Here is a 57,671-nt window from a genome sequence, read left to right on the forward strand (position 1 = left end):
TCAGCTGCATTCTCCACCAGCACCGTACAGAGAGGGTCACCTTTCTGACTAAGTGCAAACACCTCACTCACAATCACCCGTTCCCCTTTTTCAGCCGGAATATGCAGGCCGGTCTCATACTGGTTGCGGAGCAGACGGGCACAATTGTCAAAACCTATGCCGGCAGCAATCGCCTCCACACAGTCCATCCGTCCACAACCGCATTTAATGCCTATGTTCACACCTACACGCACGTGTCCCACTTCGCCGGCATTGAAATGGCTGCCACGGATTTGTCTCCCATTTATCACCGTACCCACGGCAATGCCTGTACCTACATTTACGTATATGAAGTTTTTGGAAATTTGTCCGAATCCCCAGACGCGCTCGGCTCTTGTAGCGCTCTTCACATCATTGTCTATATGGCAAGGCATGCCATATATATCCGACAGTTCCTTTGCCAACTCAATCCGCTGTGTCCTGCTCGGGTCAATCTGCAGCCAGACACCTTCGTTGGGATCTACACGCCCTATCAGCCCAACACCCATCGCTACCGGTTTCTGGTCATACCAGCCCACGGTACGGATATAATCATCGAGCGACGACTTGATGATTTCCAGCGCAGCCTGCTGATTAAAGTAACCGGAGTCATATTTCTTATACCTCAAAATGTTGCCACGGCTATCCATTTCGCCAATCAGCAACTTCGTGCCTCCTAAATCAAGACCTAAATACGTTTCCATTTTTTATATGCGTTTTTTAATATTGTTTACTGTCCACAATATTACGCACTATCAGGGAGACAAGGGTTTATTCTCTGACAAAAAAGGTTTAATACTTGTCAGCGGTGGTTCAAAAGCAGTCTTCATGGCTCTAAATTTTGCTGGGACTGGTGCCAAACTGCTTTTTGAAGCATGTACTAAAATATTTCGGGTCAGAAAATCCGACCATATTCGCCACTTCCCCTATCGAATATTTCCGGGAAACCAGCAGCTCTTTTGCCTTGTTCAAACGGACAATGCGGATGAAGTCATTCGGTCCCTGCCCGGTCAGCGTCTTTATCTTATTGTAGACAGAAGTGCGGCTCATGCCCAGCATCCGGCAGAAGTCATTGATGGAGAATTCCGAATCGGACAACTCCTCCTCAATCACTTTCATAACCTTGTCCAGGAACTCCTTGTCCAACTGGCTGGTATAGTCTGTCTCTTCGGGCTGCGCATCCATCGCCAACACGGTTTCGCGCAAATGCTGCCTATTCTGAAGAATATTCCTGATACGCACTTTCAGCACAGACAAGTCGAAAGGCTTGATGATGTAGTCATTGGCACCGGCTTCCAGTCCGAAGATGATATTTTCCCTCTCACTCAGTGCGGTCAGTAATATAATAGGTATATGGCTTGTATCTACCGATGATTTCAGAATCCGGCACAATTCATCACCTTCCAGTACCGGCATCACAATGTCCGAGATAATGATATCAGGATTGATTTCCCTTGCCGTCTCCAATGCCTTTCCGCCGTCGGGCACGGCAACTACCTTATATTCGGAAGACAAGCTGTCCACCAGATACTCCCTCATATCCGCATCGTCCTCCGCCAGAAGAAGGACATTCTTCCCGGCACGTTCCGTTTCTTCATGCACAGCCCCGGTAGCGGCCTGAGCTTCTTCCCGGCCGTCAGCCTTCGCTTCCACCGCCACGCTCGCCTTTATCCTCTGCGGGAAAGTTACCGTAAACGTAGTTCCCTGCCCTTCCACGCTACTGAAAGAGATGGTGCCGTGATGCTGTTTCACAATGCGGCGCGTAATCATCAGACCGATACCCGAACCGGTTTCCTCAAAGTTCATGGCATTCTGGGCTCTATAATATTCGTGAAAAATATTGCCCTGCTCCTCTTTCGGAATGCCGATACCCGTATCCTTCACTTCAATAGTCCACTTCTTTCTTGCAGTCTTCACCAGTATATGGATGACTCCCTTCTCTGTATACTTCAAGGCATTGGAGAGCAGATTGTCTATGATATGATCCATCTTCTCCCGGTCAATCCAAACCTTGGGCATATCCGGCTCCACCTCCAACTCTATCCCGACGCTCTTCTGCATGGCGGCTAAGTGAAACTCCGCCATTTTTTCCTCCAGATAAGCCTTAATGTCGTATGGAGAAACCTTCAGACACTCCTCGGCATGCAGTTCCGTTTTCTGCAACTCAAGCAGTTGAGTAATCATTCCCATCAGTTTTTCCACATTCTTCATTGCCACCGCAACGGTTTTCTTACCCTGCTCCGGAAGTCCCTCCTGCGCTTCGAGCTCGCTCAGCGGAGCCTTTATTAAAGTAACCGGTGTACGGATATCATGGGCTATACTGATAAAGGAACGTATCTTGTCCCTTATACGCCCCTCGTTCACCTTATGCCTCCTATACAGCACAAACATGTACACAAAGACAGACAACAAAATGAAATAGATGAACAGCGCCCACCACGAAACCCAGTAAGGGTTATGAATGACAATGTCCAGACTTCTTTCTCCCACCTGCTGCCCGGTGTATTTATCAAATGCCCGCAAGCGGAATACATACTTACCGGACGAGAGATTCATATAGCTCACGTTCCGCACTGAATTGGAGTGTTCCCACTCCTCATTGTGATTTTCGAGCCTATACTCATACCTGATACGATGCGGGACTGCAAAGTTGATGGCAGAGAAGGAAATAGAGAAGGAGTTTTGATTATACTTCAAATCTATTTTCCGGGTATCATTGATATTCGTTTGCAAAAGAGAGCCTTTCATTCCCGCTTTGACCGATTCGTAAAGCAGTTTAAAGTCTGTCAGAATCAGCTCAACAGACACATGGGGCCCTAAGTCCAAAGACGGGAGAAAGGAAAGAACCCCTTCTGCAGTACCGAAAGCAAGACATCCATTCTTCAACTTAAGGGCAGCATTCGGATTGTAATATCCCCAGCTGACATCCAAAAAATCATTGGCACTGATGATAATATCCCGGGAGCAGTCCAAGCAATACAATTCCTTCTCCGTACTGAACCAGATACGCCCTTCGTTATCCTCCAGCAGGCTGTTGATGGAATTGGAAACCAGATTGTCATCTACGGTATATGCATGCGCCTCTTTCCCATCCGGCCCAACACGTATAAGGCCTTCCCCGTCTGTAGCCAGCCAGGTATCGCCGGATGAGGACTGCATCAGGCAACGGACAGGATAATGCAGAGAGATGTCTCCAAACGTCTGATGCCACTGCGTGTCTCCCGACTTCTTATCAAAGACGGCCAACCCGCTGCAACCGGCAATCAGTAATGAGCCCCCCTTACCCGGCTTTATGTCACCTATGCAATCAATCGGGTAATATGTATAAGTATCCGTCCGTATATCGTAACGGGTAAACTCTCCTTCAATACCACCGAACCAGACATAATCCCCTTCCGCATAAATGGCATAAACATAGTCGGTAGCCATTCCCTTCTCCGGATGTGCATTTCTTTTCTCTTTCTTCTGTACCCGTCCGGTCTGTTTATGAATACAATAGACACCGATACCATAGCCACCTACCCAGATGTTTCCCCTGGAGTCTTCAGCAAGCGCCAATACCACTTTGCCACTATATTCCGTACCGTCCAGATAGTGGGTCCATTTGCGTGACCGAGGTTGATAGAGGCTGACGCCGTTGTTTGTACCATACCAATAATCTCCCTCCGAGTCCTGAAACATCACATTTACATGGTCCGACTTCAGGGAATTATCATTATTGCGTTCGTGCCTGATTCTACAGACATCCGGCATCTCCGGATCCAGATAGCTGATGCCATTCGTAGAAGTGCCAATCCATACAACTCCGGATTCATCCACACAAATATCGGATACCGTATTACCACTCAAGCTTTTGTCATCATCCCCGTTATTCATGTAATGGTTCAAAAGTTCTCCAGTAGCGACATCCATGCAAAAAACACCTGCACCGTCGGCTCCCACCAGCAGCAAATTATCCTTTGTCCTTGCAAACGAACGGATAGGTACATGAGGAATCCGCTCATTCAACGGATGTATCCGCCCGTCGGGACCGTCAAGCACAAATACGCCGTTTGAAAAGGTACCGATGAACAGCTTCGCTCCGAAGACATAGAGCGATTCCACATGCATCTCTGTATGCAGGTCAACCGGCCTCGTCTCAAAAGACGAAGAACCTGCCGCTCCTGCCTTCGTCAGCCGGAAGACACCCTTGTCGGTGCCTGCAAAAAACACTTCATCTTCCATTTGGACCATGCAACGGACAGATTGCCCCTTCAATCCGGCAAAAGACAGTCCTGCACTTTCTTCCCAAGAATAAAGCCCCTTCGACATACACAACCACAAACGGTTTTCGTCATCAAACAGCATATTATACAATACCGGAGAAGGCAGGTAATCAGCCAAGTCCACACGCAATTGGAAAGAGTCCGTCAGTTTGTTGTATGCATAGATTTTTCCATTCTTCAATGCAACCCAGACAATACCCTCCTTATCACACATCATGGTAGTGGAAGACTGGATATTGTCCCTGGAATCAACCATTCCGTCCAGCTTGTAATGCTTGATTTCATTCCCGTCATAACGATCTATCCCGACATGAGTATACACCCAGACAAATCCGGCTGAATCCTTGTTTATCTGGAATACTTGCCGACTGCCCAATCCCTCCTTGATACCCAAGGTGCGGAATGAACCGGCAAACAAGTCAGCGAACAAAAAAACGAACACCCATAACAGCAAAAATGTACATGCAACGGATTTATATGGAAACGGATATGGAGCAGACATAGGTCATATATTGTTTTTCGGATGCAATATTACGCATAAATATAAAAAAAACGGTCGAAAAACTATCCGAATAGGTTCGATTTCTATTACTTTTGCCTTCCGAAACCAACAAATCATGAGAAGCCATGCTCAGTAAGTTCAAATTAAACCAGCTCTATTTCAAGGACACACAGTTTGCCAACCTCATGACACGGCGTATTTTCAACGTCCTTCTGATAGCCAATCCTTACGATGCTTTCATGCTGGAAGATGACGGCCGCATCGACGAAAAGATATTCAATGAATACACTTCGCTCTCCTTGCGCTACCCTCCCCGTTTCACGCAGGTTTCCACTTGCGAGGAGGCGCTGACACAGCTGTCCTCCATCTCTTTCGACCTCATCATCTGCATGCCGGGCACGGGAGACAACGACAGCTTCGACGTGGCACGATACATCAAAAACCTGTATGAACAGATTCCGATGGTGATACTTACCCCTTTCAGCCACGGCATCACCAAGCGTATTGCCAATGAAGACCTCAGTCCCTTTGAGTATGTGTTCTGCTGGCTGGGAAACACCGACTTGCTGGTTTCCATCATCAAGCTGATAGAGGACAAGATGAACCTGGAGCACGACGTCAACGAAGTGGGTGTGCAGCTCATCCTGCTGGTGGAAGACGGCATCCGCTTTTACTCCTCCATCCTGCCCAATCTGTATAAATTCGTATTGAAGCAGAGCCAGGAATTCTCTACCGAAGCACTGAATGCCCACCAGCGCACACTGCGCATGAGGGGACGTCCCAAAATTGTACTGGCACGTACCTATGAAGAAGCCTTTGGCATCTACCAAAAATATAAGAATAATATATTAGGTGTCATCACCGACGTACGCTTCCCCCGCGTAGAACGGGGCGAGAAGGACGGACTGGCCGGTATCAAGCTCTGTGCCGCCATCCGCAAGGAAGACCCGTTTGTACCCCTTATCATACAGTCCAGCGAATCGGACAACGTAGCGTATGCAGCCAAATACGATGCCGCCTTCATCGACAAGAATTCCAAAAAGATGGATGTGGACCTGCGCCGTATTGTATCAGACAATTTCGGCTTCGGCGACTTTATCTTCCGCAACCCGGACACGCTGGAAGAGATTGCCCGCGTAAAGAATCTCAAAGAGCTGCAGAACATTCTTTTTGCTGTTCCGGCAGAATCATTCCTTTACCACATCAGCCGCAACCACGTCAGCCGCTGGCTCTACTCGCGTGCCATGTTTCCCGTGGCAGAGTTCCTGCGGCCCATCACCTGGAATAGCTTGCAAGACGTGGATGCCCACCGTAAAATTATCTTCGAGGCTATCGTGAAATACCGCAAGATGAAAAACCAGGGAGTAGTGGCAGTCTTCAGGCGCGACCGCTTTGACCGATACTCCAACTTTGCCCGTATTGGCGACGGTTCGCTGGGAGGCAAGGGGCGCGGACTGGCTTTCATCGACAACCTGGTGAAGCATCACCCCGAGTTCGAAGAGTTTGAGAATGCCCGTGTCGCCATCCCCAAGACCATCGTGCTCTGTACCGATGTGTTCGACGAGTTTATGGATACCAACAATCTGTATCAGATAGCCTTGTCCGATGCCGACGATGACGTCATCCTGCGCTACTTCCTCAAAGCAAAGCTGCCCGACCGCCTGGTGGAGGACTTCTTCACCTTCTTCGACGTGGTGAAGTCGCCGCTTGCCATCCGTTCGTCCTCGTTGTTGGAAGACTCGCACTACCAACCCTTCGCCGGCATCTACAACACCTACATGATTCCCTATCTGGACGACAAGTACGAGATGCTGCGCATGCTGAGCGATGCCATCAAGGGAGTATATGCTTCGGTCTACTTCCGCGACTCGAAGGCATACATGCAGGCAACGAGCAACGTTATCGACCAGGAAAAGATGGCTGTCATCTTGCAAGAGGTAGTGGGCAACCAGTATGGTGACCGCTACTACCCCAGCATGTCCGGCGTGGCACGTTCGCTCAACTACTACCCCATCGGCGACGAGAAGGCAGAAGAAGGTATCGTCAATCTGGCGCTCGGTTTAGGTAAATACATCGTGGACGGTGGCATGACGCTCCGCTTCTCGCCCTATCACCCCAACCAGGTGCTGCAAACCAGCGAAATGGAGATTGCCCTCAAAGAGACTCAGACCCGCTTCTATGCCCTCGACCTGCGCAATGCCGGTCACGACTTCTCCATCGACGACGGCTTCAACCTGCTGAAACTGCACGTCAAAGAAGCGGAAAAGGACGGAGCACTGAACTACATAGCCTCCACCTACGACCCTTACGACCAGATTATCCGCGACGGGCTTTATCCCGGCGGACGCAAAGTCATCACCTTTGCCAACATCCTGCAACACGACGTATTCCCCCTGCCACGCATCCTGCAACTGGCTTTGAAATACGGAGAGCAGGAGATGCGCCGTCCCGTAGAGATAGAGTTTGCCGCCACCATGAGCCGCGAGAAGGACAAAACCGGCACCTTCTACCTGCTGCAAATCCGCCCGATAGTCGACACCAAGGAGATGCTGGATGAAGACCTTACCGCGATTCCAGACAACCAGGTACTACTCCGTTCCAACAACTCATTGGGACATGGCATCATGAACGAGATACATGACATTATCTATGTGAAGACAGACGACTATAGTGCCTCCCACAACCAGGAGATTGCCTGGGAGATAGAGAAGCTGAACCAGCAGTTCCTGGACGAAGGCCGCAACTATGTCCTTGTAGGTCCCGGACGCTGGGGTAGCAGTGACACCTGGCTCGGCATCCCCGTGAAGTGGCCGCACATCAGCGCCGCCCGCGTGATAGTGGAAGCCGGACTGACCAACTACCGGGTAGACCCCAGCCAGGGAACCCACTTCTTCCAGAACCTGACCTCCTTTGGAGTGGGATACTTTACCATCAACGCCTTTATGAATGACGGCGTATACAACCAGGAATTCCTGAATGCACAGCCTGCCGTACACGAGACGAAGTACCTGCGGCATGTACATTTCCACCAGCCGATGGTGGTAAAGATGGATGGCAAGAAGAAACTGGGAGTGGTGCTGATGCCCGAAGAATAAATCAGTCCGTCAGCCGGTGCAGCACAATCATCACCACCTCTGCGGGAGCAAACATGCGGATGGCTTTCTGCGAAGTGCCGATGCCGTTGGTGACAATCATCGGGATGTTCTTTGAGTTGTACTTCAGCCCGGAGAGGAACCGCTGCCCGTAGTGCGAGGGGACTATCGGTGCATAAAGCCCGAACAGCGTCACCTGCCCGCCATGCGTGTGTCCGGCCAGGATGAGATCGGAGTTTGTCACCGGGACGTCCTCGGCATAGTCTGGCGTATGCGTCAGCAGGATTACGAAATCGTCGGGCGAAAGGCCGAGTGTGGGCGATGTGCCGTTCTTGCCCAAGTCGAAAGGATTGCGCACGCCCGCCACAAGAATCCGCTCACCGCCACGCCGCAGGGTGTCCACCTTATGCTCCAGCAGATGCATGCCATAATGCCTCATTTCGCGCACGATGTCGTCATAGCAAGCCTCGTAGTCATTGTTGCCAAGCACGGCATAGGTGCCCAACGGCGTCTTCACTTGCGCCAGGGCAGCCATGACGGGCGGCACGTACTGGCAGCCTTCGTGAAAGTCACCGCCAATCAGCAGCACGTCGGCCTTCTGGTCTATGAGCAGGCGGACCAGGTCCTTCAATCCCTCCTCCTTCAGCAGGCTTTTGTAGTGCAGGTCGGAGACAAAGGCGATGCGGAAGCCCTCGAAGGCGGCAGGCACGTCGCGATGCGTGAAGTCGTACGTCTTAATGCGGCTGACGCCCTTATAGGCCGAGCCTACGTGGGTGGTTTTCGATGTGATTCTTGTACCTCGCTGCACAATTACCTTTTGTACCGGTGCCGTTTTCTTTATCTGCTGTTTCTTTACCTCGCCCTTCGCCGGCTGGCGGCGGACATTACGCAAATCAGACTGGTCAAAGGTGAACATCGGCGAAAGGCGGGCAGGCAACCCGATAGTATCGCCAAGCTGCGTGCTGTCTGCCTGCATGACTGGCTGCGGCAACGACACGGTAATCATCCGCTTGGAACGGCAGGAAGACAAGAGCAGCAGAGAAAGAATGGATATGTAGACTAACTTCTTCATCATAAGTGGGTACAAATATAGGGATTTTCAGTATTTTTGCTGGCAGATGCCGAACTAAATTGGAACTACGATGAACGAGATTAAACAGAATTCACCCTACGCATGGTTTCTCGCCGCCCGCCCCAAGACGTTGACGGGAGCCATCATCCCGGTATTGCTGGGCAGTGCCCTTGCCTTCAGCGACGGACAGTTCAAGACCGCACCCGCCCTGCTGTGCGCCCTCTTTGCCTGCGGCATGCAGATTGCCGCCAACTTTATCAACGACCTCTTCGACTTCCAGAAAGGGACCGACCGTCGGGAAGACCGGCTGGGGCCGCAGCGCGCCTGCGCCGAAGGTTGGATTACGCCGGCAGCCATGAAAACCGGCATCGGCATCGCACTGACACTGTCGTGCCTGGCAGGGCTGGCAGTGCTGTTCACCGTCTGGGGGCAGCTGCCCCACGGAGGCTGGGAACTGGTGGTGCTGGGCGTGGTGTGCATACTGTTTGCTTTCCTCTATACCACGCTGCTCTCCTATCGGGGCTGGGGCGACGTACTGGTGCTGGTGTTCTTCGGCTTCGTGCCCGTATGCGGCACCTACTACGTGCAGGCCTATACGCTGAATATGGATGTGGTGGTGCTGTCGCTCGTCAGTGGCCTCGCCATAGACACCTTGCTGATGGTGAACAACTATCGCGACCGCGAGCAGGATGCCGTGAGCGGCAAGTGTACGCTGGTGGTACGCTACGGCAAGAAGTTCGGTGAGAATATGTATCTGGCACTGGGCATCGCCGCCGTGCTGCTCTGCTTCTGGTTTGTCTACACGGGCAAGCTGACTCCGCTGGAATTTATCTGGGCTCCCTGCGTCTATCTCTATATGCACGCACTGACGTGGCGCAAAATGATACAGATAGGTAGCGGTAAAAAGCTGAACAGCATACTGGGCGAGACGTCGCGCAATATGCTGTTCTTAGGATTACTGTTAGCGGTGGCGCTGAATTGAGAGGTTAGAGGTTAAGGATTAGCGGTTAGACCCTAATCCCTAAACCTTAACCTCTACCTCCATACATCTGTTCGTAATACTTCTGATAATCACCGCTGGTCACTTCTTCCACCCACGGCTGGTTGTTCAGGTACCATTCAATGGTCTTGACGATGCCGACCTCGAACTTCGTCTCCGGATACCAGCCCAGGGCATTGGTAATCTTTGTGGGGTCGATGGCATAACGCTGGTCGTGACCTAGGCGGTCTTTGACGAAGGTGATAAGGTCTTCGTTTATCCAGCTGATGTCAATCGTGCCGTCGGCGGCTTTTACTTGTTTCTTCAGCACTGCACGGTAACGGGGTTCTTCCTCCATCAAGCGGCGGACGGTGGCAATAGTCAGCTTCACGATTTCAAGATTGGTCTTTTCGTTGTGACCGCCTACGTTGTAGACTTCGCCTTCCACACCCTCGCGGACAACCAGGTCGATAGCTTTGCAGTGGTCTTCCACGTAGAGCCAGTCACGCACGTTACTGCCGTCGCCATAGACGGGGAGGTTCTTGCCTTCGAGAATATTCTTGATGATAAGCGGAATCAGCTTTTCGGGGAAGTGATAAGGACCGTAGTTGTTGGAACAGCGGGTGATAGTGACGGGCATCTTATAGGTATCGTGATAGGCCATCACTACCATATCGGCACTCGTCTTGCTGGCGCTGTAAGGGCTGTGCGGGCAGAGCGGGGTTTGCTCTGTGAAGTAGCCTTCGGCACCAAGTGAGCCGTAAACTTCGTCGGTAGACACTTGATGGTAACGAACGCCTTTGCGCCAAGTGGGATAACCGGACTCGTCCTTACCCGTGACCCAGGCACGGCGGGCGGCATCGAGCAGGTTTTGTGTACCCAGGATGTTGGTCATCAGGAAAAGCTGGGGATTCTCTATGCTACGGTCTACGTGGCTCTCGGCAGCAAAATTCACTACGTAATCGAATTTATACTTGGCAAACAGTTTGTCGGCAAGCACGCGGTCGCAGATGTCACCTTTTACAAAAAAGCAACGTTCATCGTCAATGTCATTGGCAATGGTGCCCAGATTGCCTGCGTAGGTCAAGGCATCCAGTATCACCACTTTAATATCATTATGTTTTGCCAGGATGTATTTAATATAGTTGGCGCCGATAAAACCGGCGGCACCGGTTACGAGATAAGTCTTCATGAGAATTAAAAATTATAAATTAAAAATTAAAGTCAGCGGGCCTTTATAGGAGAACTATTCTCCTTCTCTTTTTGGGGAACAAAGAGTTCATCGCTTCGATTCAGCCAGTTCCATCAGGTATTTGCCATATTCGGTCTTGCCAAGCTGTTCACCCAAGCGATACAGCTGGTCTACATCTATCCAGCCCTTGCGCCAGGCAATCTCTTCGATACAGCTCACGCGGAAGCCTTGACGGTTCTGGATGGTGGCGACAAAATTGCTGGCTTCCAGCAGGCTGTCGCAATTGCCGGTGTCGAGCCAGGCAAAGCCACGGCCGAAGAACTCCACTTTCAGCGTGCCCTCGTCCAGATAGAGACGGTTGAGGTCGGTAATTTCGTATTCGCCGCGAGCAGAGGGCTTCAAGGAGGCGGCTTTCTCTGTCACGGTGGAGTCGTAGAAGTACAGTCCGGGGACGGCATAGTTGCTTTTAGGATTGGCAGGCTTTTCTTCCAGCGAGACGGCTTTGCCGTTGGCATCAAACTCCACTACACCGTAGGCACGGGGGTCCTTGACGTAATAACCAAAGATGCAGGCACCCTTGTCTATGGAAGCGGCACGCTTCAGCATGGCGGAGAAGCCTTGACCGTAGAACATGTTGTCGCCCAGAATAAGGCAGCCCGGTCCGCCGTCCAAGAACTCTGCACCCAGCACAAAGGCTTGTGCCAGTCCGTTGGGATTCTCTTGTATCTTATAGGAAAAGGACATACCGAGTTCTTCGCCGGTTCCCAGCAGCTCGCGGAACATGGGTAAGTCACGTGGAGTAGAGATAATAAGCACTTCGCGAATTCCCGCCAACATCAGTGTAGAGAGCGGGTAGTATATCATCGGCTTGTCGTAGACGGGCATTATCTGCTTGGAGATAGCCTTGGACAACGGATAGAGACGAGTGGCACTGCCACCTGCAAGAATAATTCCTTTCATATTTCAGTTCTTTTTCGGTGATACTTCAAAATGGAGAATAAAATAAGAAGGAGGACGATGCCCCACGGCTCTACTTGCTATTCGGGCACAAAGATAATGGAAAAATTGGATTAAGTGAAGGCTTGGTTTCATCTTTTTACTTCATTGCTTTGCTTACTCCGGTACATTGTTTTGCTTACTTCAGTGCGTAACGGCCGTCACCCCTTGATGAAACGGTCTTCACTGTCTTATCCTGATATAGGTAGACACATTTACAAACTAATAAATGTGTTACTATTATGACTTCAAAACGAAAGCTTTATCGTGAAGATGAAAAACTGTTTTTTCTTCACTCTTACTACCAATCAGGTATGAGTAAGCATGCCTTTTGCCGGGCACATGGCATTTGTTGCCCTGCCTTGCTAAATAGTTGGATTAAAAAGTATTCAAATTTAGCAGAAGAGCTATCTTTGCCTTCTGAACAAGAATCACCAGATATGTCCAATCGCAGCAAGGAAGCCTACAAAGATGAAAATGCCCAATTAAAAAAGCGCATTAAAGAGCTGGAGAAAGCTCTGTCTTTCTCCAAGCTGGAAACAGAAGCCCGTGAGTTGATGATTACGCGTGCTGAAGAACTCTTCAACATCCCTATCAGAAAAAAATCTGGGGCCAAATCGTAACGGAACTGGTCAGTCAGCGCAACCTGAAAGTTGCGTTGGCCTGCCGTCTGTTTGGCCATTGTTGTCAAGCCTACTACCAGTCAAAGGCTGACATTGAGAGTCAGATACATAGGGAACGTCTCATGCTGGATGCTGTCCGTGATATCCGTATCGAAGATCCGGGTATAGGCTGTTACAAACTGTGGATTATGCTCACCGTGCTTTTTGGAGCCGGGTTCATGCCTGGGCGGGACAGCTTTTATGCATTGCTCCGGCAACACCGCTTGATGCTTCCTGCCCGCAAGACCCGGCATACGACGAACTCCAACCATCGCTACCACAAGTGGAAGAACCTAATCAAAGGACTGACCTTGACTTCAGCCAACCAGTTGTGGGTCAGCGACATTACTTATATACCACTTGCCAATGGTGAAGTCTGTTATCTGCATCTGATTACGGATGCCTACTCCCATAAGATAGTGGGATGGGTGCTTGCCGACACCTTACGGGTATCGGCAACCATCAATGCATTGCAACAGGCTATAGAGCAGGCTGTTGAAATGACAGGAGATGAAAATCTTACGGGCCTGATACATCACTCGGACCGTGGCGTACAATACTGTTGCGACCCATACGTGGCACTTCTTCAGAAACATGGCATTGCCATCAGTATGACGGAAGACTACAAACCCACCGACAATGCCGTTGCGGAACGTATCAACGGGATTATTAAGGCGGAAAGCAGCCATCCTCGAGGCCGGTTCAACGACATCGGGCATGCAAGAAATGTCATAGCTCGCTACATACATTTCTATAACCATCGCAGACCGCATATGAGTATCGGGTATAAAATACCTGCTGTGGCGCATCTGGAGAAGGGAATACAGAAGAAAATGTGGAAGAAGAAAAAATATCCTTCCACAAGTAGCAATAAAAAGAAGGATGCAATATCTTTGCAAAGCCGGACAGCAAGTCCGGGCGAAGGCGCAGGACAGCGCACCTGACAAAGACAGAATGCCTCTTTTAGGGGCACCCAGTCTTGCCGGACAAGCAAGCACGGGCTCTGCAAATGCAGCAGGATGACTGTCAACAGAATCAGGACAACTCACTTTGCTGTGTCTACTATATCAGCAGGGCTTGGGAAGAAGTGACTACTGAACCAGTACAACATTCCAAGAACCGTCTACTGATATCGGTTATAAAAAGAAAAAGCGTCTAGCTAAATCAGGAAAAGACACACCTCAGCGTGTAACGACCTTTACCAAATAGTGTAACGGCCTTTACCCAATAGCGTAACGACCTTTACATTAGCATGTAACGGCTTTTACACTACAGCGTAAACAATCGGTAAATACAATCCATTGAAAATAAACAAACTACATCATCGGTCAGCAAGTTCTATCACCTCCAAATCTTTAAACGTTCCCCCATCAACCGCAAAGCGTACCATCGTACGCACCTTATGGAAACCTTGAATGCCCGCAGCGCCCGGATTGATGTGGAGTACATCCAACGTCTTGTCATACTTCACCTTCAGTATATGCGAGTGCCCGCTGATGAACAGCTTTGGGGGACGCACCAGAATGCTACCCTTGATGGAAGGGTCGTAGTTGCCGGGATAACCGCCGATATGCTTCATCAGCACCTCCGCCCCATCCACCGTGAAACGGAGAATCTGCGGATAGAGCTGCCGTATCTCCTGCCCGTCAATATTGCCATACACGGCACGGAAGGGACGGAAAGCCGCCAGCTTCTGTGCCACTTCCAGCGAACCGATGTCACCGGCATGCCATATTTCGTCACAGCCCTCAAAATATTGCAGGTACTTTTCATCCCAGTAGCCATGCGTATCCGATAATAAACCAACTTTTGTCATCTTTCCTTTGTTTATTAAGACAAAGGTAATTATATTTGGGAAGAATACAATGTGGTAATGTGCTAATATGCCACATTAACACCTTAACACCATGGACAACAGATATTTCAAACGTGACATCAGCTGGCTTTCCTTCAACTACCGCGTACTGCTGGAAGCGGAAGACGAGACATTGCCGCTATACGAACGCATCAACTTTATTTCTATATACTCTTCCAATCTGGAAGAATTCTACAAGATACGCGTAGCCGACCATAAGGCCATAGCCACCGGAGCCTCGCAAAGCGATGAAGAGACTATGCAGTCTGCCGCCGAACTGGTAGATGAAATCAACCAAGAAGTCAATCGCCAACTGGAGGAACGTATCCGCATCTACGAACAGAAGATACTGCCCGCCCTGCGGAAACATCACATCATATTCTATCAAAGCCGCAACGTAGAACCGTTTCACCGCGACTTTGTGCGCAACTTCTTCCGCGAAGAGATATTCCCTTATCTGGCCCCGGTGCCCGTAAGCAAGGACAAGGTGATTTCATTCCTGCGCGACAACCGTCTCTATCTGGCCGTACGGCTTCATCTGAAAGGAGCTCCCGCCAGTTCTCCAAACTGCATCCAGTATTTCGTGATGAAACTGCCGTACAGCAAAGTGCCGCGCTTCATCCAGCTGCCCAAGGTGGGGAAAGACTATTATCTGATGTTCATTGAAGACATCATCAAGGCCAATCTGGATACCATCTTCCCCGGTTATGAAGTGGACAGCAGTTATTGCATCAAGATTTCACGCGATGCGGATATTCTGATAGACGATGCCGCCAATACCTCCGAAATCATCGAGCAGGTGAAGAAGAAGGTAAAGAAACGCAAGATAGGCGCCGTGTGCCGTTTTGTATACGACCGCGCCATGCCCCAGGACTTCCTCGACTTTCTGGTAGATGCCTACCGCATAGACCGCCGGGAGCTGGTGCCGGGAGACAAGCACCTCAACATGGAGGATTTGCGGCATCTGCCCAATCCCAACCAAAGCGTACGTCCCATCAAGAAACCCCAGCCCATGAAGCTGACCTGCCTGGACGAACGCGAATCCATCTTCCGCTATGTGGAGAAGAAGGACCTGCTGCTGCATTATCCCTACCACTCCTTCGACCACTTCATCCATTTTCTATATGAAGCCGTCCACGAACCCACCGTGCGTGAAATCATGGTGACCCAGTATCGCGTGGCAGAGAACTCCACCGTCATCAACACCCTGATAGCCGCCGCACAGAACGGAAAGAAAGTCACCGTCTTTGTGGAACTGAAAGCCCGCTTCGACGAAGAAAACAACCTCGCCACCGCCGAGATGATGAAAGCTGCCGGCATCAACATCATTTTCAGCATACCAGGACTAAAGGTACATGCCAAAGTAGCCCTCGTGCTACGCCGCGACAAAGAAGGGCGCAAACTGACAAGCTACGCCTACATCAGCACCGGCAACTTCAACGAAAAGACCGCCACCCTCTATGCGGACAGCGGACTATTCACCTGCAACCCGGTGATTGTAAACGACCTGCACAACTTGTTCCGTACTCTGCAGGGAAAGGAAAATCCGGTGTTCCACCGCCTGCTTGTGGCCCGCTTCAACCTGATTCCTGAACTGAACCGCCTCATCAATCACGAAATAGAACTGGCTCGGCAAGGCAAGCAAGGACGGATTATCCTAAAAATGAATGCCCTGCAAGACCCTGCCATGATAGACCGCCTCTACGAAGCCTCGCAAGCCGGTGTAGAGATAGACCTCATTGTCCGCGGCATCTGCTGCCTCATCCCCGGGCAGGAGTACAGCCACAACATCCGCGTGACACGCATCGTGGATACCTTTCTGGAACATGCCCGTGTGTGGTACTTCGGCAACGGCGGCGCACCCAAGCTCTTCCTCGGCTCGCCGGACTGGATGCGGCGTAACTTGTACCGCCGTATCGAAGCCGTCACCCCCATTCTGGACCCAGACTTGAAGCAAGAGCTCATCGATATGCTATCCATACAACTGTCGGACAAACGGAAAGCCTGCTTTGTGGACGACCGGTTGCGAAACCGCTGGAAGTCATCGCGACCGCAAAAGGAGAAGGTACGGTCGCAATATAGCTTTTACGAATACTTGAGAGAGAAAATATAAACAACTCTGCCCCAATATACCTCCGGCTCAACAGTCTTTTATAGGACACAGACGTACGGCAGTTCCTCCACTACGTGCTTGCCGAATGGTGAGGGTATCACTATAAGTCACTTCGCGCTCTTCTATAAGTATAGCAGCAGGACATGTCTCATAATCGGACTCAGGAGCATCACGATAAATAGTAGCCAGATAGCTTTTATCTGTATCGAGAAAAGACAGACTGATATTAGCCGTTCGTTCCTCATCTCCCGTGATACTGCCTATATACCAGCATCCCTCTCCTTTATCACAACGGGCAATAGTAACATAACTGCCAATGCATGCTTCCGGCACCACTGTTCTGCTCCAATCTGTAGGACAAGATACTATAAAATTAAAAGGTTCCGGATTAGCCTCGTAATTCTCTATTTCATCCGAAGCCATTTGTAACGGTGAATAGAGCACCACAAACAGCGCCAATTGTTTGGCCAGTGTGGTATGTACACGTGTCTGTGGCATTACATCGTTAACAAACCGAAACGTCACCGGTGTAAAGTCCATCGGGCCTGCCAACCCACGAGTGAAAGGCAATATTACGGTATGAGAGGGAGGATTTCCACCATCTACATCCCAAGCGTCCCATTCTTGTCCACGTACTCCCTCTTGTGTCATCAGATTAGGAAAAGTACGCTGCAAACCTGTAGGAATCACCGGTTCATGATTATCAATACAGATACGGTGACGGGCAGCAGCCTCTATTACCTTGCGATAATGAAGTACACCAAACTGACTGCTATGATATTCTTTCCCATCAAGCAAATCGCCCACATAACCCGTTTTTACTTGATGCACACCATATTTCTCATAGAACTTGAAACCATCTTCCATCTGATTTTCATAATTGGAAACATTACCGCCAGTTTCATGATGTCCTATCAAAGCTACTCCTTTGCTACGCCCATAATCAGTAATACGTTGTATATCAAAATCGGTATAAGGTTTTGTGAAACTAAACTTCCAAGTAGCCCAGTCTTCATTCCACCCTTCCACCAGTACACCTCCCAGGTTATTGGCAGCAGCAAAATCGATGTGACGCATTGTATTCTCTGTTGTGGCCCCATGATGGGGACCGGCATGCCAGGTGTTATGCTTCATGTGATAAGTCCACCAAATTCCAATATAGCGCATAGGTTGTATCCAGGAAGTATCGGTTATACGACAAGGTTCATTAAGATTTAACATGAGACGGGAAAGAAGCAAATCACCGGCAGATTCAGCCACTATCATTGTACGCCAAGGAGATACACGGGTATCGGTAACACGTACTTTCTCACCTGTACTCCAAGGTGTAAGAGCCGCACGTAATGTAACCGTTTTATTATCTTCAAGTTGTTCAACCGGCTTCAAGTTCATGGCAGCATAATCTGTAAGATTTGCTTCATGAATAGCCAAATAAAGGCTATCTGTTGTCTCAATCGTCACCGGAGTGCTTACCCATCCCATCTTACTAAGAGTTTTTTTCTCAAATAAGGCCTCGTAAAAACGAACTCCTTTCACTGGAATACTCCAAGCATCATAATCTGCAGGAAAAACGAATTCAGTCACTTCGTCATCAATAAGAAACTCTTGTAGCTGTTGCTGGCGCGGGAACTCATACCGGAATCCCATCCCATCATCAAAAAGACGAAAAATAATATTCAGTTCCCGCTCCAACGATGTTTCTTCCTTGAGGCATACCCTCAATTCATTATAATGATTTACAATTTCAGCCTCTTCCCCCCATACTGGTTGCCACACATCATTATGCGAATCATGCTTAACCTCTTTTAGAACGAAACCAGTCAAAAGATCTGGCGCATCCTTCAAAACCAATCCCAGACGTGAAGGAAGTAAAATATTCTTCCCCGCATGTCTTAAACAATATCGGGGAGCACCTTCTTCATCAAGTGTAAACTCTAAAGAAAGTTTTCCATTTGGAGAGGTCAACTTGATATGTTCCTGCTGGCATGAAATCATCCATAGGCCTAAACATAAAGCAAGTATAATCTGTAGCGTTTTTTTTAGTTTCATAGTCATTACCGAATTTAATTTTATATATCCAATTCTTATTTTATAAGTCTACTGACAAACAGTCCCTTTCCTTCCTCAGCCGGAATAACACAGAAGTTTACGAAACCACAGACAGACTCCGGTTCAAGCAACGTGGCAACCAAATTTCCTAAAGGTTGTGCCAAAGGTACCAACCAACTACCTATTGGAAGTTCTACATTATCTTCATAGACATCCGTTTCTACATTTACCGGATGAATCCCCTCCCATTCCTTCTCTGCACGATACAGACGGGTTACTTTGTAACGCTCAACTTTTGCTTTTTGTACACGGGTAACTTGCTCAATGTGTACACCCAACGCTCGAAGCTTACATACTGCTTCTGTACAGGGAGCATCGAGCAGATAAGCCTTAGGGCGAGTACGCATCAATTGAGGTGTTGCCTGCATGGCATCAAGGGTTGGCAGTTCAGTCTTAAACAGTTCATTGGCCTTATAATCGATAAAAGAGACTACATGACGTACAGTATCCGAAGTGAAAGTAACATATATCGGTTCAGTAGCTTTCAAGGTGCGCTTCCTGGCTTGTTCTATCTTACGTTTAATTGAAGCACGATGTTGCGCAGCAGTAACCAACGTTTGCCGTGCCACCAAGAAACCGCACTCACTACGACGTGCAAAACACTCCGGTCCCAATCCAATACCTCTTATTTCGACAAAAAGCGATACAGCTCCCGTCAATGCTTGAAAAGTAGAACTGGACTGCGGACTTTTGGCACCTTTTACAAGAACAAGGGAACCATCTGCCACACGAGGAGTAAAGTAGAAACCGGAAGCATAACCGGCACTATTTAAAACGACCTCTGCCTCACGACGAAAAAGTTCTTCAGACAGCGTACGTAAAGCTAAAGGCGCATTAAGATGTCCTGTAGGTAAAAAAAGTACATCAGCAGCATTTGCTGTCGGCACTCCACGTAATAAGTTAAACTCACGACGTAAAGGTGTATATTCATGAATATCAAGAGCTACGTCCGGATTCCATTGCTGATAGGACTGCTTCAACAGCAAAGTGACAGCATCCTCTAATTTGCTCTGATCGCGATTCAAATCGTAACCATCGGCCGAACGACGTTGCTGAATGGCATAACCATCAACATTGGCTATAGGAACCAAAGCCACAGCTATATGATTCAGCAATTCACGTCCTTCTTTTTCACAAAGTAAGTAACGGACAAGCATGCATACAGCCTCAGCACCTGCCGGCTCGTTACCATGCAGTGCCGCTTGAATCCATACCCTTACCTTCTTCTTGTCGGGAGTACCCAAATAAAGTACCGGAATGGTACGTCCTTGTTTGGTAACACCAATATTCTCCATATATGCCAAACCCGGAGAACGTACAACCAATTGTTGTAAATAGTCCTTTATCTCATCAACCGATGCCAATCCGCTACCGTAAGGTTTACTTAGAGTAGGTGTCTCACGGTCAAATTTGGGGTCAGGATAGAAACTTGCAGTTACTCCGGCAGGTTGCTTCGACTGATTTCTATTCCATAACACAAGATTAGCTAATACCACTTCTTGTGCTATCCTCTGTAAATAAAGAGCCGTTTCAGACGGTAGACCTGCATAATAATCGCTGCTAAAAGGCTCACCAAAAAAAATTGCATAAAAGACACAAGCCGCCAAATAACTGCCTGCAGGACTAGGATGGCTGCCATCAGAATTATACAACTGCAAACTTGGACACTCTCTACGTACACGTCTCCATGCCTCACCCACAGGAGCACAATAAGCATCAAGGACATCAGCCATTTCCAAATAGTTTTCCGTAAGTTGCTGCTGCATTCCTTCATAAGTATCATTATTACGCCCCCATGTCATATAACAGACACTTTTTCCTTTTGGGGCATAAAGACGGCGTAAACTATCTAACTGCGCCGCAGGATGGAATACATTCTTCTTTACCCATTCCTTTTCACGAGTAGGTGCCTTGCTCTGTTCCTGCATCACCATATAATCCCATCCTCCTTCACGAATCGCCTCTAATGTTTGCGTATTGGCTGCATGCTGTCTCAAGTACCAACCAGGGTTAGCAACCTGGCGCACTGATATTTTTTTTCCACATGAGGATGCTAACGATTGGACTTGCCATGGCAAACGATTAAAAAAAGTATAGCTGTTACCTATAAAAAGTACCCGTAAAGAATCTGTCGTCAATAATGGCACAGCTTGTTTCCCCATAGGGACAGCCTCATGCCCGATGCCGCACTCTTCTATCTTGCGCCAATGGCATTCCCAACCACGGGATGCAGCCAACTGGTGAATATAAAGCCAGAAACTACGCCCACGCTCCATACGGTTTCGTCCTTGTCGTTCAGCTTCAGGAGTCTTGCGTAGAAAAGACTCACGTATCGTATCTCCCAAAGCCAGCTGTAGTATGATAGGTTTTGACAAGTATTTTTTTATCTGTTCAGATGAAATATAGGGGATACCAGCCGTACCATAAGGATATGTCTGGGCCAAATCAGGAAAAGTATACCAACCGGGAGAACTTATAATAGCTTTTTCCACATAAGGACTATCGTGAAAAAGCATGAAACGCTGTACGAATTGCCCACCAGCAGAATGACCATAAATCATATATCCTTTGCGCATGCTTCCCGTAAATTGACGCACATATTCAAATAGTTTATCAACCAACACTGGTGTAATTTTTTCGGGAGCATTAGCTACTGTATGGGCAGCATTCATCACCCCCACCTCCTGATAGTCTGCCAAAGGATAAGATTTCAAATCAAAGTGAGGTATAAAAAGCATAAAACCCTTTCTCTCCGCTTCTTCTTTCCAACCGTCCAAAAGATAACGATAGCCGCGGTCTCCTCCTTCAAAGACAAATACAATAGGCATTTGTTTAATATCCCCCTGGGAAGGTATATAATAATGTACATCTACCGGGCGATCGGCAAAAGGAGGGTATTGACTATAAGTGAAGAAATGTTCACCTCTTGGCCTTTCCAAAGTCTGTTTCGCTATTGCAGATAAACAAATACAGAGGAATCCAATATAAAATATAATCAGCTTCTTCATAATTCGTACCTTCCCTTCTTTACTATTGTACCATCTTGCATTACAAATTTACCACGGGCAATGACATCTGTAAGCTGCAAATCTTCCGCCAAAAAACACAAGTCTGCATCTGCTCCTTGTGCCACAATACCTTTAGCTCGTAATTTCAGATTACGAGCCGGATTGGATGTTATCAATGTAATCGCCTGTTCCAATGGTACCCCCTCCTCATTGACTAATGCAACTACCTCCTTGAAATTTAAATTCAAAGGAGCAGGACGATAAGTTATTTCTCCAGTTTCAGGATTCACTCTGCGTACGCCACCATGGCCATCACTAGAAAAAGTAATGCGATCAAGGGGGACACCAGCTCGCAATGCACGTATCACACAACGATGGGGAGTATCAAACTTTGAGCCACCAGTCGAAAAATCAATCATTCCACCTAATTTACCAAATTCTACAGCCTGCATAAAAAGAGCTTCAGTACGTATCAGATGAGTAGGAGACAGATAAGATATCAGTGTAGGATAGTGACGAGCAATATTGAGTAAGGGCTCAATACCTTCCGGAAGTGCTCCCAAATGAATGTGGAGAATTCCTCCTTTACCAGATGTAAATCCCCCTAAACGTACCTGATGTATAATACGTAATATCTCTTGCTCTGTCGGAAACGGACTACGGTCATCACTCATCGCCAGCTTACAGCCAATAACTTTATCTATGAAGATAAGATCGTCAGCCACACTATTCATCAATGTTTTGGTAGGCAATCCGTAATAACTTGTCAGCATATAAGCCGACAATCCGTCATCGTCAATAGCTTTGGCCTTGGCATAAAGCGTAGTAAGTTCTTTGGCAAATCCATCAGTACCAAGCATACCCAATACAGTAGTAGTACCACATGCCACCAGTTCGCTCATAGTCACCTCGGGGACTAATGAGGCATAACCTTGTTGCCCTCCTCCACCAGTAATATGTACATGCTGATCTATAAATCCCGGAGTAACAATTTTACCTTGCACGTCAATAGTATGGCAAAATGATTCATTCAGTTCAATTGTCTTTGAAATATGCGCAATCTTTTCTCCGCATAGCAAAATGTCTGTTTTACCAAGATAGGCAGGAGCATATAAATTTGCATTCTTTATCAATGTAAACATAGCTGTCGATTAATTTTAGAAAGTGATAAGATGATAAAGTATCAAGAAAACAATTCCTCCTATTAAAGGAAATGTATTACGCCTTGCCAACTCCACTGATGACACACCGGCTACCCCGGCAATGGCAACAATGACTCCGGCAATAGGAGATGCGGCACGTCCCATGCTTGCCGCCAACTGCAAAGGAAGTATCAATGAAAAAACCGGCAAACCAAGCTGAGTGGCTATACCCGGCAATAAAGGACCAAATGAAAAAAAGGCTGCATTGCCACTTCCCATCAGCATGGCAGCTCCAAAAATAATGAGAGTAAAGATTGCGGCAATAGCTAATCCCGAAAGTCCGATATGAGAGGAATAACCCACCAATGAATCAATAAATCCCAAACCAATCAGTCCTTTAGAGAAAACTTCTGAAGCTACAATCAATGTTACAACTGAAGTAAACACATTTCCCATGCCTTTCCAAAAACTTGCAAAAACGTTAAAAGTAGTACGCACACTACGAGTATGAAACAACACAAATACCAATGATAAGAACAGAGAAAAAAGCATAGCAGTAGTGGTACCCAATGTTACAGTAGGCTGAAACAGTCCCACAAAAGGTGAAAAGAAAATGAGAAGAGCCAAAGGTAATACCGGGAGTAGCGCAAAAGCCAATGGAACATCCGGTTTTTCTACTAATGAGGTTGCAGTCACATTTGACACCTGCAATATGCCATCCTGCTGTTTCTTTGCATCTTTTTTATCAAAATAACGGTTATTGAAATAGAAGAGTACCATTACAACCAAGGAAGTAGGAATTACTAAAGGAAGTTGATGAGTGATGAAATATTCCACATTGGATTGTCCTATCAATTCGGCAGCCATAGCAGTATTTGCCGACCCCGGTCCCTGATCAAATAGAGTAGCAGCGGCAATGACTGACAATGCTGTAAGTTGACTTACTCCCAAACTAATTAAAACAGGATAAACCGAAGCCACAAGCAACAATCCTAATCCGGCAGCTGAAGGAGTAGTAATAAAAAGTAATTGTCCAATAGGAATAACTATAGTAGCCGCCAAATAAGGATAACGTCGAAAAAGACCTAATGGCTTCATGGAAATATAGACCAATGCATTAGTAGCCTTTATGTTATTCATGAAAGCTACATAACCGCCAATTGTCATTATCATAAACCCTGCACGCGCCAAATTAGAAAGAAAAACTTCCTCTATCATCCTTACCAAATCAAACACCACCATTCCCGTAGCTTTACTAGGTACTACCGAATGCACTTGCATGAAAAAAGCAGCTGTAAGCATTAATAAACCGGAAAGCATCAAAAGACCTTGAGGATTGAGCTTACGATAAAGACCTACCGCTGTAATCCCTACCATAAGAAGACTAAAAATGAAAGCCAATTCGGACATGATGTATCAAGATATTAAGTTTTTGTTTTCTTTTGAATATATGAATCTAAATCAGATATAAACACCGATATATACAAAGCCGTTTATATGCGGTATTTATATCTGACTATTATCTATCAATACCCCGGATTATTTTCCAAAGGATTACCAGTATTGGCATCAATGAATGATTGCGGCAGCGGGAAAAGGACAGGAGTTTCATATTCATCCATACCACGTCCTGCAATACCAGCTATCTCATTGAGTTCACGCATGCGACGTTTGAAATAGTTATTGGTATCACGTTCGTCACCACCATTTTCTTGGCAAACACGTACCAATGTATGACGACGTTCTTCCTCCGTAAGCAGTTCACGGCTGCGTTCATCAAGAATGAAATCCATACCACCGATTCTAAGATCATCTTCAGTAATACTTACAGCATTGGAACGATTACGTACTTTATTTATCCATTTAATGGCCTCGCCTACTTGATTACTCTTGTAAAGAGCCTCTGCATAAAGTAAATATGTATCTGCCAAACGTAAATAAACAATGTCCGCATAGTGTCCATCATTAGCTGCATTAGCCAAAATAGGTGGAGTATAATCCCATTTACGAGTAGTAGGCCAATCATATTTTTTAATGGAAGTAGAAGTTAGCATGGCTGCATTAACCGTAGTATCAATAAGTGCAGTACCACCTAAATCAAATACCTTGGTTACATTGCCGGCAGCATCTACATCATTAATACTCCATACGATAGCATTGGCAGATACACGGTCATCTTGTTCTCCCATTCCTTTATAATTGTACAAACGAAGTGCTCCTCTGGAAGGAACTACACGTCCGGCTCCCTTACCACCATTAGCTTGCCAAAAGACTTGTGCAAATGAACCTTCACCACCGTTATTGATATAGTCCGGATTATGCTGGTTTGTCTTTTTACAATCGCCATCATTAGCATAATAGTTCTTATAAGTTGTAGTCATATAGACATTTGCAGTACCATAGGCACTATTCTCCTCTTCTGTGTTAATGAAAGCCAGTAACACCTCCGTATTTCCATCAGCATACATAGGAGTATAAAATACGTCAATAAAAGGACATCCATCATTGGAAGCATTACTACCAAAGCGTTGATTTATAAGGGAATATTCTCCACTTTCCACTAATGGTTTCAGTACTGAAACTGCTTTTTCAGCATTACCTTCTGCCAAATAAAGTTCACCCAAATAGTGACGTGCTACAGCACCAGAGACTTTACTATTATTAGAAGTACGCAAAGGAAGGTTATCGACTGCAAACTGGAAATCTTCTGCCATCACTTCGCGAATACTACTCAAGGAAGCACGGTCCCAATCATCACGATAATTCAATCCTGTAATTTCTTGTGTTGAAAGGGGCACTGCACCAAATGAATAGGTAAGGTGACGGTAAGCCCAAGCACGGAAGAAGCGAGCTTCGGCCAACACCTCATTTTTACGATTTTCAGCATCAGCACCACTTCCCCAGTTAATGCCATCATTGTCAGCTCTTGAGATAACCATATTGGCAGTGTTGATGATACGATATCCCCACTGGAAAATATTATTCCAAATAGCAAGATCAGTGTAAGTTATCTCTTTGGGATTGTAGAGGAACTTCATTTCCGCATGACTATTATTGGCCCATGAATTATCTACCCCTCCACCCCAGGCAGAATGCAGACAGAGCGCAATACTTCCTCCCATTGCATCAGCACGGCGATACTCTGCACGCATAAGACCATAAAGAGGCGTTATCATCGATTTAAATCCATTGTAATCTACAAGTAAATTTTCAGGATAAAGTGCATCACGAGGATCTTCCTTAAGAAACTTATCCTCATTACAGCCGCCCATAGTGAGCAATAATACTGTAAACACTAAGACATTGAAATATGTTATTTTTTTCATATGTGCAATTTCATTTTAGCTTTTTATGATATATTACTCTCATCAAATATCTAACTTTAGTCCAAAAGTGAACGAACGTACTGGAGGAGCAGCCAATTGATCATTGAGAAATTCCGGATCCATACCTGTCCAGCCAGTTATTGTAGCCAAATTCTTAATGTTCATGTAAAGATTGAGCCGTTTGATGAAAGTACGACGCAACCATTGTTGTGGGAAATTATAACCCAATGTAACGTCGGAAATACGTAAGAAATCTGTCTTTTCATAGAAACTGGCTCCCTCTGGATTCACATCACTATTCAAACTATTTTTCGGATAGCTATTCGTAGGATTCTCTGGAGTCCAAAAATCCACCAAAAAACGGTTCTGGCGATATGAATTATGGCTTGTATCATACAAGGCATTCAGATGGGTTTGTCCTAACTGAGCCGTTAAGAACACACTCAGAGTGAAGTTTTTGTACTCAAAAGTGTTCATCAAACTCATATTTACTTTAGGAATAGCCGACCCTATAATAGTCTTATCAGCCGTTGTAATATCGTTACCATCTACATCAAGGTATTTCACATATCCAGGATACGAATTACGATAGTTAGGATCTTGCTGCCCTGTCGGGTTAGACGGATCAGCAATCTGCCATACACCGATAATTTTATAATCATAGTTCACATTGATAGGTTCACCAATAAACCACTTGGAAGCCACATCATCAACCGGCTTTCCATTAGCATCATACAAACCAACATCTACAATCTCCGAACGATAGTGTGAGAGGTTGAAAGAGGTGCTCCAGCGAAAACTCTTATGTGTAATGTTATTAGAAGTTATCTGGAATTCAAAACCACGATTACGGGTCTGTCCACGATTCTCAGTAATAGAGCCAGTACCATTAATGGTAGGAATAGAACGGGAAAGCAGCAAATCTTTGGTTTTAGACCAATAAATATCAAATGAACTCTGAATACGTCCATTCCAAAGTGCAATATCAAAGCCAGTATTAATAGATGTAGTAGTTTCCCAACCTAAACCGGGCGAAGCTAACTTCGACGGATAGAAACCAAACTGTGCAGTATGATCATCATTCAGATAATTGTAAGTTGAAAGATTAGGTAGTGTACTATAAGCACTGATAGCCTCATTGCCATTTTTACCCCATGACAAGCGATATTTCAGATTGCTAATGGTTTCACTTATAGGCTTGTCTTTAAAAAAAGATTCATTGGAAATATTCCATCCAATAGCGGCTGAAGGAAAAACGCCGAATTTAGAACTTTCACCAAAAGCGGAGTAACCATCACGACGAGCAGTAAGAGTTAACAAGTAACGATCATCATAAGTATAATTCAAACGCCCCATTTGTGAAATATGATTTTCTTTATAATAATTGGAATTACCAGACATTGTGGCAGCTTTAGAAATCTGGTAATAATACATCACATCATTGGGAAAATTCTTACCTTCCATTGTATTCTGTTCATATTCCTTGCTTTGAGCAGAATATAATCCTGTGAAAAATATACGATGTTTGCCAAATTCACGTTGATAAGAAATAATATTCTCCAAAATCCATTCTTCTGAATGCCAGTCATCAGTATTCAATACGCCATTAGCACTAGCTCCTTCGTAGGTATCCAAACCTTGATAATTCTTATAGGAGCTGTTTTGGTAAGTGAAGCCTGTATTCAATTTATAGCTCAGCCCTTTAATAAAGGGAAACTTTACCTCAAGCACATTATTAGTGATAACCTTTGCACGGATATCTTTTGTCTTATTATTAAGAGATCCCAACGGATTAATGCTGAAAGCTGAAGAGGAGTCCTCAGTAGCAGAAAGTGTAAGTGAACCATCCTCGTTATAAGCACGTCCCAACGGAACTTGTTTTATAGCCCGCCAAAAAGAAGCACTGCTACCACTACGATCGTAGCGACCTAACTGTGTAGTAGTAGAAAATTTCAACCAACTATTAAACTCCTGATCAAGATTGAAACGTATATTATAACGCTTGAACTCATTGCCTACCGCAGTTCCTTTCACATCCGTATAGTTCAATGAAATGAAATAGCTGGTTTTGTTAGCTCCACCACGGAAAGAAAGGTTATGCTGTTGTTTTATACCGGTCTGTGTTGCCAACTTCATCCAATCAGTACTCTGACCGGCAGCATACATAGCTAATTCAGTAGGAGTAAAGTTATCTAACCAAGGTTCAGGATTCTCTTCTGTAGGAGGAGTAGTATTGGTAGCCTTGAAAGCTTCAGATTTATACTTATAGAATTCTTTGCCATTCATCATACGAGGTAAATTGATAGGCTGGTCAATAGTAACATAAGTATCGTATGATACCGTCAATCTGTCTTTCTTACCGCGCTTAGAAGTAATAAGGATTACACCGTTAGAACCGCGAGCACCATAAATGGCTGCTGAAGAGGCATCCTTCAATACTTCTATACTCTCTACATCATTGGGATTGATTTCCGACCATGGACCATCAAAAGGTATTCCATCAAGAATAACAAGAGGTTTATTATCGGCCGTAATGGAGTTGTTACCACGAATACGTGTAGTAGTGGACGAACCTTCAGCATTACTACCCGTCACACTAATATTCAATCCTGGAACTGCTCCTTGCAAAGATTGAATCAAATTAGCTTGTGGGCGACTTTCAAGTACATCCGAGTTAACTGAAGCAACCGAACCTGTAAGATCACTTTTGCGCTGTACACCATAACCTACTACTACCACCTCATCCAGTGCCTGGTTATCTTCTTTCAGTACAATCTTTAACGATGATGCGTCTTTCACCTGCAATGTCTTGGATATATACCCAATAAAACTTATCTCCATTACCGCCCCCTTAGTCACTGAAGCGAGTTTAAAGTTTCCTTCTACATCGGTAATGGTGCCCGTACCCGTACCTTGTATCACTACATTGGCACCGATTATCGGTTCTCCTTGTTCATCTGTCACATTTCCGTTAATATTCCATGTCTGTGCATGAAGTGAGCTTGAAAGTGACAGCATCCACATAAGACAGACAAGCAGAATACCACTTGCGTCTCTCGATTTTTGTCTGGTTTTCATAAATTACATTTTTAAGTTAATAGGAACTTGTGTGTAAAAAATCTCGAGAGCAAAATTAGACAATGTAACAACCGATTATATTCACTGGTAGAGGATTTGGTAAATTCACAAAGTTATATATTGCTGATTATCTTTCAATTACAGACAGACTCAATAGATTTTCAGTAGTGATTTAAATTAAATCGGTAATCAAAAACATGTATATAGATAATTGCCATTCGATAGTATTAAGCTATTGAATGGCAATTATCTATATACATGTGGGTAAAAAATGAGAGAAACGCTCAGTCTTCAAATTACTTTTTACAAACCTCTTTCACAGCTCGAAGAAATTCCTCCTTACTGAGCGAAGATTTATTTAAAGTTATAGAACGATTATTATATACGGTTTGCAGTGAACAGTGCAAAAATTCTGCAATCTTCTCACTATCCGTTACCCCCATTCGTATCAAAGCATGAATACGAAGTTCTGTATTAAGCCGCCCAGACTTCACTTCAATATGTTCTTCGGGACGTAGCAAACTATTGAAGTGCTCTACAAAATCAGGGTATAAATGTAGAATAATGGAATCAAATTTCTCATAAAAATCCTTCATTTCATCGCTCATGGTAGAAGTAGAACTAATCATCTTCTTTAAATCTTCAAGTTGCCCAGCCTTTAATTTACGGTTTAACTTTTTACGATACTCCTCCATACGGCAAATATAGGATGAACAAAGTTTGAATACCTGACCAATATACTCCTCCTTAATATAATTTGTGTCACGTAGAACCAAATTGAGCTTTTGCAGTTCACTATTAAGACTCTTCAATCTACCATTGGCCACATGTAGCTCAACCAAAGCTTTCCTACGTCTTCTTGTTTGCCTTCTCAAAAAGAAAAGAGCTATCAGCAATACAATAGTGAGAAAACTAATAAATAAAAGGAATAGCTTTAGCTGCTTCTGTTGCATATGATCACGTTCAATGTAGCTTTGATGTATCCTTCTCTGCAACTTCTGCTGATGAAGCAGTCGTACACGGCTCTTAAAAGTTATACCGATATCAGAACAATAAGTACTATAACGATAGGCTCGGTCCAACTGACCTTGTTCATATAAATAGGAAGCCAATGCATATAACGAACCAATATCACGATTCACAGCATATACATCAGCAATACCTGAGAGAATCATATTTTCCAGCCACTTGGTATGGTTGTGCTCTTTTTCATAAAGTAGAGCCAAGTTATAAGCTAAAATAGAATAATTACGACTATTAGGTAGAAGACGTTGTTTTTCCTTTTCCAACTCATCCCTAATGGCAATACGTTGTGCACCGGGAACATCTTGATATTTCCACACACGGCTATAAAGGTAGCGTGGTTCGTCAGGAGTGGCCGTCTGCAATACTGAATCTGAATATAACGCATAAAGTTGACCATAATGCTCATGTAATGCATCATCACCTAATGAATAGAGTTGCAACCGCGAGCAGAGAGTACGCATCTGACCATAATAACGCGAACGTAAGTAGCGAGGCATACTGGAAGAACAGAGTGAATGCATTACTTCAGAGGCTTGACTAAGCAAGCCATTAGCCGTATAAACAAAACCAATACCTAATAAAGATTCAATCTCACGATTCTTATCATGATATTGTCGTGCTAAATCAAGGCTTTGTGTAGTATACTTCATAGCCGAATCTGCATCATACACACGATATTCTTGATAAATAGCCTGATTAAGTTCATACTGTTTCTCAAATGCCTTAGATTGTCTTAGTGAATGCTTCAACGCCTCTATTCGCTCCTCTTTCTGCAAAATAAGTTTATCAGAATTATCTATCAGACTATCTAATTGAGTAAACAATGCCTCATTTGCCTTAGCAGCACTATCTGAGATATGCTGCTTGCATCCAGCACAAAAAAACAAATATAGTAAGAAGAATAGGTTTAAACAAAAATGGTTTTTCATATTTCTATATTCGTTGGTAGAATTCATTTATTTAATAAATGAATTAAAAAAGTTACATACATCTTTGATTTTTAATATCAAAGTTCTAATTACAATCAATTCTACACACAACTTGTATGCAATATTCGCAAGAATTCTCGACATCTGCAAACAATTAACTAGTAATTTGGCTGCTTAACATAGAAATAACCAAATACGAAACACAAAAGCATCCACTCTTCTATTATACTTATATTGTTACTCTTAAATGCTTAACATTAATGATTATTAGGAGAATAAGAGCAATCGCTCTTAACACAATACCATTCTATTCCAAAACATTTGTAACATTTCTGTAACATGTATGACATTTCTAACATATACTGTTTTACAAGCAATTACAGAGATATTATTAAATATTTGGCTTAAAACGCCCCATCTAGAATTGTACAAAAATAACTTATAAAATTGAATAAACTACTATTAGGGATAGAAAAAGTTATAAGTACAATAAACAAAAAAGCCAGCTATCATCTCGATAACCGGCTTTTAATTTTACTCATCAGTAGAAGTTCTTTGAGATTGTGTGAACTGCTCGTAGAATTTGTTAAGAAGACGATTTATAATGGTCTCTTTGGTATCGCCACCTCGTTGTCCTTTGGCTTTCTCTATCTGCTCTGCTTTCTCTTTGCTCAAACTTGAAAAGAAGTCAACCAGATTGTCAATCACACTAACTTTTTGTTCATCGCCTGCTTCATCGTATTTATTGATAACCCAATCAACGAGAGTTCGACTTTTGAGAACCTCTTTAGAGAGGTGTTCTTCTGCTGCTTTTAATAATTTCTCACCTCTTTCCAATCCATTAGTTTTCCGTAATTTATCACTTATCTTACCTGCCATTGCATCTGCCATTATCTCTTTAGTAATACTCGCTTTAAACGTTCCCCATTTTGAGGCAGTTGGTAATGGATAACCTTGTTCAGTAAGCTTCACGATAAAATCAAGTAGCGGAAGTTTCTCTTTGCACGCCATTTTAGCCCCCTTAGGAAAGTCGCCTCCCTTCCAGGGATTTGTACAAATGTTAATTTCTGAAAACATTCTCGAGACTGCAATTTCTTCATTCAAAGCATAGATAAGATAGAACTCACCTTTGTACTTTTCTTCGTCTTTTAAGTCCTTGTTAGCTTCCAGAAGATTTAGATGAGCTTTGTAACGGTGGTTTGCATCCACTAACACAACGTACCGGGCTGCATCAGCTGCGCTAATGATTTCTCCCGTTTCAAAATCTACAATTTTCAATCCGGCTTCTATAACCTTCATTGCATCCAGTATGATAGCAGGAACTAACATTCCATTTGCCTTCATGGACTTCATTTTGGCTTTAACCACCTTTTCGTCAAAGTTACGATTACCTGATAGCCTAGCTATCTTATAGCCTTGGTCTAACAATGTTGATAAGGCAATAACTTTTAATAAAAGTTCTTCTTTGAATAAATTTTTCTCATTGTTCATATTTCTTTATTACGCTGCCTCCTACAGCAATTAATTATTAATATGCTGCAAAGGTAAGGAGTTGTAAGTGGCTATATGTGAATATTAGAATCATCCTCAAATTTCACACGATTTATGTACTTTAGGCATTCATATCTCAATTTTGTTATTTCCGGATTGGATATGATAGTAAAAGGCATAACCATTCCATTTATTGTAACTAAAGGCTTATTTATTAATAATTTCTCCCCATCACTTATCAGTTTCCTATATCTGGCTGTATCTTCAGCAGTAGTTTTATAACGCCCAAACAAATATAATATTTGTAGGATTAGTTCTTTCTCTTTATCCGTAAATTTGCCATTCAGATAACTTGTTAAGAAGCGTTCTAGTTCTTTTGCAAAGAAATAGTCCAATGTCCTTTTGTTAATTGATTCATTAACCAACTTATCAATAGAGGTAATTTCATCAACGACATACCGTTTCAAATTATCTATAGTGATAATATCTCCTTGCATATTTAAATATGAGATAAGTATTTTTTCTACTAATTCCTCATTCTTGATAGTGATATTTTCTGTTTTACCATCAATGCTACATTTAAATTCAATAGCTGATACATCTACTTTCTTCTGGTCAAGGGTAAAGATACGATATAGTTTCAGATACTCGTCCATAAGGGATAATGAGATTCTTGCTACCGGATATTTAGTCACCATAGCATACAACAGAACTGATAATCTCCATAACTTCCTTGCATTTAAATTCCCTATAAACACATGCAAGATAGTATCATGTACGAACACATTTTCTGATAAATGTTGTCCTTCTTCGCCAATTGTTATAGACTGCGCAAAAGCTACAGCCTGTTCATAATCAATATTACTAATGTCATTTAATATAATTTCTCCTTGTATCTCAATCACTTCCCCTTTAGAGGTCTTTACTTTGCCTTTTAGGATATTCAAACAGTGTTCCTTATAATAATCTACATATTCATTCATGGTATTATCTTTTAAAATCAATGGCTGCAAAGAAACAAATTTATCCAATATTCCAGTTCACTGTATTATAAAAAATAAGGCAGTAAATGAAATTTCACTTACTACCTTACATTTGTCTTGTCTTTACTTTGCTATATTCTACGTTCCTTATCATATCCCAGATTGTAGAACTTCTTAAAGCCTTTCCATATACAGCTTGGAAATTCCACCATAATACCTATGATGATAAATGGAAGTATGGGGAAAAATAGACATCTCTAATCATAGCCCAAATACAGTCCTACAATTACGCCTATGACATATAAGGCTGTCATAATTCCGCAACCTATCATTACTCCTCTTCCTCCTGCCATTGCGTATTTAATTGGAGCATTGGGAGTGAAAAACTCCGGTTGTTTATTGGGCATTAGTTTACCAGCCATATTAATTCATTTATTAGATTTATAGTTATTACGTTCCTTATCTATAAGGTTAGATAAATCTTGCATTGTCATTCCAATTGCAGGCATATCATATTCTTTAACCAATCCCACACTTGAATACACTCTTACATGTATTGTGGTTGTAGTATCTTCCGTTTCTTCATACTTCATTACAAAGGTATGTTTAGGACAATACTTATGGTCTGGTGTGTATATGTCTAAATCTATTTCTAATTGAGTATTATTAATTAGATTAACAGCTAATTTGCTACTAAGACTCTTATATATTTGCTCATATTCACTGTAATCAGAGTTAGCTTTGATATACTTCTCATACACTTCTAACAACTTGTCAGTAGTATATCTTTCATAATTATTACGAAACTTGAAGAAAGCTATAAAGTCCTTTACCTGGTATCTTTTATACTCTGAATGTTCATTAATAAATCCATTTATCGTATCCATAACTCATTTCCATTATTTTTTTAGATTTATAGTTATTCATCTACTGTTCTTCAATCTCCTTAAACTTATCATCTATCCAGTCTTCACACATAGGCTTATCCAATTTCACTGGTTTACTGTAATCAATATCCTTCCATAACTGCTCATATATCCATTCTGGAATATGCCTGCCCTTAGGATAATCTACACGTACATCATCACTATATACTTTGCCCTTTGGCTTTGGTTTTAACTTACGTATAATCCATTGACATATCTTACATGTAATCATAATTTACCTCCATTTTTATATCCTAATTTTCCTAGTTCATTAGGAATGAATACCTCCTAACAATTGGTAAGTCCTTCTATGATATAATCTCTTTTTAAGTATTCTATTGGGTTGGTTTTATGTCAATTATCCATTCTTTTATGATTACAGAACCTATTATTTCTTCTATTTGGTTTTCTGTTAATTCTCCTGCTTCATGTTTGACTAGAATTTCTTCTAATAAATTATAATAATCTTCGTTAGTCATATACATTAAGCTTCCTTCCTCCCATAGTCCTAATTCAAATATTCTTATTGGAATACATATAGACAATATATCTTTATCTGGGCATAAACCTTTGTAAAAAGAATACAAGTTGATATTCTCATCTGTTTTTATACATAAAGCACGATGTTTTATTACAATGGCATTACCATGTTGCTTTATCAATACATTTATCTTATGGAAAAATTCTTGTTTATCAAGAGTATAATATATTTCCTTAAAATCTTTAGGAACCCAATAGTATAAACAGTTACCATATATATCTTCTTCCAATTCTTCTATAGAGTTATATTGGTTTATATATGGCTTATCCTTAGCTGTTCTATTCCTAAATATTTCAAGATAATAGGTTAGCATATCATCATCAGATAAGCTGAAATTATGAGGGAAACCGTTTGGGGGACAAATAGCTTTTACCCATGTTGGTTTGGGCATTCCATCATAGGAATATGTAGAATATGGTATTTGGCTGAATTTTATCATACTATTGTGTTTATTAATGACCGTGTTTACTATATTTTTCAAGTTCTTTAATTTGTATATCTGGTTGGCAAGAAACATCGAACCCTAAAAAGTACTCTATATCATATTGGATTGCATTTATATTCTCCTTCACAAATTCAATACAAAAACGGTAACTTTTATCAATCCCATAAAAATAATTCCAACTTCCTGCCAAATCCAATCCATGACTATTTCCCCAACATCTCACATCACCAATTCCCAATCGAACCACCGCCATATTGTTTAAACCTAATAAATGAACTTCTTCTGCCACTCCATTACCTGCGTAACCTATACCTAGAAGTAAAGTCCTCTTACTAGGAGTAAAATCAATATCCTTATCTCTAATGATATATAAAGCTCCACACTGTAATAGTACTTTTGACGATTTGTTTTTTTGCCAATTTACCCTAACTTCATCCAAGCTCTTGGAAGTATGGACTATAGCTGTTAGAGTTGCAGTTTCTTTCCATAATTCATTATAAAAAGCTTCAAACCCGTTAATATTATGCATCTTTACAAATTCACGGGAAAGTTTTTGAGGATTAACCACAATAAGAAAGTCAAATAATGGAGACAGAATACTCATGCGCTCATTAGCTAATTCTATTTGTTTTCGTCTTCCCAATTTAGGTGGCAGCAATATGATACCTCCTCTTACAACTCCAGTATTATTGAAATTGGAGATGATTGTAGGCAAAGTAAGCGGTAAGGCATTGCTACATAAATCTGCCATAACTAAAAAAAGTCTATCCCCTTTCATCATTTACAGACCTTCCTTCATAATCCGTATTTGCCGAGGTTAGATAATCAATAGGTGGATTGTATTCACAAAAGAAGCCATTTCCCGTTTTTAGGTTCGTACCTATACAAGTTCCCATTTGTGGGTACTCATACTTCCAATCTCCTATAATTTCCGTAAACGGGAAATATGGTGGATTTCCAATAGAATATGGTGACTTATCCATGTCTTTTATACGCATAATTACAAACTTTGCTTTATAAACATAATAACTATATACCAATAAACTTAGATTATTAGGATGTAATAATAATATCAACAAATTCTTTTGGCAAACTTATATTAGATAGATTTATGGCATTCTCAAACAATGGTGCAATGTCTTCATCCCTAAAGCCTGCAATGCCACAGCCAATCCTTGTTACCAAAAAATGAAATTCTGTATGAATTTGAGCAAACTTTATAAATTCATCAACATACGGTTTTATTGTTTTCACTCCACCTTGCATAGTAGGTATGGCATAAGACTGTCCTTGTAGACCTACACCTTGCCCCATGATTGCGCCAAAACATTCTCTGGCAATTCGTGCTGCACCGCCACCGTGTATGCCTTGCAAGTTACTTCCAAATACAAATACCTCGTTTTCCTTTAGTACTTTTATGTATGTAGGGGTAATGCCACATTTAATAATGGTATGTGGCTTTTCACTTTTAAGAACTTCTGCTTTCTTCTTATTAAACCATTTGAGCATAATCCAAACATGTTAATTGGTCTCTATAAAGATAGAGAACTTTTTTCTATTTCCCCTATAAAATATACTTTCTCTGATAACTCTTCGTATCTCTCTAAAACCTTCTCCAAGAAGTCATAATAATCATTACTTGTCATTCTTATCATAATTCATTTCTTTCATTAATGTAGTTCCTATTAATGGATATATGAGATGTTTATCTGTTAATATTAATCCCAAATTGCTTCAAGGATATTCCTTCCCCAGTCTCCACCCCATACCATTTCTTCACCACATTTAGGACAATGCTTTTCATCCCAAACTTCTAATTGAATACTACCACAATGAACACATTTGATATTAAAATCATCCACAAAACTATTATAAGTCACATCATTGTTACAATCATTACAATGAATAATTTGCTTCTTACCTCTTCTTATCATTCTAACAATGTCTTTTGAAGTTGTATAGTACTTCATGTGTGGTAATCTCTTATCAATATCTGTCAAATTCTGAAAGTCTATTTCTATTTGATATGGAATTTCAGAAATAACTTGTGATGAACAGTGATTGCACTTTTTAGCTTTCTCTCTTTTGCTATATTCTACCAATTCCTTATTGTTGTAATCCTCACCATAGACTGTTACTAGGTTAACATTATCAAGTTCACTTTCTTCATCAAACTCAGACATACAATCCTCTGTTGCAACCAAAGAACTCTGTATTGTTTGACAAGTCTTACAAACATAAACTTCGTAATAGTCTCTGAACCCACAACCAAAATGCAGTATTGGTGTTGTGTAGCCGCATTTAGGACATTCATATTGTTTTATTTCTCCCATATTTTTTTATTTAATGCAGTAGGCATTAAATACCCACGGTATAAGTAGCAATGAAAATAACAGTAGCACCCCTGCATCCTTCCATTCCTTATTTACCAATTTGTAAATCAATGGTACAAGAAGTATCATCATACTAGCAGCACAAATCCAAGTTTCAAGGTTGTCAATATAGTCTAACCGTCTTTTAAAAACAGCTTGGTATATACGACTGTATCTATTCTGTTCGCTTATCAGACTGTGAACAAACGTTCTAATCAAACTGAATGTCATGGCAGCCAGTATAGAATATTCTATCTGTTTTAGATATTTCATATACCCAATACTTCAAAGATGGATTCACTTACTATTTCCATATTACCTATATACACAAGGAACTTAGGCACTGCAAATAGCAAAAACAATAAGGTTGCCTGCATCCAGTTTTTTTTGTATAAATGCCAGACCGCAATCAGTGTGATAATACAACCAATAATCCACCATGCCAACTCGTATTCCTCAAATAGATAACCGTAATAGTTGGGTGACGGTTTATTAGTAAGTAACCAACTGCATACTATCCAAATGAGATATACAGTTTTCCAATCTGTAAAGTATTTGACAATATCACGTCTCATTTATTTTTTTGTAATTAAACAAAGTCCTTTACAAATATAACCATAGCCAATACTCCTATCAAAATGAAAGGAAACATAGCTATAGATATTGGCAACCATACTTTCTTGACTTTATGATATATGGCATATATTGCAGGACACACAACCAGTAGCATCCAAATAAATTCAGAAGTAAAATCCCATTTATCAGTTCCTTCAAGCAAAGCAGATATAGGATGAATATTAAAGTATTCCATTAATCCTATCAATAAGACACCAAGAGTTTGGGCAAATAGCGCTTTCCTTAATGTTATTTCACCTAGCACTTCCTTTATGCGAGAAAATGCTATTGATAATTCCTTAAATCGTTTCGTCAGTTTCCATATGATATAGGTAAAACACATACCATATAAAGGCATTAAATAAGCTAGCAATTTGCCTTGTATATCATCTATAGCAACACTCCAAAACAATATATATATCAAATAAGGTATCCAAAAACTTTTAATGAAATGCTTTATTGGTACAAACTCATAGAACCAGTTGAACATTATTGTATATACGAATGTAAACATGCTAGAAGCCAGAAGAATCCATAGACAATACCATTTTAAAGTCATAGAATCCACATCAACAAACAGTATTCCAGTAATATATGAAACAGTTCCTAATACAAACAATACTAGCATTTGAGCAAAGAACCAGTTTAGTCCTCGTACTGTAGCATATATAAACCTTTCTCCAATATCTGATAATGTTTTTTTAAAAGTTTCCACATCCATTTTAATACTTATACCATTCTTACATGCTATTCTACATTATCAATACAGAGATTAAAACATTTTCAATGCAGTTCTGTATCTCTTTCATTAGGTTATTTCTTTAATATACATAAGGTAATAGATTATTCTTCTATCTTCCCAAAGATATTATTATCCTATTAATATCCCAAACAGTCAAATATCATTCTTCAAATCTTTATATATAGCAATCTCTTGCTCATTCAAGAAATATTGTGAAGTAAGTTTTTCTACCAAGTTATCTCCATCATAAAGTTCCACATAAGTATAACCAGTTGCTGTAACAGGAAACTGCCTAAATTTATCTATTAGTGTTTCTAAATTTTTATTATCACTTGTAATTGTTATTGGCTCTCTTGGTCCCCAGTAGCAATCCATTACTATATATACTATTTTGTTTATCATAATGATTATTTTTCAATGATGCTATTAACTATCTTTCTAAATACATCACCTGCCATCAGTCCACCACTAGCAGGCAAACCAGTCTTGTTAATGGAAACAATAATACTATACTTGGGATTGTCAGTAGGGAAGTAACCACAGAACTCCACTGCATACATCGTATTGCCATTATCTGTAGAGACTATGATAGTACCTTGTTTTCCTGCTACGGTAGTCTTATCTGATTTGGCAGGTTGCCCCAGTCCGTCTGTTACATTATATGCCAGTGCCAGTTTCAAGCTGTCGATATTAGCCTTATCTGCTATCTGGGGATTGATAATCACTACACTGTCCTTGTATAGTTGAGGCTGCACCATTTTCCCGTTATTGGCGATAGCATTGTAGAATGTAAGGACTTGAATAGGAGAAACAGACTGTCCATATCCTATGCAGTTCCAAGTGATATTTCTTTCTGTAATCCTATAAGGTTGCAGAATGCCATTGATACTGTCTGGCTTGCCATAGCTCATTTTTGACAATACATCAAAGTATGCTTGTGCATTGTTACCAAAAGCATTCTCCATAGTCTTGACTGTAGCAATGTTTGAACCACTAGCCAGTCCTTGCTTTACCGTAATTTCACCATAGCCGCCTCTATGCCAGTTATGGTCGAAAACAGTATCTCCCTTACAGACATAAATGCCATTGCCAACATTCACCCTATCACTCATTTTCACCTTTCCAGTTTCCAGTGCAGCCAATAGCGAAACACCCTGCATCAAGCCAGTAGGCTGTTGTACAGAGAAGTTCTCGCATGGTTGGTAGTCTGCACTGTCTTTCCTTTCAAGTCCAACCAGAGCCTTTATTTGCCCAGTCTGGACTTCCATAACAATTACCTGCCCAGATTGGGCATTAAGTTCAGACAACTTGCTTTCCAGTATGGCAGTAGCACTGGTCTGTAATGTACTGTCAATGGCATTATCTCTAGTTTCGTTTTCTTTATTTACACAAGCATAAAATCCAGAAACCAATGCCATCAATACTATTAATATTCTAAATATTTTCATTCTCCATTTATTAAAATGATTTTATAGACGGGTATGTTATTCCAAACAAGTCTTAAAGTGATTCTAATTGTTGATTTCACCTCATTTAATTCAATCACTTCAAAAGCATTTTATTAAGCCACCTCGTAATTTTATAATTTTTTCTTCTCATTCTTTTTTCTTGTCTTTCTCTTTCCATTCTATGCTTTTCAATTTGTTCAAAATCTCTTTGGTCTCTCTGCTTTATATACCTTCCCCATTCTTCTTCTCTCTTTCTATCTTCCTTTTCTTTTTTCTTCTTTTTAGTTTGTAAATGATTAGATATTATTCTTCTCCGTAGCCATGAAATAATTGCTTTATGAAGATAATATGATATACAGAAAACTATAAGAGGAACAATAACCCAAACCCCGTCAGTGGCGCTATTATATGTTAAAATTGTGAGTGTTACAGTTATAATTCCTATTAAATTATAGCCTAAAACTTTTGCAGCCAAAAATAATTTGTATTGTTTTAATATATCATTCTCTTTCTTGATTTCTGCAAGTTTTTCTTCTTCTCTTCTTCGCTCCTCCTCTGCTCTTCTAGCTTCCTCTTGTCGTTGTCTTTCCTGCTCTATACGATATTGTTGCTGTCTTTTATTCTCTTCCTCCATTCGTTGCTGCTCTTTCTGTTGCTGTTCAATCAGCCATCTTTTCTCTTGTTCTTTCGCTTCGTTTCTTTTACGTTCTATTCCTTCAAAATAGTTATTCAGCTCTTTAAGAGATTTAGGATAAAAAGATTCACTTTGCTCTTCACTTATCATAAAGGCAAACCTTTCTGTGCCATCTTGCTGTAAAGCGAATATGACGTTATTAATAAACGAAGGATGAAACATATATGATTGTTCCTTGAAAGAAACAACAAGAGATTTATTGGCAGGTATATATTGCCATTTAGCATTGGTAACATTACCATTTACTGATGCAATGAGAGAACCGTCTTCTTGAAAAACATATAATTCCTTGTCCCCACAATCATTGAATATCAGCCAAGGCTTATTACACAATATAGTCCTAACATCCAATTCCTCACTAAATCTTTTATATCTGTTAAAGCTGTCCAGTAAGAATGTTTTCATATTACTCTATCATGCTCTTGCTTAAAATAATCGCATAAAAAATTCCACATTCCAGACCAACCTATATTGAGGATAATCATGGAAGCAACACCATCAATATGTTGTTGAGTCAATAAATCTGGCAACCATTGTTTCATTGCCCCTGCTATAATTTTTGCTTCTGCCATATAATTATAGTTCAGAGGAACCAAATCATATACTTCGTCTTTATCAGCAGTTTGTACAATATCCTTGTAATGGGACAAGAGGTAGTGACATCCAACATTCACTATATCAGAGATAGTATCATTTCCTCTAACCGTTCCTCCATGCCTATTACATAAGTCATTATAAGAAGAAACGGTTATTTGTTGAGCTTCTGCCCGTGTTATCATAATGTCAAGTCTACTGGATAATATTCAATATTTGTTCTTTGAAATATCTGTTGGGCAATATCCACTCTATTTACAAAATTGCCTCCCATTTTACAAATTTGCAGTAATATGGTCTTAACCATATTTTTCACATCCCTATCAAGTTCTGATACTATCTGGAATGCTTCAAATGGGTTGAATTCAGTAGCACGATTCCATAATAAATTGCCGTCCGTTGCCCCAGAGCTAGTGTCTGTATCATATCCTAACTCTTTCAGAACATAATCTACCACACAATCGTCCCTTTCTTCTATCATACCGCCATCCGCGGAAATAATCAATTGGCATACAAGCTGTAAAATTGCAGCTTTATCCTCAATTCTTAACGCTCCCATCATTTTGGCGTTTCTTTCCTTTTCAGAATTGATACTGTTCATTAAATTCTTATAAAAGTCTGTCATCGTATTAAAATATTTATACTTAAATTTATTTCAAATCAGTTAGTTTTACTAATCCATCACCAGTATTGAGCCATAAGGCATAGGAAAACTTATTAATAGTTCGGGAAGCACAGAATTGATAATATTCCAGCATTTGCTTTTCGTTCAAGAAGTGGCAGGCATCCATAATGTGCATAGCCGCATCAATATAGGTGTACATATCCGTATCTATAAGCCTATAATATTGTCTTATATGCCTTTGGCATGAATTAAATATTGCGTCCAGAATTGTCATGGCTGTTACATCCCCTTGCTTTTCATTCAAGAAAGTAACCTGCTGACTAATATCTTTTATAAACTCTTGGGTATTAGTAAGTGGAATACCTACCAATATATTCTTTCTAGGCAAAAAGTCCGGATGTCTGAAACGTGACGTTACAACACAATTGGCAACTTCTCCTTCTTCCAGATTAATAACCACTTCATTGCCTTTTAAAACAACCATTAGTTTAAGGTACATAGTTTTATTCGCTTATTTATTAATATTTTTATCTCCTATCATAACATATAAAGAGAAACTTGACAATAAATGTAACTTATTGACAATATCCAGTATTTGTCTCATATTACTTAATCGAAATATGAATATAGCAACCACATAAGTCCCATTCCTACTAGTAGAAACAGACCTATCCCAAATCCTATTATAAGAAAAAAACGAATCCATTTCATAATACAAAAGCCAACTAAACACTAAACAATTCAAAAAAATTATGACATGCTCTTAAAAGGTAAAGAATAACAAGGAAGATTATGCCTCCTAATATTGTGGATAGTCCACACCCTTGATTGTCTAAATCACTCATTGTTATTAAAGATTAAATGTTAATACTTGCTTCTATCAGAATTCCTTCAAATATCTGCATATCAGCCTTGCCAAGATAACTTCCAAAAATGAATTGCAGGCATTTCTTTACCGTAGTATCTGAATAGGCATTCTCTCCAAACCTATTCCTCATTACCATATCGTCTATTTCCAGAATAATGGTTCTGTCTTGCGTGAAGGTATCTCCATTTATTTTAATATGGCTACTATTATAGAAATCTTGCTCTACAATACAATCTATATATTCTGGATATGCAGAACTGTCTATTGATAACTTCTGCCTGCCAAAAAGTTCGATGGTTTTCTCTGTAAGATGGAATATGACATCATCTTGTACTGTAGTCATTCCTGCCAACTTAATTTTAGCCATTGCAGTTTTCATATTCTCTATGGTAGAGAACACGTCTGTAATAGTTTGTCCCATACCAGTTAAATAGCAGAACAGTACATTTGCCATATCCTTTTTTGTTTCTTGACCTAAACCCAAAAGGATTTGATTCATATTGTTACATGTAGCTTGGGACATAGGAAGTTTATAACCAAATGCAATCAGCAATGATTGTAATCTTTCCCTATCTTCCTGCTTGGTGGCAAACTGCTGCAAGAAAGCTGAAATTGCAGTAATATCTGTCTCCTTTATCATATCTTATTAAAAAATTATGTTGCTATTAAATGAACAGTCTTTCTGCTTTATGGTAGCAGTCCCATTTACAGATTAGTAAAATAACCTCCTTCCCTCTAAATGTTAATTTCTACTTCCTTGTCCCCTTTCAGAAGCTGTTTCACATAGTATTCAAGACACTGGAGGACTGAAATAGCCTCTATGAAAAAGGCTAATGCAATGCCTTCTTATTTGCTTTCAAAGATATTAATTAAATTACATTCCTGCACAAAGATTTTTAGATAAAAATGCCTAATCTATGAATTTGTAAAGGATTTAACATTTCACCTGCCATGCAAAGTACAAACAAGGTTGGAGACAACTGTAATGATATGTGTTTCATAATTCTTGCATTTAATTGTACATCCAGTTCCCAAAGATGCAATTTCTACATACAAGAAAGGTGTGGGAACTATCAGCATATCTGTCTCTAGGTATCGCCAAACACCCACACTACAAATACACACAAGTTGCCCACACCTAGACTATGATATACTGCCAGAAAGCAGGTATATAGCCAAGTATGGGCGTTGTGCATATCCTCGTAGTGTAAAATTTTGGCGAACTTTAGAGACAAGGATAATGCAAAACGCCTTTCGTTAAATAAATATGTTATTCCATTACTGGAACGGCACAAATATACGAAAAGCGTTTGTATTAGAACTAAACTTGTGTGTTAAAAGCTAAGGCAGTCATAAGTATTAAGTAGTTCTTCCTGCCTCAAACCTAAGTATCTTTTAGTAATGGCTACAGAACTGTGATTGAACAGTTCCATGAGTTTTACTAGGGCAAGTTCTGAATTGTCACTATTCATGTTATAAACTTGCCTGCCAAAAGTCTTTCTAAGTGAATGACAACTAAAGTTCTTGACCTTTAATTTATACTTCTTTTTCACCTCTTTTAGTATCACATTGATTCTTTGGATAGTGAAAACAGTCCCTTTCTGGCTCACTAAAATAGGTGCGTTAATCCCTATAGGCTTTATCTGTTCATAGCACTCTTTAATGTGCTGCCCAAGTTGGGCGTTTATCCTAATAGTTCTTACCTTATCTGTCTTTTTCTCTATCACTGTAAATTCACTGGTATTTAGTATCTGCTTCCAGTGTAAAGCCAGAATGTCAGATATTCTTAGACCAGTGAAACAGCCCAGAGCAACAAGAAGCGAGATTTTATAATTCCCGTCTTTGGCTAACTTCCTTATCAAGTTCATTGCTTCGCTCCATTGCAGATAATCTGCTGTAGTGCTTGAATATTTTAAACTCATAATGTTCAATTTTATATGTAAATGAATAAAAGTGAATATCATTTTTAAGTTGGAATATCCAACTTGCTGATAACCAGAGGAACATTCACTAATAATAGAAGTGAATATAATAAATAAAGGACACCAAGTTAATGATGTCCTTTGTTACGTTCAAGCCTATATGAACGGCAAATAGGCTTCATCCAATGCACCGCTCTCAATAATCTTTTTGCAAAGTTCATGTGAGGCTTGATTTCTAAGGTCTGTACCATAGCTTTCATCACCAACCATTTGAATGATTGCCACAATGGTTCTCATAAGCTCCTGCTGTAGTGTACGGTGATAATACCTCGTACTCTCTGCAAACCTTTTAGGATTCCAACTATAATCGTTCAAGGCTCTTTCAAGTTCTTGCGCTGCCTTGTATTCGCGACTGTCTTCTATTACCATATCTTTTAATATTTAAGAGGTTTATAAATAAAAAGAGCACCTATACCTTGTTATATAGATGTCCTCCATACCAAGCTATCCTTTAACAATGGCGTAGCCCAGCAGCAGGATATATCCCACCGCTATAAATGGAAACAATGCCATTGCAATGAAGAATACCAAAGTCGCCAGTAACACATAGAATAAATTCCGTAGCATAATCTCCAGTTTTGAGAAACCAGTAATAGGATATAATTCCAGATACAGCTAAGAAAGAAACCAACTGTATCTTTCATCACCATGCAGAGCGGATGCAATACCCGTTGCCAGTTCTGTAGCGTTGTAGGCTCTATCCAGAAAGCTGTCTATGTAGCTGCTCTTGTTGCTGCCAGTAAGCAGGTTGTAGAACTTCCACATGGATAGGTCACTGCCCAGACTGCCAAAGTTATCGTCATTGATATACGCTTTAGCTACACTGTTTATCTGCGTATCAGTAAGTAGCATTCTGGGGATAGCTTTCTGATAGCCTTGTGGCAAGCACTGATAAAGTCGCATCCTGCCAAGTAAGGTCACAAACTGGTGCTCATTTAGGCAGGTATCGCCTAAACTCTGCATCATGTGGATATTCTTGGCTGCATTGAAATTATTAAGCAGTTCCAATGTAGCCTTGAACAGTTCCTTTGTGCCCATTACCTTTATATCATCCTTATATCCGTCTGTAAACACGCACATGTTACAGCATACGGTATTCTTGAACGATACCGCCAGTCTGAATAATTCTGGACTTTTCTTGGTAGCAAGGTTCTCCCTATTCAATGCACGTACCCCCACAATGGAAAGGTTGAGCCTATTCCCAGCCACTTCCTCATAGATGGATGGTATGTCTATGGCAAAAGCGCACCTTTCATAATACTGGGTCGTGTCAGCTTCCGTCAGCAGGTTCTTGGGCTTGTTGATGGCTTCTGGACGTCTCCCTTTTATCACATGGCTGCACCTTATGTCTGGTTGCTCTATCCGTTCACCGCTATAGAATGAACTGGCAGCTTCCCAGACCGTTTCAATGAATGCGTTGTGTGAAATGGTAAGTTCATTATCCTTGCTGAATACTGGTATCACACAGTCATTCTTCAAGTGCTCCAAACTCACCTCTACGGAATTAGCCTCAATGAAATGGTTCACCTTCCTGGGCTTTGTAATCTCTTCCACAACTACCGTTGCATCCTCTGCAAATTCTCCTAAATTGCTGTTCCTTCTCTGTGCCATGACTGGCATAATCTGTAATGCTTCCATAATCTGTAAATTATTAAGTTGATAATTAGAAATTTCTCCATCTGAATGCCATATAAACGATAATGTACAGCACTATGGCAAACATTACCTTTGGTGCTGCAATGAACGGTACAACGAGTATTGCACCAACCGTCAGAATTGCCTTCAAATCTTCCATAAGCGATAATTTATTGGTTAGTAATGATTGAATTGAAAGGGAATGATAGCCAGAAACAAAAAGCCTCCCAGCCTTGTACGCATGTGCATCTCTGTAATAAATCTGTATCTGCCCGTAATGGCTGTTACAGAATTTCAAGCGTTCGGGGCTGGAAGGTGATTTCGCATCTGGTGTTCATTTCCCCTAAAGATACGGTGAGGGGAGTTAAAGGTAACAGTAAAGAAGCGCTTAAGACATACACCAGATATGGATATACATGCCAGCCATTTTTCTACTGCCAGTAATTCCACCCTATATAGCTCTGTACCTTATATGGAAACACTTCCCAGAACTAAAGGGGGAGGGGTGTGATTTTAAGTACCTATATTTTTGAGTTGGGCATTTGGCTTGCCAATTCCAGAAGAATCGACTACATTTGCATAACCTCATGATTATGCGGTTATGGACTATATCAATGAATTTCACAAGCAATGGATAGAGCGAACACGCCAATCAATAGCCTCTTGGAGCAGGCAGCCTGCATCATTGGAAGATGTAAGGAGGTAGCAGGAGAAACTGAACCAACAGAGGGCTATAAGGGAAGGCAAACGGAAGAACTGATAAAATTTGCCAATGACAACGGTCTATGGATTGACTTGTCACACCTCAACATTACTTATATGGATAGAGGCGGTGAGAATGACACAAAAAAGCCCCAGACCTTATCTGCCAGTCTGGAGCTTTCCTTTATAATATGATTTCAAATTTTTCTGGTTGGGGATATGGTTTAATCTCCTTCTTATATAGACCTAGTGCAGTTAATAAATACTGATAATTCCCTTGCTCTATATGCTTGCATTTCTTAATTAGTGTCTGTTTGAAGTCTTGACGGTTGCTTTTGCCAACAGTAGTGTATTTAGTAAGAATAAGATTTATTTTCTTTCTGTCATAGGCTGGTGGTATAACTCCGTGTCCTATACAGAAGTCCTCTATTGTCTGGTAGATATTGGCTCTTTCCAAGTCTCTGGATAATGGCATGTCTTTGCATCTGGCAATATAATATCCATTAATAAGAACTATATACCCTTTATTGATGAGGCTGTCAATTACAGTGCTGTTTTTACCTACTCCTATTTTATCTTTAATGTCTTGTTTGCTTGCTTTTAAGTAATGTGTGTTATTAGTACAAATAGCCATGAACTTTAGCAAGAAGTCTTTTTCTTTAGGGGTTAGATTCTTATCCAGAATAAAGTCATTCCTCAATATGAAATAGTTCTCTGGCTTGGTATTCATTTTATATCTGATATGGGTTTTACCGTTAACATAGAAATATTCCCAGCCTAGAAATAGTGGATTGTCCTTAAAAACAAACTTCCCCTTCTCATCCTTCTCACTTAGATGTGTCTTTATAATGCCCTCTGATATATTTGACAGTCCAGCTATTTTAGGATAGGTGATTTCTGATACCCCGTTATAATAATTGCTGTTCATTTTTATAATGGAATAGATATAAGCGTTCAGTGTCTTCTTGAAACTGATAATATCCTTACTTATCAATGTCTGTCTGATTGCCCCCATCAGTAGCTATGGATTTGTGGTCGTCTATAAATATTATATCTTTCTTCTCCCGTTCAATCTTGTAATATTTATTAGTTCCAAAATACTTCTTGGCTTCCTTTCTGTTCTTAAAAATAATGTTGTCTGGTTTATACCATATCATACTGCTTTAGCGTTAGAATTGATTGGTTGTCATTCATCTGATTAGTGGAATTATCTGTAACTCCCGTTCCAGAAAATTGTAGTTCCGCAGGAACTTCATTTTTCATATATAAGGTATGTTATATAATAGGTATGTTACTAGGGTATCATTTTAGGGAGTGTCCCAGTATTAAAATCGGGAATACTTATTGGAGTCTCAAAATAGGGAATAGGTAAATTCCAGACTAGATGTACATCTGTATTTATCACTTCTGTTCTTGGCTCGCATGGCGGCAGGCTATTGAACTTGGTTACATATACAGTTGGGGATATATGTCTGGTGGGTATGAACACGAAAAGGGAGAACCGTTTGCACAGTCCTCCCTTATACATTTTATTGTCATCTCTTATACAATACCTTATCCATACATTCGTCGAAAGCGTTTGCGTCAACTACATATCCCTCGTTGGGACTATCCTTTATCAATTTTGGTAACGCATTCAAAATGTCATACTGTCTGAGTTCGTTCAGTTCGTGACAGATGTCCTGCAATTTATTTAAAATAAAAGATTCATCTCCACATTCTGCATAGCGTGAATTTTCGTTGATATAGAAGTACATTGTGTTTAGGTTTCCATAAACTTTATTATTTAAAACATGAAACATGTCCTCGTTCAATCCTTCATGAATGAAGAATCCGAAATGCTCATCTTCCATGTGATGTCTTATACCATCAAAACAAGCTTCCAATTGGCGAATCTCTTTCTTGTAACTTTCGATATCCAGACCGTCTGGTCGTGCAGAAAGTTCATTCAAGATTCTTTCTGATATGATACTGAAATATTTGTTACACATGGCTTCAGAATCATTCTTTAACTCTTTAAGCAGTTTAATTGTTACAGAAATTCCCCACTTGGGAAATATACTAAAGAAGTCGTTCAGTTTGTCTAGATTTGCCTTAAATTCAATTATTGATTTGTTAACGCCTCTAACGTCAATGTACTTGATTAATTCTGGTAGTCTATGCGTTCTCATAGTTGTTAGTTTTATTGGATTTATCATTGCTCATCTTGATGTAAACGGTGTAAACCTTGTTATCTTTCTGCTTGCGTCTCTTGGAATAGCCGTTCAGCTTAGCCCATATTCCAATAACAGTCTTGCTGTCCTTTACATGGTGGGCTAGTGCAAGCTCACGTAGTTGCTTGAATGTAAGTTCCTGCTTGTCATTCATAATGTTATTCAATTATTCGTAGTTTTGGATTCATGCTCAAAGCATAAGACTACGTGCACTATGCCATTCATGGTATTGGCGACAAGTCTTGGGTTACAAATGGTCGTATTAGCTATAGACACTATGAAATACGGAAATAGCTGATGCGATGCAAGTGCGTCCAGTTGCTCTGATACATATTCATCTGACATATAGTCTGGCAGCACGAAACTGTAGAGGTAAACCTTTACGTCCTTGTACCGCTGCATTTTGAGTTTGATAATCTCTCTCTTGTTTAAAATTGCTACTGGAATGTTTCTTAGGAAGTAGCTTGAACTTACAAATAGCATGTTCATTGCCATAAATTCATAAAATTAGATACATAAAGAATGAATCTGTGTGCGGTGAGTGGCGTAAATTCAAATAGTAGATTTCAGATGTGCCTCAAGTCGGTAATTCAGTGGTTTCAGTGATACCGCCCTTATCTCATGTTGATGTTGCAAAGATACTGCACTTTGGTGAGGTGCCAAAACACTTTGACAACTTTCTTAAAACTTCGTGTAGGGAGCTTCATGGAGTGAGGATATGTCCTCTTCTGATAGCTTGGAAGTAAGTTTGGAACTTGAAAACTATTCCTGCTCCGGTTTGTGATACGGCAGGTAAACCATGTACATCTTGCCTTGAATCATTTTTCGTTTCTTGATGTATCGGTCAGAAGCCCAAAGCCCAATGTGCAGCCTTGTGTCCTTGATACCGTGCTCCAGTGCCATTTTACGAATGTCAGCGTAGGTCAGTTCTTTCATTTGAAGTGGATTTAGGTTTGTAGTGGTGAATCTGGGTGACGAGGAACTCGGTCATTTCTGACTTTCAATCACAGTGCAAAGGTATAAAGTCCCGACTGCATCACCAAACGACAAGTAGAAATTGTGGAATATTTGGGTTGAGGGGGCAATAAAGCAAAAATTCTCCCCATAACCGGAGCTGTTCGGGGAGAATATGCTGTTCAGCCTTACCAGAAATCCTAATTTCATAAAAAACTTGTCAGTCTTGATTTCTTTTATCCAATAAGGCTGTAGTAATTTCTTTTATATTGATGAATCTTTCATTATCCAACAAGCCTATTTCCAAAGCCTTATTGATAAACTGCATAATTGCATCCTTACTGATACCAATCTTAATGCACTTGATAATCATTTCCCTAAAACACTCATGCAGGTCTGACAGCTTCCCAACAGATAACTGTTTCACATATTGTTTTGCCACATCAGAATCAGAAGTGGAAGATTGGGAGAACTTTTCTATCTCGCTTATAAGGGACGCAATTTCATTGTCATAGCTACATAGTTTCCCATCCTTCAAGTGACCTACTTGTGATTGTAGTTCAACAGCCTTATTGATTTTGGATGCAAAAAATTGAGTGTCCAGCAAGGTTTCAAAAGTAATTCCTATTGGAACATTCATAGTATGCTCTACTTTATTGATTGGAAATGTTTCACCAGTATTAAAAATACTACCTCTGGCTTTTTCCTCAATGGCAGCAGCTAATTTCATCGCATTGTCTTGGGCAGATTGATGTAAATAAACCTCATCTATCATTTTGGTGTCTTCGTGGGCTGTTGCAATAATAACAGTCTCTTTAGGAATGCCCATATTACACATTATTGTTATAAAAGTATGCCTTGCAATATGGGTATGAATTAATTCATACAATTTCTTTGTCAAAGTTAGTTTCTCAGTTCCCCTTTGCTCTTTATAAGTGACACCACTATCAAAGCCTGCATCTTTACAAATCTTCTTTATTATACTATTTAGGACATCTACCATTCTACTTTTTTTGCATTCTTCCTCTGTTGCTGGAATTTGTAAATGTCTAAAGCCCCTTTCACGATATTTACTCAATAATTCTTTTGCTATTGGGAATAAATAAATAGTAGCATCCTCATTGGTTTTCTGTACTGGAATAGTAACTGTATTATTGTCAATTATAGTATAATCCCCCCTAAATAATCTAGGCATATCACCAATGCGTTGCCCCAATAAGCATTGACACACAAACACATCTCTAACCTCTTCTTCTATGCCAGATAACTTTAATTTATACAAAATCTCTACTTGCTCTTCCGTTAACGGTACTTGTTTGCTCTTCTTTTCTTTCCTACTCAATTCACTTTGTATAATCTTAAATTTATCAATCTCATTTTTATAATAGTCAAACGTAATATTAGTATCCTCATGTGCCATTTTAAGCAAAGTTCTTAGCTTCATCAACGTATCCTTTATTGTATTATACGTTCTTACCACATTCCCTTTAGTTGGAGTACTACACAAATATTCTTGGTAATCTTCTAATAATTTTTTATTTATATTCTCCAAAGTATCACTTCTTTCTTTCTCTTTTAGATACTTCTTCAAATTACTAACTGCTCCATCATACCCTCGCCCTTTTTTTTCAGCATATCTAGAAAGTATAACAGTACCAACTTCTTCTATTTTCATTTTAACACTTCTATCTTTCATATTAGGATTAATATACCGTTTCAATATATAATATAAACAGCCAATCTGTTCTACATTGTCACAAAGGTATAATTTACTTTGCTCAAAACGATATAAAATCTCTTGAAGTTTACTATTCACAATGCTATTATTACGATTATCCAACTTTGTAAAACCAGTACTAACCATTGCAATCTGCTTTCGTTTGTTCCATTGATTTGGATATACTTTCACACCAGTACTAATCTTATATTGTTTACCCCTAAAATAAACAACTGCATAAACAAGAGTTGGTCTATCTAGCTTTGAGCTACACAAATTAAAATTCAACTTAAAATCTAAAAATATCTGCTCATCCATACCCTTTATTATTAAACTTTATGATTAGAATTAATGATTACTTTTTCTGGTTAAATAGAGTATTTCAGTCTAATATGGTCACTTACAAGCCATCTCAGAAACATTTGTAACACTTCTGTAACATGTATGACATTTCCCTGCAACACCAAACTCTTTCCTTTGCAGCCGGAAATAAAATACATGTCTATGGAAACAATTTATCTGGGTATCGTCATCTTTCTGTTCGTACTTGCGATTTTCGACCTCGTGGTAGGTGTCAGTAATGATGCGGTCAATTTTCTTCAGTCGGCTGTCGGAGCAAAGGCAGCATCTTTCAAAACCATACTGTTCATTGCAGGCATTGGCGTCTTCATCGGTGCGGCACTCAGCAATGGCATGATGGACATTGCACGACACGGCATCTATCAACCGGAGCACTTCTACTTTGCCGAAATCATGTGCATTCTGCTTGCCGTCATGTTGACGGACGTCGTGCTATTAGATGTCTTCAACACTATGGGAATGCCTACCTCCACCACTGTATCCATGGTGTTCGAGCTGCTGGGAGGTACGTTCGCACTGGCGCTCATCAAGGTCTATAACAGCGATACATTGGGACTGGGCGACCTCATCAATACAGACAAGGCGCTGTCTGTCATCATGGCCATTTTTGTATCCGTAGCCATTGCCTTCTTCTTCGGTATGCTGGTACAGTGGCTGGCACGTATCGTGTTCACCTTCAACTACAAGAAGAACATGAAATACAGCATCGCGCTGTTCGGTGGTATAGCTGCCACCAGCATCATCTACTTCATGCTGATAAAGGGGCTGAAAGACAGTTCATTCATGACTCCTGAAAATAAGCAATGGATACACGACAATACCGCATTGCTGATAACCGGTTTCTTTGTATTCTTCACCATACTGATGCAGATACTGCATTGGTGCAAGATAAACGTCTTCAAAGTAGTGGTTCTGATGGGTACTTTCGCCCTCGCCCTCGCCTTTGCCGGCAATGACTTGGTGAACTTTATCGGTGTTCCCCTCGCAGGATATTCCTCATTTATTGACTATACAGCCAATGGTACGGCCGCCGGCCCCGACGGATTCCTGATGTCCTCACTCCTCGGTGCAGCCAAAACCCCGTGGTATTTCCTTATCGGTGCAGGCGCTATCATGGTCTATGCACTCTGCACATCCAAGAAAGCCCACAACGTCATCAAAACTTCCGTGGACCTTGCCCGTCAGGATGACGGTGAAGAGAACTTCGGAAGTACCCCGATAGCCCGCACGCTGGTACGCTTCAGCATGACCCTGGCTAACGGAATATCCAAAACAATGCCCGAAAGCAGCAAGCGGTGGATGAATACACGCTTCCAGAAGGATGAAGCCATCATAGCCGACGGCGCCGCTTTTGACTTGGTTCGCGCTTCCGTCAATCTCGTATTGGCTGGTCTGCTCATCGCCTTGGGAACTTCCTTGAAACTCCCCCTTTCCACCACTTATGTCACCTTTATGGTAGCCATGGGTACATCGCTTGCCGACCGTGCCTGGGGACGTGATTCGGCGGTATTCCGCATTACGGGTGTGCTCAGCGTTATCGGCGGTTGGTTCATCACTGCCGGAGCAGCGTTCACCATCTGTTTTTTCGTGGCATTAATTATCCATTTCGGCGGTACGGTTGCCATCCTGGCACTGATTGGTCTGGCAGTCTTCATGCTGATTCGTAGCCAAGTGATGTACAAGAAGCGCAAAGAGAAAGAAAAAGGCAACGAGACCCTAAAACAGTTGATGAAGAGCACGGACAACAGCGAAGTCATCGAATTACTCCGCAAGCATACCCGTGAAGAACTGGTGAAGATTATGGAATTCACAGAAGAGAATTTTGAACGTACCGTCACTTCCTTCCTACACGAGAATCTACGCGGACTGCGTCGTGCCATGGGCTCAGTAAAATTCGAAAAACAACTCATCAAGCAGATGAAGCGTACCGGAACACTTGCCATGTGCCGCCTCGACAACAATACCGTACTGGAAAAAGGACTCTATTACTATCAAGGCAACGACTTTGCCAGCGAACTGGTGTACAGCGTAGGCCGTCTTTGCGAACCTTGCTTGGAGCACATAGACAATAACTTCAATCCGCTGGATGCCATTCAGAAAGGAGAATTTACAGACGTAGCCGAAGACATCTGCTATCTGTTGCAAGTATGCCGCCACAAGCTGGAAACGAACAATTATGATGAACTGGAAACAGAGATTCGCAAAGCCAACGACCTCAACGGCCAGTTGTCTCACCTGAAACGAGAAGAGCTGCAACGCATCCAAAGTCAGAGCGGCAGCATCAAAGTCAGCATGGTATACCTAACTATGATACAAGAAGCCCAAAACATAGTGACCTACACCATCAACCTGATGAAAGTAAGCCGCAAGTTCCAGGCAGAAAAAGAAGAGTTATGAGTTATAACTCCTTAAGCCCCATCTTCTCCGCCCGTTGCAACATAAATGCACGGGCGGCTTCGTATTCATTGGGAATGATGCCGTCCAAAATGGCATCCTTAATGGCACTCTTCAAGGCACCTACCTGCTGGCAAGGAGAAAGGCCGAAAGTCTTCATGATTTCTTCACCACTGACCGGAGGCTGGAAATTACGGATACGGTCGCGTTCCTCCAAATCCTTCAGCTTCTGGCGTACCAACTGAAAATTATTAAGGAAACGTTTCTTACGCTCCATATTCTTGGAAGTAATATCGGCTTCGCACAGTGTCATCAGGTCGTCTATATCATCACCTGCCTCAAACAAGAGGCGACGCACTGCCGAGTCGGTCACTACATCATCCGCTATCACAATGGGACGCATGTGCAGGCTCACCATTTTCTGCACATATTTCATCTTCTCATTCATAGGGAGCTTCATCTTGCGGAAAATATCGGGTATCATCTTCTCGCCAATGAAATTATGGTTATGGAACGTCCAGCCCGCACGGGGTTCCCAACGCTTGGTGGCAGGCTTGGCTATATCATGCAGAAGAGCTGCCCAGCGTAGCCAAAGGTTGTCGGTCTTCTTGCTGATGTTGTCGAGTACTTCGAGCGTATGGTAGAAATTGTCCTTATGGGCGCGTCCATTACGCGTCTCCACGCCTTGCAGCCTGACAAGTTCCGGGAATATCAGTTCCAGCAGACCACAGCGGTCCAGCTCAATGAATCCCTTAGACGGAATAGGTGACAAGATGATTTTGTTCAGTTCGTCTGCAATGCGTTCTTTGGAGATGATGGAGATGCGTTCGCGATTACGCTCCAGAGAATCGAATGTCTCATCGTCAATATAGAATCCCAGCTGGGTGGCAAAACGGACACAGCGCATCATGCGCAAAGGGTCATCACTGAAAGTTATATCAGGGTCGAGGGGAGTCCGGATGGTCTTTTCCTTCAAGTCTCCAATACCGCCAAAGGGGTCGACCAACTCGCCATAACGCACCCGGTTCAGGCAAACAGCCAGTGCATTGATGGTAAAATCACGGCGGTTCTGGTCATCCTCCAATGTACCGTCCTCTACAATAGGCTTGCGGGAATCGTGTGTATACGATTCTTTTCTTGCACCCACAAACTCAACTTCCGTACCATAGTACTTCAATTGTGCCGTACCGAAATTCTTGAAGACGGAAACATGCGCCCCACGCCCCAGACGCTTACCCAGCGCCTCGGCCATGGCAATGCCACTGCCTACCACCACCACATCAATATCCTTGGAAGGACGTTGCAGGAAAATATCACGTACATATCCACCGACTACGTAACATTCCAATCCCAATTCATCAGCCGTTTCGGATATCCGCTTGAATATATCATCACTAAAATATTGCTTCAGTTCTTCTGCCGTCAAATCTATCATAAATAATGCGCTAATGTAATGAATACGCAAATGTGTTAATGGTCTATTAGCACATTTGCACATTAAAATGCTGCAAAGATAAAGATATTATTTCTATTTTTGTGGACTCTAACTCCAAGAACAACAAATATGAAAAAAGTAATACTCCTTGCATGCCTATGCTGTACACTCTTCTCTTGCGAAGATGTGGAGAAGAAGGCCGGTGAAAAACTACAAGCTGCCCGCGAAGCGTTTGAACTCGGCAACTACAATGAAGCGAAGATTCTGATTGACAGCATCAAGATGCTCTATCCCAAAGCGTTTGAAACTCGCCGTGCAGGCATCGGCCTGATGCAGGAAGTGGAACTGAAAGAGCAGGAAAAGAGCCTGGTCTATCTGGACAGTATGCTTCAAGCCAAGCAAAAGGATTTCGATGCAATCAAAGGGAAATACACTTTTGAAAAAGATGCCGAATACCAGAATATCGGCAATTACCTTCATCCTTCCCAAGTGATAGAAAAAAATCTGCATCGCTCTTTCCTTCGCTTCCAGGTAGACGAAAACGGAGTCATGAGCATGACTTCCATTTATT

At 41.7% G+C, this 57,671-nt stretch carries 49 protein-coding genes and 2 pseudogenes (2 of these 51 running past the window's edge); 9 read left to right on the plus strand and 42 right to left on the minus strand.

Going from position 1 to position 57,671, the window contains the following annotated elements; translation table 11 throughout:
* Together DWY57_RS03885 and DWY57_RS03890 are read right to left on the minus strand one after the other, a co-directional pair.
* On the minus strand, window positions 1–722 hold the 5' portion of the coding sequence (locus tag DWY57_RS03885; RefSeq protein WP_005833057.1) for an ROK family protein. The gene continues 220 nt to the left of window position 1, outside the view; only the first 722 of its 942 coding nucleotides appear in the window; the start codon lies at window positions 720–722; the stop codon falls past the left edge of the window.
* Between the two features lie 130 nt (window positions 723–852).
* Entirely contained in the window at window positions 853–4,785 is a 3,933-nt protein-coding gene (locus DWY57_RS03890; RefSeq protein WP_117588429.1) for a hybrid sensor histidine kinase/response regulator transcription factor, read from the minus strand.
* A gap of 125 nt (window positions 4,786–4,910) precedes the next feature.
* Between DWY57_RS03890 and DWY57_RS03895 the strand changes: the two genes are divergently transcribed.
* Entirely contained in the window at window positions 4,911–7,880 is a 2,970-nt protein-coding gene (locus DWY57_RS03895; RefSeq protein WP_119957927.1) for a PEP/pyruvate-binding domain-containing protein, read from the plus strand.
* Between the two features lies 1 nt (window position 7,881).
* Here the strand turns inward: DWY57_RS03895 and DWY57_RS03900 are convergent, their stop codons facing one another.
* Window positions 7,882–8,949: a metallophosphoesterase gene (locus DWY57_RS03900; RefSeq protein ID WP_034523237.1), complete on the minus strand. Its 1,068-nt coding sequence runs from the start codon at window positions 8,947–8,949 to the stop codon at window positions 7,882–7,884.
* A gap of 70 nt (window positions 8,950–9,019) precedes the next feature.
* Between DWY57_RS03900 and menA the strand changes: the two genes are divergently transcribed.
* Window positions 9,020–9,931, plus strand: coding sequence for a 1,4-dihydroxy-2-naphthoate octaprenyltransferase (gene menA / locus DWY57_RS03905; protein ID WP_005827044.1), 912 nt, complete (start codon window positions 9,020–9,022; stop codon window positions 9,929–9,931).
* Between the two features lie 46 nt (window positions 9,932–9,977).
* Here the strand turns inward: menA and rfbB are convergent, their stop codons facing one another.
* Complete coding sequence (gene rfbB / locus DWY57_RS03910; protein WP_119961346.1) at window positions 9,978–11,120, minus strand: dTDP-glucose 4,6-dehydratase; 1,143 nt, start codon at window positions 11,118–11,120, stop codon at window positions 9,978–9,980.
* A gap of 87 nt (window positions 11,121–11,207) precedes the next feature.
* Window positions 11,208–12,080 carry a glucose-1-phosphate thymidylyltransferase RfbA gene (gene rfbA, locus DWY57_RS03915; RefSeq protein ID WP_022401146.1) on the minus strand — a complete coding sequence of 291 codons (873 nt, stop codon included), beginning with the start codon at window positions 12,078–12,080 and terminating at the stop codon, window positions 11,208–11,210.
* Window positions 12,081–12,358: 278 nt separating this feature from the next.
* Between rfbA and DWY57_RS03920 the strand changes: the two genes are divergently transcribed.
* Window positions 12,359–12,739, plus strand: coding sequence for a transposase (locus DWY57_RS03920; protein WP_005829611.1), 381 nt, complete (start codon window positions 12,359–12,361; stop codon window positions 12,737–12,739).
* Between the two features lie 23 nt (window positions 12,740–12,762).
* Window positions 12,763–13,722, plus strand: coding sequence for an IS3 family transposase (locus DWY57_RS03925; protein WP_279387020.1), 960 nt, complete (start codon window positions 12,763–12,765; stop codon window positions 13,720–13,722).
* A gap of 377 nt (window positions 13,723–14,099) precedes the next feature.
* On the opposite strand, the gene DWY57_RS03935 is transcribed toward DWY57_RS03925, so the two are convergent.
* Entirely contained in the window at window positions 14,100–14,594 is a 495-nt protein-coding gene (locus DWY57_RS03935; protein WP_005827049.1) for a metallophosphoesterase family protein, read from the minus strand.
* A 91-nt stretch (window positions 14,595–14,685) separates the two neighbouring features.
* Here DWY57_RS03935 and DWY57_RS03940 point away from each other — a divergent pair, with 91 nt between their 5' ends.
* The gene (locus DWY57_RS03940) at window positions 14,686–16,746 is read left to right on the plus strand and encodes an RNA degradosome polyphosphate kinase (RefSeq protein WP_117589352.1); all 2,061 of its coding nucleotides are present in this window, start codon (window positions 14,686–14,688) and stop codon (window positions 16,744–16,746) included.
* 27 nt (window positions 16,747–16,773) lie between these two features.
* Here the strand turns inward: DWY57_RS03940 and DWY57_RS03945 are convergent, their stop codons facing one another.
* From DWY57_RS03945 to DWY57_RS03975, 7 genes are all read right to left on the minus strand, one after another.
* Window positions 16,774–18,801: a glycoside hydrolase family 97 protein gene (locus DWY57_RS03945; RefSeq protein ID WP_080707074.1), complete on the minus strand. Its 2,028-nt coding sequence runs from the start codon at window positions 18,799–18,801 to the stop codon at window positions 16,774–16,776.
* 29 nt (window positions 18,802–18,830) lie between these two features.
* The gene (locus tag DWY57_RS03950) at window positions 18,831–21,863 is read right to left on the minus strand and encodes a M14 family zinc carboxypeptidase (protein ID WP_022401144.1); all 3,033 of its coding nucleotides are present in this window, start codon (window positions 21,861–21,863) and stop codon (window positions 18,831–18,833) included.
* A complete protein-coding gene (gene iadA, locus DWY57_RS03955) occupies window positions 21,860–23,005 on the minus strand; it encodes a beta-aspartyl-peptidase (protein WP_009037984.1) in 1,146 nt (381 codons plus the stop codon). Before iadA ends, DWY57_RS03950 begins: the two co-directional genes overlap by 4 nt.
* 15 nt (window positions 23,006–23,020) lie before the next feature.
* Window positions 23,021–24,415, minus strand: a complete 1,395-nt coding sequence (dcuC, locus tag DWY57_RS03960; protein ID WP_034529524.1) for a C4-dicarboxylate transporter DcuC — start codon at window positions 24,413–24,415, stop codon at window positions 23,021–23,023.
* A gap of 116 nt (window positions 24,416–24,531) precedes the next feature.
* Window positions 24,532–26,331 carry a RagB/SusD family nutrient uptake outer membrane protein gene (locus DWY57_RS03965; RefSeq protein ID WP_022401142.1) on the minus strand — a complete coding sequence of 600 codons (1,800 nt, stop codon included), beginning with the start codon at window positions 26,329–26,331 and terminating at the stop codon, window positions 24,532–24,534.
* 42 nt (window positions 26,332–26,373) lie between these two features.
* Window positions 26,374–29,409 carry a TonB-dependent receptor gene (locus DWY57_RS03970; RefSeq protein WP_117600054.1) on the minus strand — a complete coding sequence of 1,012 codons (3,036 nt, stop codon included), beginning with the start codon at window positions 29,407–29,409 and terminating at the stop codon, window positions 26,374–26,376.
* A 296-nt stretch (window positions 29,410–29,705) separates the two neighbouring features.
* Window positions 29,706–31,391, minus strand: a complete 1,686-nt coding sequence (locus DWY57_RS03975; RefSeq protein WP_022401141.1) for a DUF6377 domain-containing protein — start codon at window positions 31,389–31,391, stop codon at window positions 29,706–29,708.
* A gap of 7 nt (window positions 31,392–31,398) precedes the next feature.
* Here DWY57_RS03975 and DWY57_RS21225 point away from each other — a divergent pair.
* Window positions 31,399–31,533, plus strand: a pseudogene (locus DWY57_RS21225) (IS982 family transposase); the annotation flags it as partial.
* A 365-nt stretch (window positions 31,534–31,898) separates the two neighbouring features.
* Here the strand turns inward: DWY57_RS21225 and DWY57_RS03980 are convergent.
* The 22 genes from DWY57_RS03980 to DWY57_RS04090 all read right to left on the minus strand — a co-directional run bounded on the left by DWY57_RS03980 (window position 31,899) and on the right by DWY57_RS04090 (window position 47,328).
* Entirely contained in the window at window positions 31,899–32,855 is a 957-nt protein-coding gene (locus DWY57_RS03980; protein WP_243634644.1) for a hypothetical protein, read from the minus strand.
* 71 nt (window positions 32,856–32,926) lie between these two features.
* Window positions 32,927–33,838 carry a hypothetical protein gene (locus tag DWY57_RS03985; protein ID WP_057254379.1) on the minus strand — a complete coding sequence of 304 codons (912 nt, stop codon included), beginning with the start codon at window positions 33,836–33,838 and terminating at the stop codon, window positions 32,927–32,929.
* Between the two features lie 257 nt (window positions 33,839–34,095).
* On the minus strand, window positions 34,096–34,260 hold the full coding sequence (locus DWY57_RS21230; protein WP_243634646.1) for a hypothetical protein: 165 nt from the start codon (window positions 34,258–34,260) through the stop codon (window positions 34,096–34,098).
* A gap of 6 nt (window positions 34,261–34,266) precedes the next feature.
* Window positions 34,267–34,725, minus strand: a complete 459-nt coding sequence (locus tag DWY57_RS03995; RefSeq protein WP_057254381.1) for a hypothetical protein — start codon at window positions 34,723–34,725, stop codon at window positions 34,267–34,269.
* Between the two features lie 40 nt (window positions 34,726–34,765).
* Entirely contained in the window at window positions 34,766–34,996 is a 231-nt protein-coding gene (locus tag DWY57_RS04000; protein WP_057254383.1) for a hypothetical protein, read from the minus strand.
* A gap of 103 nt (window positions 34,997–35,099) precedes the next feature.
* Window positions 35,100–35,744, minus strand: a complete 645-nt coding sequence (locus DWY57_RS04005) for a hypothetical protein (protein ID WP_057254385.1) — start codon at window positions 35,742–35,744, stop codon at window positions 35,100–35,102.
* A gap of 13 nt (window positions 35,745–35,757) precedes the next feature.
* Window positions 35,758–36,531: a hypothetical protein gene (locus DWY57_RS04010; RefSeq protein ID WP_057254387.1), complete on the minus strand. Its 774-nt coding sequence runs from the start codon at window positions 36,529–36,531 to the stop codon at window positions 35,758–35,760.
* A 272-nt stretch (window positions 36,532–36,803) separates the two neighbouring features.
* A complete protein-coding gene (locus tag DWY57_RS04020; protein ID WP_057254412.1) occupies window positions 36,804–37,196 on the minus strand; it encodes a hypothetical protein in 393 nt (130 codons plus the stop codon).
* 272 nt (window positions 37,197–37,468) lie between these two features.
* A complete protein-coding gene (locus tag DWY57_RS04025; protein ID WP_057254390.1) occupies window positions 37,469–38,083 on the minus strand; it encodes a hypothetical protein in 615 nt (204 codons plus the stop codon).
* Window positions 38,084–38,391: 308 nt separating this feature from the next.
* The gene (locus DWY57_RS21065) at window positions 38,392–38,697 is read right to left on the minus strand and encodes a hypothetical protein (RefSeq protein WP_057254394.1); all 306 of its coding nucleotides are present in this window, start codon (window positions 38,695–38,697) and stop codon (window positions 38,392–38,394) included.
* 14 nt (window positions 38,698–38,711) lie between these two features.
* Window positions 38,712–39,458: a hypothetical protein gene (locus DWY57_RS04040; RefSeq protein ID WP_057254396.1), complete on the minus strand. Its 747-nt coding sequence runs from the start codon at window positions 39,456–39,458 to the stop codon at window positions 38,712–38,714.
* Between the two features lie 174 nt (window positions 39,459–39,632).
* Window positions 39,633–39,881, minus strand: a complete 249-nt coding sequence (locus DWY57_RS04045; protein WP_057254398.1) for a hypothetical protein — start codon at window positions 39,879–39,881, stop codon at window positions 39,633–39,635.
* Between the two features lie 5 nt (window positions 39,882–39,886).
* A complete protein-coding gene (locus tag DWY57_RS04050; protein ID WP_081028804.1) occupies window positions 39,887–40,927 on the minus strand; it encodes a penicillin-binding transpeptidase domain-containing protein in 1,041 nt (346 codons plus the stop codon).
* A 94-nt stretch (window positions 40,928–41,021) separates the two neighbouring features.
* On the minus strand, window positions 41,022–42,026 hold the full coding sequence (locus DWY57_RS04055) for a hypothetical protein (protein ID WP_119961347.1): 1,005 nt from the start codon (window positions 42,024–42,026) through the stop codon (window positions 41,022–41,024).
* Window positions 42,023–42,400, minus strand: a complete 378-nt coding sequence (locus DWY57_RS04060; protein ID WP_057254402.1) for a hypothetical protein — start codon at window positions 42,398–42,400, stop codon at window positions 42,023–42,025. The genes DWY57_RS04055 and DWY57_RS04060 overlap by 4 nt, the downstream gene beginning before the upstream one ends.
* The gene (locus tag DWY57_RS04065; protein ID WP_057254404.1) at window positions 42,397–42,840 is read right to left on the minus strand and encodes a hypothetical protein; all 444 of its coding nucleotides are present in this window, start codon (window positions 42,838–42,840) and stop codon (window positions 42,397–42,399) included. Before DWY57_RS04065 ends, DWY57_RS04060 begins: the two co-directional genes overlap by 4 nt.
* A 25-nt stretch (window positions 42,841–42,865) precedes the next feature.
* Window positions 42,866–43,339 carry a hypothetical protein gene (locus DWY57_RS04070; protein ID WP_057254406.1) on the minus strand — a complete coding sequence of 158 codons (474 nt, stop codon included), beginning with the start codon at window positions 43,337–43,339 and terminating at the stop codon, window positions 42,866–42,868.
* Between the two features lie 358 nt (window positions 43,340–43,697).
* Window positions 43,698–44,348: a hypothetical protein gene (locus tag DWY57_RS04075; RefSeq protein WP_057254408.1), complete on the minus strand. Its 651-nt coding sequence runs from the start codon at window positions 44,346–44,348 to the stop codon at window positions 43,698–43,700.
* Window positions 44,349–45,042: 694 nt separating this feature from the next.
* Window positions 45,043–45,630 (minus strand): tyrosine-type recombinase/integrase, encoded by a 588-nt coding sequence (locus DWY57_RS04080; protein ID WP_057254415.1) that lies wholly within the window; start codon window positions 45,628–45,630, stop codon window positions 45,043–45,045.
* A 156-nt stretch (window positions 45,631–45,786) separates the two neighbouring features.
* Window positions 45,787–46,059 (minus strand): hypothetical protein, encoded by a 273-nt coding sequence (locus DWY57_RS04085; protein ID WP_009037602.1) that lies wholly within the window; start codon window positions 46,057–46,059, stop codon window positions 45,787–45,789.
* Between the two features lie 75 nt (window positions 46,060–46,134).
* Window positions 46,135–46,257 (minus strand): hypothetical protein, encoded by a 123-nt coding sequence (locus DWY57_RS21510; RefSeq protein ID WP_255342452.1) that lies wholly within the window; start codon window positions 46,255–46,257, stop codon window positions 46,135–46,137.
* Window positions 46,258–46,305: 48 nt separating this feature from the next.
* Entirely contained in the window at window positions 46,306–47,328 is a 1,023-nt protein-coding gene (locus DWY57_RS04090; RefSeq protein WP_119961348.1) for a DUF3871 family protein, read from the minus strand.
* 627 nt (window positions 47,329–47,955) lie between these two features.
* Here DWY57_RS04090 and DWY57_RS04100 point away from each other — a divergent pair.
* Window positions 47,956–48,168: pseudogene (locus DWY57_RS04100) on the plus strand (hypothetical protein); the annotation flags it as partial.
* 43 nt (window positions 48,169–48,211) lie between these two features.
* Here DWY57_RS04100 and DWY57_RS04105 read toward each other — a convergent pair.
* The 6 genes from DWY57_RS04105 to DWY57_RS04125 all read right to left on the minus strand — a co-directional run bounded on the left by DWY57_RS04105 (window position 48,212) and on the right by DWY57_RS04125 (window position 53,229).
* Window positions 48,212–48,955, minus strand: a complete 744-nt coding sequence (locus DWY57_RS04105; protein WP_133302453.1) for a hypothetical protein — start codon at window positions 48,953–48,955, stop codon at window positions 48,212–48,214.
* Window positions 48,956–49,010: 55 nt separating this feature from the next.
* A complete protein-coding gene (locus tag DWY57_RS20830) occupies window positions 49,011–49,184 on the minus strand; it encodes a hypothetical protein (protein WP_165853582.1) in 174 nt (57 codons plus the stop codon).
* A 378-nt stretch (window positions 49,185–49,562) separates the two neighbouring features.
* On the minus strand, window positions 49,563–50,198 hold the full coding sequence (locus DWY57_RS04110) for a hypothetical protein (protein ID WP_119961350.1): 636 nt from the start codon (window positions 50,196–50,198) through the stop codon (window positions 49,563–49,565).
* The gene (locus tag DWY57_RS04115; protein ID WP_057253127.1) at window positions 50,185–50,394 is read right to left on the minus strand and encodes a hypothetical protein; all 210 of its coding nucleotides are present in this window, start codon (window positions 50,392–50,394) and stop codon (window positions 50,185–50,187) included. The genes DWY57_RS04110 and DWY57_RS04115 overlap by 14 nt, the downstream gene beginning before the upstream one ends.
* 608 nt (window positions 50,395–51,002) lie before the next feature.
* Window positions 51,003–51,176 (minus strand): hypothetical protein, encoded by a 174-nt coding sequence (locus tag DWY57_RS20835; RefSeq protein ID WP_165853583.1) that lies wholly within the window; start codon window positions 51,174–51,176, stop codon window positions 51,003–51,005.
* Between the two features lie 238 nt (window positions 51,177–51,414).
* Window positions 51,415–53,229 carry a tyrosine-type recombinase/integrase gene (locus tag DWY57_RS04125; protein WP_057252992.1) on the minus strand — a complete coding sequence of 605 codons (1,815 nt, stop codon included), beginning with the start codon at window positions 53,227–53,229 and terminating at the stop codon, window positions 51,415–51,417.
* A 186-nt stretch (window positions 53,230–53,415) separates the two neighbouring features.
* On the opposite strand from DWY57_RS04125, the gene DWY57_RS04130 reads away from it, so the two are divergent.
* Complete coding sequence (locus tag DWY57_RS04130; protein ID WP_117600080.1) at window positions 53,416–55,668, plus strand: inorganic phosphate transporter; 2,253 nt, start codon at window positions 53,416–53,418, stop codon at window positions 55,666–55,668.
* Between the two features lies 1 nt (window position 55,669).
* Here DWY57_RS04130 and DWY57_RS04135 read toward each other — a convergent pair whose 3' ends face one another.
* Window positions 55,670–57,100, minus strand: coding sequence for an HD domain-containing protein (locus DWY57_RS04135; protein ID WP_008664002.1), 1,431 nt, complete (start codon window positions 57,098–57,100; stop codon window positions 55,670–55,672).
* Window positions 57,101–57,229: 129 nt separating this feature from the next.
* On the opposite strand from DWY57_RS04135, the gene DWY57_RS04140 reads away from it, so the two are divergent.
* Window positions 57,230–57,671, plus strand: the 5' portion of a protein-coding gene (locus DWY57_RS04140; protein ID WP_005827058.1) for a hypothetical protein. 389 nt of this gene lie beyond the right edge of the window; the window shows 442 of its 831 coding nt (coding positions 1–442); the start codon lies at window positions 57,230–57,232; its stop codon lies beyond the right edge, outside the window.

The sequence above is a fragment of the Bacteroides sp. AF25-5LB genome, from assembly GCF_003602965.1.
GTDB classification, from domain to species: domain Bacteria; phylum Bacteroidota; class Bacteroidia; order Bacteroidales; family Bacteroidaceae; genus Bacteroides; species Bacteroides uniformis.

What these genes read in the sequence shown, in the direction of transcription:
- DWY57_RS03940 (WP_117589352.1), top strand. Translation starts at nt 14,686, where the DNA reads ATGGACAACAGATATTTCAAACGTGACATCAGCTGGCTTTCCTTCAAC.
- rfbA (WP_022401146.1), bottom strand. Translation starts at nt 12,080, where the DNA reads ATGAAAGGAATTATTCTTGCAGGTGGCAGTGCCACTCGTCTCTATCCG.
- DWY57_RS04050 (WP_081028804.1), bottom strand. Translation starts at nt 40,927, where the DNA reads ATGAAAATATTTAGAATATTAATAGTATTGATGGCATTGGTTTCTGGA.
- DWY57_RS21065 (WP_057254394.1), bottom strand. Translation starts at nt 38,697, where the DNA reads ATGAGACGTGATATTGTCAAATACTTTACAGATTGGAAAACTGTATAT.
- DWY57_RS04135 (WP_008664002.1), bottom strand. Translation starts at nt 57,100, where the DNA reads ATGATAGATTTGACGGCAGAAGAACTGAAGCAATATTTTAGTGATGAT.
- DWY57_RS03970 (WP_117600054.1), bottom strand. Translation starts at nt 29,409, where the DNA reads ATGAAAACCAGACAAAAATCGAGAGACGCAAGTGGTATTCTGCTTGTC.
- DWY57_RS04080 (WP_057254415.1), bottom strand. Translation starts at nt 45,630, where the DNA reads ATGAGTTTAAAATATTCAAGCACTACAGCAGATTATCTGCAATGGAGC.
- DWY57_RS21510 (WP_255342452.1), bottom strand. Translation starts at nt 46,257, where the DNA reads ATGCTACGGAATTTATTCTATGTGTTACTGGCGACTTTGGTATTCTTC.
- DWY57_RS03900 (WP_034523237.1), bottom strand. Translation starts at nt 8,949, where the DNA reads ATGAAGAAGTTAGTCTACATATCCATTCTTTCTCTGCTGCTCTTGTCT.
- DWY57_RS03945 (WP_080707074.1), bottom strand. Translation starts at nt 18,801, where the DNA reads ATGACTATGAAACTAAAAAAAACGCTACAGATTATACTTGCTTTATGT.
- DWY57_RS04065 (WP_057254404.1), bottom strand. Translation starts at nt 42,840, where the DNA reads ATGACAGACTTTTATAAGAATTTAATGAACAGTATCAATTCTGAAAAG.
- DWY57_RS03950 (WP_022401144.1), bottom strand. Translation starts at nt 21,863, where the DNA reads ATGAAGAAGCTGATTATATTTTATATTGGATTCCTCTGTATTTGTTTA.
- DWY57_RS04090 (WP_119961348.1), bottom strand. Translation starts at nt 47,328, where the DNA reads ATGGAAGCATTACAGATTATGCCAGTCATGGCACAGAGAAGGAACAGC.
- DWY57_RS03980 (WP_243634644.1), bottom strand. Translation starts at nt 32,855, where the DNA reads ATGAACAATGAGAAAAATTTATTCAAAGAAGAACTTTTATTAAAAGTT.
- DWY57_RS03890 (WP_117588429.1), bottom strand. Translation starts at nt 4,785, where the DNA reads ATGTCTGCTCCATATCCGTTTCCATATAAATCCGTTGCATGTACATTT.
- DWY57_RS04045 (WP_057254398.1), bottom strand. Translation starts at nt 39,881, where the DNA reads ATGATAAACAAAATAGTATATATAGTAATGGATTGCTACTGGGGACCA.
- DWY57_RS03895 (WP_119957927.1), top strand. Translation starts at nt 4,911, where the DNA reads ATGCTCAGTAAGTTCAAATTAAACCAGCTCTATTTCAAGGACACACAG.
- DWY57_RS03985 (WP_057254379.1), bottom strand. Translation starts at nt 33,838, where the DNA reads ATGAATGAATATGTAGATTATTATAAGGAACACTGTTTGAATATCCTA.
- DWY57_RS03975 (WP_022401141.1), bottom strand. Translation starts at nt 31,391, where the DNA reads ATGAATTCTACCAACGAATATAGAAATATGAAAAACCATTTTTGTTTA.
- menA (WP_005827044.1), top strand. Translation starts at nt 9,020, where the DNA reads ATGAACGAGATTAAACAGAATTCACCCTACGCATGGTTTCTCGCCGCC.
- DWY57_RS04060 (WP_057254402.1), bottom strand. Translation starts at nt 42,400, where the DNA reads ATGATAACACGGGCAGAAGCTCAACAAATAACCGTTTCTTCTTATAAT.
- DWY57_RS04130 (WP_117600080.1), top strand. Translation starts at nt 53,416, where the DNA reads ATGGAAACAATTTATCTGGGTATCGTCATCTTTCTGTTCGTACTTGCG.
- DWY57_RS21230 (WP_243634646.1), bottom strand. Translation starts at nt 34,260, where the DNA reads ATGGCTGGTAAACTAATGCCCAATAAACAACCGGAGTTTTTCACTCCC.
- DWY57_RS04070 (WP_057254406.1), bottom strand. Translation starts at nt 43,339, where the DNA reads ATGTACCTTAAACTAATGGTTGTTTTAAAAGGCAATGAAGTGGTTATT.
- DWY57_RS03995 (WP_057254381.1), bottom strand. Translation starts at nt 34,725, where the DNA reads ATGGATACGATAAATGGATTTATTAATGAACATTCAGAGTATAAAAGA.
- iadA (WP_009037984.1), bottom strand. Translation starts at nt 23,005, where the DNA reads ATGTTTACATTGATAAAGAATGCAAATTTATATGCTCCTGCCTATCTT.
- DWY57_RS20835 (WP_165853583.1), bottom strand. Translation starts at nt 51,176, where the DNA reads ATGAAAGAACTGACCTACGCTGACATTCGTAAAATGGCACTGGAGCAC.
- DWY57_RS20830 (WP_165853582.1), bottom strand. Translation starts at nt 49,184, where the DNA reads ATGATATGGTATAAACCAGACAACATTATTTTTAAGAACAGAAAGGAA.
- DWY57_RS04025 (WP_057254390.1), bottom strand. Translation starts at nt 38,083, where the DNA reads ATGGGAGAAATAAAACAATATGAATGTCCTAAATGCGGCTACACAACA.
- DWY57_RS03935 (WP_005827049.1), bottom strand. Translation starts at nt 14,594, where the DNA reads ATGACAAAAGTTGGTTTATTATCGGATACGCATGGCTACTGGGATGAA.
- DWY57_RS04115 (WP_057253127.1), bottom strand. Translation starts at nt 50,394, where the DNA reads ATGAATGACAAGCAGGAACTTACATTCAAGCAACTACGTGAGCTTGCA.
- DWY57_RS03965 (WP_022401142.1), bottom strand. Translation starts at nt 26,331, where the DNA reads ATGAAAAAAATAACATATTTCAATGTCTTAGTGTTTACAGTATTATTG.
- DWY57_RS04000 (WP_057254383.1), bottom strand. Translation starts at nt 34,996, where the DNA reads ATGATTACATGTAAGATATGTCAATGGATTATACGTAAGTTAAAACCA.
- rfbB (WP_119961346.1), bottom strand. Translation starts at nt 11,120, where the DNA reads ATGAAGACTTATCTCGTAACCGGTGCCGCCGGTTTTATCGGCGCCAAC.
- DWY57_RS04055 (WP_119961347.1), bottom strand. Translation starts at nt 42,026, where the DNA reads ATGAAAACATTCTTACTGGACAGCTTTAACAGATATAAAAGATTTAGT.
- DWY57_RS03920 (WP_005829611.1), top strand. Translation starts at nt 12,359, where the DNA reads ATGACTTCAAAACGAAAGCTTTATCGTGAAGATGAAAAACTGTTTTTT.
- DWY57_RS04085 (WP_009037602.1), bottom strand. Translation starts at nt 46,059, where the DNA reads ATGGTAATAGAAGACAGTCGCGAATACAAGGCAGCGCAAGAACTTGAA.
- DWY57_RS04075 (WP_057254408.1), bottom strand. Translation starts at nt 44,348, where the DNA reads ATGATAAAGGAGACAGATATTACTGCAATTTCAGCTTTCTTGCAGCAG.
- DWY57_RS04110 (WP_119961350.1), bottom strand. Translation starts at nt 50,198, where the DNA reads ATGAGAACGCATAGACTACCAGAATTAATCAAGTACATTGACGTTAGA.
- DWY57_RS04040 (WP_057254396.1), bottom strand. Translation starts at nt 39,458, where the DNA reads ATGGATGTGGAAACTTTTAAAAAAACATTATCAGATATTGGAGAAAGG.
- DWY57_RS04010 (WP_057254387.1), bottom strand. Translation starts at nt 36,531, where the DNA reads ATGATGAAAGGGGATAGACTTTTTTTAGTTATGGCAGATTTATGTAGC.
- DWY57_RS04105 (WP_133302453.1), bottom strand. Translation starts at nt 48,955, where the DNA reads ATGAACAGCAATTATTATAACGGGGTATCAGAAATCACCTATCCTAAA.
- DWY57_RS04125 (WP_057252992.1), bottom strand. Translation starts at nt 53,229, where the DNA reads ATGGATGAGCAGATATTTTTAGATTTTAAGTTGAATTTTAATTTGTGT.
- dcuC (WP_034529524.1), bottom strand. Translation starts at nt 24,415, where the DNA reads ATGTCCGAATTGGCTTTCATTTTTAGTCTTCTTATGGTAGGGATTACA.
- DWY57_RS04005 (WP_057254385.1), bottom strand. Translation starts at nt 35,744, where the DNA reads ATGATAAAATTCAGCCAAATACCATATTCTACATATTCCTATGATGGA.